This window comes from Streptomyces hiroshimensis (assembly GCF_014650335.1).
GTDB classification, from domain to species: domain Bacteria; phylum Actinomycetota; class Actinomycetes; order Streptomycetales; family Streptomycetaceae; genus Streptomyces; species Streptomyces hiroshimensis.
Genome location: NZ_BMUT01000003.1, coordinates 40,783 through 97,078, shown reverse-complemented (window position 1 = coordinate 97,078; position 56,296 = coordinate 40,783). Strand labels below are relative to the sequence as shown.

At 70.1% G+C, this 56,296-nt stretch carries 52 protein-coding genes and 1 pseudogene (1 of these 53 cut by a window edge); 24 read left to right on the top strand and 29 right to left on the bottom strand.

Annotated features, from left to right (window positions below; genetic code table 11):
• Window positions 1-256: the 3' end of a hypothetical protein gene (locus IE241_RS09225; RefSeq protein WP_190021182.1), read on the top strand. 344 nt of this gene lie to the left of the window's left edge; 256 of the gene's 600 nt are visible here — the last part of the coding sequence; the start codon falls outside the window, past its left edge; it ends in the stop codon at window positions 254-256.
• A 95-nt stretch (window positions 257-351) separates the two neighbouring features.
• Here the strand turns inward: IE241_RS09225 and IE241_RS09220 are convergent, their stop codons facing one another.
• Both IE241_RS09220 and IE241_RS09215 read right to left on the bottom strand, forming a co-directional pair.
• Window positions 352-807: a GNAT family N-acetyltransferase gene (locus IE241_RS09220; protein WP_229899013.1), complete on the bottom strand. Its 456-nt coding sequence runs from the start codon at window positions 805-807 to the stop codon at window positions 352-354.
• Window positions 808-853: 46 nt separating this feature from the next.
• Window positions 854-1,486, bottom strand: coding sequence for a GNAT family N-acetyltransferase (locus tag IE241_RS09215; RefSeq protein ID WP_190021180.1), 633 nt, complete (start codon window positions 1,484-1,486; stop codon window positions 854-856).
• A 121-nt stretch (window positions 1,487-1,607) separates the two neighbouring features.
• Here IE241_RS09215 and IE241_RS09210 point away from each other — a divergent pair, with 121 nt between their 5' ends.
• Window positions 1,608-2,138 carry a GNAT family N-acetyltransferase gene (locus IE241_RS09210; RefSeq protein ID WP_190021179.1) on the top strand — a complete coding sequence of 177 codons (531 nt, stop codon included), beginning with the start codon at window positions 1,608-1,610 and terminating at the stop codon, window positions 2,136-2,138.
• A gap of 334 nt (window positions 2,139-2,472) precedes the next feature.
• Window positions 2,473-3,537 carry an erythromycin esterase family protein gene (locus tag IE241_RS09205; protein WP_229899011.1) on the top strand — a complete coding sequence of 355 codons (1,065 nt, stop codon included), beginning with the start codon at window positions 2,473-2,475 and terminating at the stop codon, window positions 3,535-3,537.
• Window positions 3,538-3,626: 89 nt separating this feature from the next.
• Here the strand turns inward: IE241_RS09205 and IE241_RS09200 are convergent, their stop codons facing one another.
• The 6 genes and pseudogenes from IE241_RS09200 to IE241_RS34110 all read right to left on the bottom strand — a co-directional run.
• Window positions 3,627-4,025: a hypothetical protein gene (locus tag IE241_RS09200; protein WP_190021177.1), complete on the bottom strand. Its 399-nt coding sequence runs from the start codon at window positions 4,023-4,025 to the stop codon at window positions 3,627-3,629.
• 127 nt (window positions 4,026-4,152) lie between these two features.
• On the bottom strand, window positions 4,153-5,700 hold the full coding sequence (locus IE241_RS09195; protein ID WP_190021176.1) for an AMP-binding protein: 1,548 nt from the start codon (window positions 5,698-5,700) through the stop codon (window positions 4,153-4,155).
• Between the two features lie 119 nt (window positions 5,701-5,819).
• Window positions 5,820-6,707, bottom strand: coding sequence for a LysR family transcriptional regulator (locus tag IE241_RS09190; RefSeq protein ID WP_190021175.1), 888 nt, complete (start codon window positions 6,705-6,707; stop codon window positions 5,820-5,822).
• Window positions 6,708-6,732: 25 nt separating this feature from the next.
• A complete protein-coding gene (locus IE241_RS09185; protein WP_190021174.1) occupies window positions 6,733-7,224 on the bottom strand; it encodes a class I SAM-dependent methyltransferase in 492 nt (163 codons plus the stop codon).
• A gap of 119 nt (window positions 7,225-7,343) precedes the next feature.
• Window positions 7,344-8,228: a YwqG family protein gene (locus IE241_RS09180; RefSeq protein WP_190021173.1), complete on the bottom strand. Its 885-nt coding sequence runs from the start codon at window positions 8,226-8,228 to the stop codon at window positions 7,344-7,346.
• 72 nt (window positions 8,229-8,300) lie between these two features.
• Window positions 8,301-8,450 (bottom strand): annotated as a pseudogene (locus tag IE241_RS34110) (metallophosphoesterase family protein); the annotation flags it as partial.
• 78 nt (window positions 8,451-8,528) lie between these two features.
• On the opposite strand from IE241_RS34110, the gene IE241_RS09175 reads away from it, so the two are divergent.
• From IE241_RS09175 to IE241_RS09165, 3 genes are all read left to right on the top strand, one after another.
• Window positions 8,529-9,614: a glycosyl hydrolase family 18 protein gene (locus tag IE241_RS09175; protein ID WP_190021172.1), complete on the top strand. Its 1,086-nt coding sequence runs from the start codon at window positions 8,529-8,531 to the stop codon at window positions 9,612-9,614.
• 109 nt (window positions 9,615-9,723) lie between these two features.
• Window positions 9,724-10,344, top strand: coding sequence for an antibiotic biosynthesis monooxygenase (locus tag IE241_RS09170; protein ID WP_190021171.1), 621 nt, complete (start codon window positions 9,724-9,726; stop codon window positions 10,342-10,344).
• 264 nt (window positions 10,345-10,608) lie between these two features.
• A complete protein-coding gene (locus IE241_RS09165) occupies window positions 10,609-10,845 on the top strand; it encodes a chaplin (protein WP_190021170.1) in 237 nt (78 codons plus the stop codon).
• A gap of 60 nt (window positions 10,846-10,905) precedes the next feature.
• Here IE241_RS09165 and IE241_RS09160 read toward each other — a convergent pair whose 3' ends face one another.
• Window positions 10,906-11,478 (bottom strand): 2'-5' RNA ligase family protein, encoded by a 573-nt coding sequence (locus IE241_RS09160; RefSeq protein WP_190021169.1) that lies wholly within the window; start codon window positions 11,476-11,478, stop codon window positions 10,906-10,908.
• A gap of 106 nt (window positions 11,479-11,584) precedes the next feature.
• Here IE241_RS09160 and IE241_RS09155 point away from each other — a divergent pair, with 106 nt between their 5' ends.
• Complete coding sequence (locus IE241_RS09155) at window positions 11,585-12,127, top strand: DUF1707 SHOCT-like domain-containing protein (protein WP_190021168.1); 543 nt, start codon at window positions 11,585-11,587, stop codon at window positions 12,125-12,127.
• Between the two features lie 68 nt (window positions 12,128-12,195).
• Here the strand turns inward: IE241_RS09155 and IE241_RS09150 are convergent, their stop codons facing one another.
• Window positions 12,196-12,816, bottom strand: a complete 621-nt coding sequence (locus IE241_RS09150) for a hypothetical protein (RefSeq protein WP_190021167.1) — start codon at window positions 12,814-12,816, stop codon at window positions 12,196-12,198.
• 166 nt (window positions 12,817-12,982) lie between these two features.
• Here IE241_RS09150 and IE241_RS09145 point away from each other — a divergent pair, with 166 nt between their 5' ends.
• Entirely contained in the window at window positions 12,983-14,152 is a 1,170-nt protein-coding gene (locus IE241_RS09145) for a PP2C family protein-serine/threonine phosphatase (RefSeq protein WP_229899009.1), read from the top strand.
• 132 nt (window positions 14,153-14,284) lie between these two features.
• Here IE241_RS09145 and IE241_RS09140 read toward each other — a convergent pair whose 3' ends face one another.
• From IE241_RS09140 to IE241_RS09130, 3 genes are all read right to left on the bottom strand, one after another.
• Window positions 14,285-16,456, bottom strand: coding sequence for a hypothetical protein (locus IE241_RS09140; RefSeq protein WP_190021165.1), 2,172 nt, complete (start codon window positions 16,454-16,456; stop codon window positions 14,285-14,287).
• 102 nt (window positions 16,457-16,558) lie between these two features.
• On the bottom strand, window positions 16,559-16,873 hold the full coding sequence (locus IE241_RS09135) for a hypothetical protein (protein WP_190021164.1): 315 nt from the start codon (window positions 16,871-16,873) through the stop codon (window positions 16,559-16,561).
• A 167-nt stretch (window positions 16,874-17,040) separates the two neighbouring features.
• Complete coding sequence (locus IE241_RS09130; protein WP_190021163.1) at window positions 17,041-18,345, bottom strand: YhgE/Pip domain-containing protein; 1,305 nt, start codon at window positions 18,343-18,345, stop codon at window positions 17,041-17,043.
• Between the two features lie 128 nt (window positions 18,346-18,473).
• On the opposite strand from IE241_RS09130, the gene IE241_RS09125 reads away from it, so the two are divergent.
• Window positions 18,474-19,145: a MerR family transcriptional regulator gene (locus tag IE241_RS09125; RefSeq protein ID WP_190021162.1), complete on the top strand. Its 672-nt coding sequence runs from the start codon at window positions 18,474-18,476 to the stop codon at window positions 19,143-19,145.
• Window positions 19,146-19,216: 71 nt separating this feature from the next.
• Here the strand turns inward: IE241_RS09125 and IE241_RS09120 are convergent, their stop codons facing one another.
• Entirely contained in the window at window positions 19,217-20,137 is a 921-nt protein-coding gene (locus tag IE241_RS09120) for a hypothetical protein (protein ID WP_190021161.1), read from the bottom strand.
• A gap of 431 nt (window positions 20,138-20,568) precedes the next feature.
• Here IE241_RS09120 and IE241_RS09115 point away from each other — a divergent pair, with 431 nt between their 5' ends.
• Window positions 20,569-21,273: a transglycosylase SLT domain-containing protein gene (locus tag IE241_RS09115; RefSeq protein ID WP_190021160.1), complete on the top strand. Its 705-nt coding sequence runs from the start codon at window positions 20,569-20,571 to the stop codon at window positions 21,271-21,273.
• Between the two features lie 116 nt (window positions 21,274-21,389).
• On the opposite strand, the gene IE241_RS09110 is transcribed toward IE241_RS09115, so the two are convergent.
• The gene (locus tag IE241_RS09110; protein ID WP_190021159.1) at window positions 21,390-22,373 is read right to left on the bottom strand and encodes a helix-turn-helix domain-containing protein; all 984 of its coding nucleotides are present in this window, start codon (window positions 22,371-22,373) and stop codon (window positions 21,390-21,392) included.
• A 132-nt stretch (window positions 22,374-22,505) separates the two neighbouring features.
• Here IE241_RS09110 and IE241_RS09105 point away from each other — a divergent pair, with 132 nt between their 5' ends.
• The gene (locus tag IE241_RS09105) at window positions 22,506-23,537 is read left to right on the top strand and encodes a saccharopine dehydrogenase family protein (protein ID WP_190021158.1); all 1,032 of its coding nucleotides are present in this window, start codon (window positions 22,506-22,508) and stop codon (window positions 23,535-23,537) included.
• A 29-nt stretch (window positions 23,538-23,566) separates the two neighbouring features.
• Here the strand turns inward: IE241_RS09105 and IE241_RS09100 are convergent, their stop codons facing one another.
• The 3 genes from IE241_RS09100 to IE241_RS34105 form a co-directional block, all read right to left on the bottom strand.
• Window positions 23,567-24,016, bottom strand: coding sequence for a hypothetical protein (locus tag IE241_RS09100; protein WP_190021157.1), 450 nt, complete (start codon window positions 24,014-24,016; stop codon window positions 23,567-23,569).
• A 53-nt stretch (window positions 24,017-24,069) separates the two neighbouring features.
• Complete coding sequence (locus IE241_RS09095) at window positions 24,070-24,270, bottom strand: hypothetical protein (RefSeq protein WP_190021156.1); 201 nt, start codon at window positions 24,268-24,270, stop codon at window positions 24,070-24,072.
• Window positions 24,271-24,931: 661 nt separating this feature from the next.
• Complete coding sequence (locus IE241_RS34105) at window positions 24,932-25,078, bottom strand: hypothetical protein (protein ID WP_229899007.1); 147 nt, start codon at window positions 25,076-25,078, stop codon at window positions 24,932-24,934.
• Here IE241_RS34105 and IE241_RS34100 point away from each other — a divergent pair.
• The 7 genes from IE241_RS34100 (at window position 25,056) to IE241_RS09060 (ending at window position 33,273) form a co-directional block, all read left to right on the top strand.
• Window positions 25,056-25,892 (top strand): alpha/beta hydrolase family protein, encoded by an 837-nt coding sequence (locus IE241_RS34100; RefSeq protein WP_373300640.1) that lies wholly within the window; start codon window positions 25,056-25,058, stop codon window positions 25,890-25,892. The two genes, IE241_RS34105 and IE241_RS34100, sit on opposite strands and share 23 nt — an antisense overlap.
• A gap of 235 nt (window positions 25,893-26,127) precedes the next feature.
• Window positions 26,128-26,583: a hypothetical protein gene (locus IE241_RS09085; protein WP_190021154.1), complete on the top strand. Its 456-nt coding sequence runs from the start codon at window positions 26,128-26,130 to the stop codon at window positions 26,581-26,583.
• Window positions 26,584-26,781: 198 nt separating this feature from the next.
• Window positions 26,782-27,357 carry an HAD family acid phosphatase gene (locus IE241_RS09080; protein WP_190021153.1) on the top strand — a complete coding sequence of 192 codons (576 nt, stop codon included), beginning with the start codon at window positions 26,782-26,784 and terminating at the stop codon, window positions 27,355-27,357.
• Between the two features lie 238 nt (window positions 27,358-27,595).
• A complete protein-coding gene (locus tag IE241_RS09075; RefSeq protein ID WP_190021152.1) occupies window positions 27,596-27,814 on the top strand; it encodes a ferredoxin in 219 nt (72 codons plus the stop codon).
• 55 nt (window positions 27,815-27,869) lie between these two features.
• Window positions 27,870-29,225 carry an NAD(P)/FAD-dependent oxidoreductase gene (locus tag IE241_RS09070; RefSeq protein ID WP_190021495.1) on the top strand — a complete coding sequence of 452 codons (1,356 nt, stop codon included), beginning with the start codon at window positions 27,870-27,872 and terminating at the stop codon, window positions 29,223-29,225.
• A gap of 71 nt (window positions 29,226-29,296) precedes the next feature.
• Window positions 29,297-30,508: a cytochrome P450 gene (locus IE241_RS09065; RefSeq protein WP_190021151.1), complete on the top strand. Its 1,212-nt coding sequence runs from the start codon at window positions 29,297-29,299 to the stop codon at window positions 30,506-30,508.
• Window positions 30,509-30,732: 224 nt separating this feature from the next.
• Window positions 30,733-33,273 (top strand): discoidin domain-containing protein, encoded by a 2,541-nt coding sequence (locus IE241_RS09060; RefSeq protein ID WP_229899003.1) that lies wholly within the window; start codon window positions 30,733-30,735, stop codon window positions 33,271-33,273.
• A 226-nt stretch (window positions 33,274-33,499) separates the two neighbouring features.
• On the opposite strand, the gene IE241_RS09055 is transcribed toward IE241_RS09060, so the two are convergent.
• Window positions 33,500-34,117 (bottom strand): TetR/AcrR family transcriptional regulator, encoded by a 618-nt coding sequence (locus tag IE241_RS09055; protein WP_190021150.1) that lies wholly within the window; start codon window positions 34,115-34,117, stop codon window positions 33,500-33,502.
• Window positions 34,118-34,362: 245 nt separating this feature from the next.
• On the opposite strand from IE241_RS09055, the gene IE241_RS09050 reads away from it, so the two are divergent.
• Entirely contained in the window at window positions 34,363-35,532 is a 1,170-nt protein-coding gene (locus IE241_RS09050) for an FAD-dependent oxidoreductase (RefSeq protein WP_190021149.1), read from the top strand.
• Window positions 35,533-35,575: 43 nt separating this feature from the next.
• Here the strand turns inward: IE241_RS09050 and IE241_RS09045 are convergent, their stop codons facing one another.
• Window positions 35,576-36,646 (bottom strand): hypothetical protein, encoded by a 1,071-nt coding sequence (locus IE241_RS09045; protein ID WP_190021148.1) that lies wholly within the window; start codon window positions 36,644-36,646, stop codon window positions 35,576-35,578.
• Between the two features lie 111 nt (window positions 36,647-36,757).
• Window positions 36,758-37,150: a winged helix-turn-helix transcriptional regulator gene (locus tag IE241_RS09040; protein ID WP_190021147.1), complete on the bottom strand. Its 393-nt coding sequence runs from the start codon at window positions 37,148-37,150 to the stop codon at window positions 36,758-36,760.
• 62 nt (window positions 37,151-37,212) lie between these two features.
• Between IE241_RS09040 and IE241_RS09035 the strand changes: the two genes are divergently transcribed.
• Window positions 37,213-37,857 carry an NAD(P)-dependent oxidoreductase gene (locus IE241_RS09035; protein ID WP_190021146.1) on the top strand — a complete coding sequence of 215 codons (645 nt, stop codon included), beginning with the start codon at window positions 37,213-37,215 and terminating at the stop codon, window positions 37,855-37,857.
• Here the strand turns inward: IE241_RS09035 and rox are convergent.
• Window positions 37,847-39,349: a rifampin monooxygenase gene (gene rox / locus IE241_RS09030; protein WP_190021493.1), complete on the bottom strand. Its 1,503-nt coding sequence runs from the start codon at window positions 39,347-39,349 to the stop codon at window positions 37,847-37,849. The genes IE241_RS09035 and rox overlap by 11 nt on opposite strands.
• Window positions 39,350-39,607: 258 nt before the next feature.
• Here rox and IE241_RS09025 point away from each other — a divergent pair, with 258 nt between their 5' ends.
• On the top strand, window positions 39,608-42,952 hold the full coding sequence (locus IE241_RS09025) for a DUF4132 domain-containing protein (protein WP_229899001.1): 3,345 nt from the start codon (window positions 39,608-39,610) through the stop codon (window positions 42,950-42,952).
• Here IE241_RS09025 and IE241_RS09020 read toward each other — a convergent pair.
• Both IE241_RS09020 and IE241_RS09015 read right to left on the bottom strand, forming a co-directional pair.
• The gene (locus tag IE241_RS09020; protein WP_229898999.1) at window positions 42,939-44,618 is read right to left on the bottom strand and encodes an AAA family ATPase; all 1,680 of its coding nucleotides are present in this window, start codon (window positions 44,616-44,618) and stop codon (window positions 42,939-42,941) included. The genes IE241_RS09025 and IE241_RS09020 overlap by 14 nt on opposite strands.
• Window positions 44,619-44,771: 153 nt before the next feature.
• Window positions 44,772-45,281 carry an HAD domain-containing protein gene (locus tag IE241_RS09015; RefSeq protein ID WP_229898997.1) on the bottom strand — a complete coding sequence of 170 codons (510 nt, stop codon included), beginning with the start codon at window positions 45,279-45,281 and terminating at the stop codon, window positions 44,772-44,774.
• 127 nt (window positions 45,282-45,408) lie between these two features.
• On the opposite strand from IE241_RS09015, the gene IE241_RS09010 reads away from it, so the two are divergent.
• Window positions 45,409-46,572 carry a serine hydrolase domain-containing protein gene (locus IE241_RS09010; RefSeq protein ID WP_190021144.1) on the top strand — a complete coding sequence of 388 codons (1,164 nt, stop codon included), beginning with the start codon at window positions 45,409-45,411 and terminating at the stop codon, window positions 46,570-46,572.
• A gap of 9 nt (window positions 46,573-46,581) precedes the next feature.
• On the opposite strand, the gene IE241_RS09005 is transcribed toward IE241_RS09010, so the two are convergent.
• Complete coding sequence (locus IE241_RS09005; RefSeq protein ID WP_190021490.1) at window positions 46,582-46,926, bottom strand: GatB/YqeY domain-containing protein; 345 nt, start codon at window positions 46,924-46,926, stop codon at window positions 46,582-46,584.
• A 90-nt stretch (window positions 46,927-47,016) separates the two neighbouring features.
• Here IE241_RS09005 and IE241_RS09000 point away from each other — a divergent pair, with 90 nt between their 5' ends.
• The gene (locus IE241_RS09000; protein ID WP_190021143.1) at window positions 47,017-47,187 is read left to right on the top strand and encodes a hypothetical protein; all 171 of its coding nucleotides are present in this window, start codon (window positions 47,017-47,019) and stop codon (window positions 47,185-47,187) included.
• Between the two features lie 136 nt (window positions 47,188-47,323).
• Here IE241_RS09000 and IE241_RS08995 read toward each other — a convergent pair whose 3' ends face one another.
• Window positions 47,324-51,226 (bottom strand): WD40 repeat domain-containing protein, encoded by a 3,903-nt coding sequence (locus tag IE241_RS08995; RefSeq protein ID WP_268254364.1) that lies wholly within the window; start codon window positions 51,224-51,226, stop codon window positions 47,324-47,326.
• Window positions 51,227-51,397: 171 nt separating this feature from the next.
• On the bottom strand, window positions 51,398-52,927 hold the full coding sequence (locus tag IE241_RS08990) for a M1 family metallopeptidase (RefSeq protein ID WP_190021141.1): 1,530 nt from the start codon (window positions 52,925-52,927) through the stop codon (window positions 51,398-51,400).
• A gap of 355 nt (window positions 52,928-53,282) precedes the next feature.
• Here IE241_RS08990 and IE241_RS08985 point away from each other — a divergent pair, with 355 nt between their 5' ends.
• Window positions 53,283-53,900 carry a GNAT family N-acetyltransferase gene (locus IE241_RS08985; RefSeq protein ID WP_190021140.1) on the top strand — a complete coding sequence of 206 codons (618 nt, stop codon included), beginning with the start codon at window positions 53,283-53,285 and terminating at the stop codon, window positions 53,898-53,900.
• 22 nt (window positions 53,901-53,922) lie between these two features.
• Here IE241_RS08985 and IE241_RS08980 read toward each other — a convergent pair whose 3' ends face one another.
• Together IE241_RS08980 and IE241_RS08975 are read right to left on the bottom strand one after the other, a co-directional pair.
• Window positions 53,923-55,476 (bottom strand): MFS transporter, encoded by a 1,554-nt coding sequence (locus tag IE241_RS08980; RefSeq protein ID WP_190021139.1) that lies wholly within the window; start codon window positions 55,474-55,476, stop codon window positions 53,923-53,925.
• Window positions 55,477-55,553: 77 nt separating this feature from the next.
• Window positions 55,554-56,296, bottom strand: a 743-nt coding sequence (locus tag IE241_RS08975; RefSeq protein ID WP_229898995.1) for a tRNA-dependent cyclodipeptide synthase, incomplete at its 5' end; no start/stop codon positions are given.

Genomic DNA, 56,296 nt, shown 5'->3' with positions numbered 1-56,296 from the left:
TCTCGCCGAACTGACCGCCTACACCGGCGCCCGGCTGCGCGAGCGCGGCCTCGCCCGTCCGACGATGGCGATGCTCGCGCGGCTGCCTGCCTGGATGAAACGGGCCGAGAACCGCGACAAGGTCCTGGCCGGCCTGGAGAGACTCCGCGCCCTGGCCGGGCGGTCGGCCGCGGCGGACCGCTCCGACGCGGCACACGAGCGCGACGACCGTCCGCGCCCGCACCACAGCATGTACTTCCGCGGCGGCGCGTACTGAGCTCCGCTCCGGACACCCGGACACCCGGACACCCGGACACCCGGGCCCCGGCCACCCTGGGCGCTCCGGGCGGCGTCGAGTGGAGGACTCGCCCCTCACCCCTCACCCCGTGCGGTGAGGGGCAGGCTCCGGACGCCTGTGTTGAGGAAGATCCAATTGTCCTCCGGAAGGGTCGCGGGGGCCGGCGGGGGAACCGGGCGGGTTTCCTCGTGCCAAGCGGAGCCCACGGCCGCCGTGGCGGTTCCACGCCAGAAGCGAGCGGCGCCCGCGTTGGCTTCCTGAAAGGCGATCGCCCACGCGCCGGGACGCGAGTGCAGCAACTGCAGGGCGGCCCGCCGGCCTACGCCCCGCCTGCGCAGCGCGCGTACGACGAAGAACGCGGAGATCGAGGTCCTGCCCTCGGACGTCGGACGGGTCAGGACGAAACCGCCCGGCGCCGCGCCGTACTCGATCAGCAGGGCTTCCCGCTCGGGCTCGTCGAAGAACAGCGGCAAGATGCTGAACCCGAACGTTCCGTCGGCCGCGGGAAGGTGACCGAGGAACTCCGACATGTCGTGACGGTACAACTGCGCCAACTGCTCGATGACAGGCCGCAGTTCAGCGGTCGCGGGACGGAGGGTGAGCGGCGTGGAGTCCGTGATCGTTCCCATCCGGGGATTCTCGCACGCGCCCCAGCCGGGCCCGCCACTCCCGCCGGAGCATGGCGTACACCAGGTCGTCGCGCCATGCCCCCTTGAAGAACCCCGTTCCGATGAAGCGGGCCTCTCTGCGCATGCCCAGGCGTTCGAGGAGTCCGGCGGAGGCGGCGTTGTCCGCGTGGCAGCGGCCGATCATCCGGTGCAGCTCCAGCGCGTCGAATCCCAGGCGCAGGACGGCGAACGCGGCCTCGGCGGCGAAGCCCTTGCCCTGGTGGGCGGGGTGGAGGACACAGCCGAGTTCACCTTGGCGATGTTCCGCGCTCAGCAGGACCAGTTCGACCTGCCCGATGACCGTCCCCGTGCCCGGCTGGACGACCGCCAGGCTGAGGCAGTCCCCGTCCGAGGCCAGTTCGGTCTCCCGGGCCATCTGCTCGACCGCCGCCCGGACGTCCTCCGGTCCGCGCGGCTCCCACCGCATGAAGCGGGCGACATCGGGCCGGTGCTGGTAGCCGTGGACGTCCTCGGCGTCCTCAGGCCGGAACGGACGGAGTATCAGCCGGGCGGTGGTGATGGGAGAGTCGATACGCAGCATCGGGCGACTTTACCGGGCCGCTACGCCGACGGGTCGCCGGTCGCCGGTCGCCGGCCGCCGTGCCACCGGATCGGCGGTGCGCGCGCCCGTTTCCGCCGCCCGGCAGGCCTATGCTTCCGTCGTGAACGACACCCCACGTGGCATACGAATCAGACCAGGCAGCTTCGCTGACGCGCCGGCCGTTCTGGACATGCTCGACTCCGCAGTGGTCTGGATGAATGCTCGCGGCAACACCGAACAGTGGGGCACGACACCGTATTCGCAGAGGCCCGGCGGGGCGGCGCGCGTCGAGCGGTATACGACCGAGAACGCCCCGTACATCGCGGAGTCGGGCCGCACGCCCGTCGGGGCCCTGGTGCTGGACTCCGGGCCCAGTCCGGAGATGCCGATCGCACCGGCAGGGGAACCCGAGCGGTACGTCCGGCTGCTGGTCTCCGACCGGCGGTATGCCGGCCGGGGCATCGGGGCGGCGCTGCTGGCCCATGCCGTCGAGGAGACCCGGCGGGCCGGCGTGGGGCTGCTGCGGGTCGATTGCTGGGCGGGCGGCGGGGGCGAACTGGTCGCGTTCTACGAGCGCAATGGATTCATCCCCACCGACCGTTTCCTGTCCGGGGCCTGGCCGGGACAGGTACTGGCCAGGCGGGTCGGCTGACGGCGAGAGGACGGCAGTCGGCGACCGTACGGCAGTCGGCGACCGCACGGCGACCGGCGACGGGTTCGTCCGGCGGGTTGTCGCCCGCCTACATGTCAGGTCTCGATCTTCTTGACCTCAACCACGCTTCAGGTGTGAGGCTGGGGGCATGAACAACACCACTTCTCCCGCTCGGGACCGTATTCCTACGCCCGTAAGCCCGTCCGATCCGCGGCACGCCGACGTCCGCCCGCTTTCCGACACTGCACTTGATGCGCTGGCAGCGGAGATTTCCGTCGGGGCGACCGTCGTCGGCATCGGGGAGTCCACTCGCTTCTCCCGGGAGACCTTCGGTGTGCGGGACCGGATCTTCCGCAGGCTGGTCCAGAACCATGGGTTCCGGGCGCTGGTCATCCAGGACAGCGCCGTCGTCGCCGCTCAGCTCGACCGGTACGTGCACGCCGGTGACGGTTCGGCGGAATCCGCTCTCGAGGGGGCCTGGCGTCCTTGGCGTACGGGCGACATGGCCGCGGCGCTGGAGTGGATCCGGGAGTTCAACCGGGACCACCCGGACGCCCCCGTCCGGATCTTCGGTGCGAAACCTGTACAGGCGCAGCTCGGCGACTACGACGCCGTCCTTGATCATGTCCGTGAGTCGGCGCCGGAACGGTGGGCGGAGGTGGCCTCCCACCTGGAGGTGATCCGGAGCGCTCACCACATCGATGAGCACGTGCAGCACGCCCGCGGAACGCACCCGGGACGCCCCTTCGCCGACCACGCCCGCGACGCGCTCGCAGTGATCCGGTCGCTGTCCGGCCCCGGCGGGGGCCCTGGTTCCGGCGGGGGCTCCGGATCCGGCCATGACGAGGGAATCCTGGCGCGGATGCGTCTGATCGTGGAATTCCACGAACGCAGCGTCGCAGGGCGAGGCAGCTATGCGGGTGACGCCGTCGTATGGGCCGACGTCATCAGCGACCATCAGCGCCGCACCGGCCTGCGCATGGTCTACTGGGACGGCATCGGCCATACGTCGGCCACCGAGGCAACCCTGGGGCTGGCTTCCGATCGCGGTCCGCAGCCCAGCGTCGGCAGTCTGCTGCGCAAGCGGTACGGCAACGGCTACGTCTCGGTGGCGATCGGCTTCCATCACGGAGACCTCGGTGTCGCAGTCGTCCCGGAGCCGGCCGAAGATCTGATCGACGCGACGCTCGGCACGATGCATCTCCCGGCCCACTGGCTGGACTTGCGCGACGACGCCGTACGCCGCCGGTGGGACGGGCCCGCGAAGGCCCGTGTCATCAGCGGCGTCTACGACCCTTCTCGCGACTCCTCCGAGTACATGGCCGTTGCCTCTCTCGCCGACGCATTCGACGTGCTCATCCACATCCGCGAGGTGTCTGCAGTGCGATGGCTGCCGTGAGTGGTGAGACGCGCGAGGTGCGGTGAGGCCCTGACCGGCGGCTGCCGGGGTGGCCCGCCGGTCACCGGGCCCCGTCGCTCCACCTGGGGTCACTCCACCCGGATTCTGGCCCTCCACGGCGCGATGACCAACGGGCAGACATGGCCGGCATCGGCATGGCACCTGCGTGCGGCGCTGATCGTGGCCGTACCCCCGTGTTGTGCGCGGAACACCGCCGATGCGCCGCCGTCCGGCTTCGTACCGCCCGTGGTCCGCCGGAGCACCGTGGTGTTGCCGGACTGCGGGGTGCTCCACGTGTAGGTGAGCCCGGATTCGCGGTAGGAGGTGAGGCGCACCTCGATGTCATCGCCAAGGGCCGCCGGGACGGATCGCCCGTTGTCGGCGTTCGTGAGCGCGACGCGCGCCGCCGGTACCGCGACGGAGGCGGACCCCGTGGCCAACGCCATTCCCACGGCGAGCGGCGCGACCAGATACCTGACTGCTTTCACATGTCCCCCTCAATCTCAATGCGGGCCTCTTTTATGGCCCAGGGCCCCCTACCCCGGCGCAATGCGCCGCCACTCGCCCGTCACCCCCACGGGGGGTCACTAAATCATTTGTGTGTACTGCCGGATATCAGCCGGGCAGCTGGGACCGCAGCGTCTTCCTGTCCGGCTTGCCCGCCGCCGTCAGCGGAATGGCGGACATCAGCTGCAGGGTCTCGGGAGCGTAGAGACGTCCTTTGCGGGAGGTGACGAAGTCCCGTATCTCCTCCAGTGAGGGGGGTCGATGTCCGGCGGCGGGCACCACGGCGGCGTGGACGTGTTCCACCGACTGTTCGTCCCGGCTGCCGAAGACCGTGCACTGGGCGATGGCGGGGTGGCTCAGCAGCAGGTCCTCCAGCTCGGCCGGATAGACGTGGCCGCCGACGACCACGATCATCTCCTTGATCCGGTCCACGATGTAAAGGTAGCCGTCCTCGTCGAGATAGCCGACGTCACCGGTGCGCACCCAGCCGTCCTGCAGCACCTCGGCGGTGAGCTCCGGCTGCTTCCAGTAGCCGGACATCACATAGGGCGAGCGCACCTGCACCTCACCCCGCTCCCCGGGCGGCAAGGTGGTGCCGGCGGCGTCCCGGACGGCGATCTCCACGCCGGGCATGGCCCGGCCGACCGTCAGGTGCCCGCCGAAGCCGGTCAGCTCCTGCTCGCCGGGACCCGCTTCGGTGATGTACTGCGCCTCGGACTGCCCGTACCAGCCGTAGAGGACGGGCCCCAGGGCCTTGGCCGCCTGCCGCAGCCTGGCCGGCGAGGCGGCGGTGCCGCCGTAGGTGATCCGGCGCAGGCTGGACAGATCGGTGCCGGCCAGGTCCGGGTGATCGAGCAGCTGGTAGAGCAGCGGCGGCAGCAGCCAGGTGTGGGTGATGCGCTCGCGCTCGATCGCGGCCAGCGCGTCCCCGGGCTCGAACTCGTGCCGCAGGACCACCGAGCCGCCTCGGTAGAGCGTCATGTCGGCGAAGATTCCGGCGAGATGGGCGAGCGAGGTGCAGGCCAGATAGCGGGGCCGGTCGCCGGTTCCGGCGAGCCGGTGGTCCAGGGTGCGCCGGTAGGAACCGTGGGTCATCTGGATGCCCTTGGGGATTCCGGTGGTCCCGCCCGTGTGCCGGATGCACCAGTCGTCGTCCGGGCCCACCAGGCCGCCCATGGGCCGCGCCGGGCGCCGGGCGGCCACGGCCAGTACGTCCTCGGTGAAGCCGCTCGGGCCCAGGGAGAGCATGGGGGGAACGCCGGCGAGCTGTCGCAGCTCCTCGGCAGCGGCGTCCCGTCGGCCGTCCACCAGCAGGAGCGAGCAGTCCACGCTCGCCATGATGCGGGCCATGGTCGGCGGGCTCGTGCCCTCGTAGAGACCGACCACCCGGGCACCCGCCAGGTTGGCGGCGTAGCGGGCGACGATGGCCTCGGCGGTGTTGCCGGTGAGCAGGGTGACCGTGGTGCCGCGGGCCACACCGCGCTCCGCCAGCTCCCCGGCGAGCCGGTAGACCTGGTCCCGGAACTCTGCCGCGCTGATCACCAACCCCTCGGTCGTGGTGACGGCCGCCCGCCCCGGCTCGGCGGACAGCACGTCGAGGACGGCCTCCACGTAACTGCTGAAACCGCCATGCGTAGCGGGGCGCTGGTGACTCATCGCTGTTCTCCCTTGCCGGAAACCGGTGGATGCGTGGATGCGTGGACGGGTGGACGCGTGGACGACCTTGACGCTAGCGCCGTCCACTCATGCCTTCCACGACCGGTTCCGCCATGTGCTTATGACTCTTGGAGCATGAGCTGTTCCGTGGCCAGCCGGCGAAAGTCCAGGGCCGCGGGGGAGAGGTAGGCGTCCCGGCGCCATACCAGGGTCAGCGTGCGGTGGCAGTCCGCGGCATCCAGCCGCACCCAGGCCACCGGGCTGCGCTCGCCGAGGGTCCGCCGGGCGACGGCCGGCATCAGGCCGATGCCCAGCCCGGCGCCGATCAGCTCCGGGGTGGCGGCGGCTTCGTCGCCCTCGCAGACCACCTGCGGCGTAAGCCCCTCGTGGGCGAAAAGCCTCTCCAGCAGGGCGCGTTGCCAGTGGCCGGTGCGCGTGCTGACGAACTCTTCGTCGGCCAGCTCGGCCACTGTGACGCACCCCCGGTCGGCCAGCGGATGCCCGGGCGGCACAGCCAGCAGCACCTCGTCCCGGAACAGTTCCAGCGAGCACAATTCAGGCCCGGCCAACGGCTGGGAGGCGAGCGCGAAGTCCACCTCGGCGGAGCGCAGGTGACGTCTCATCGAGTCCACCGGAGCCTGGAACAAGCGCACGCGCACTCCGGGACGGTGCATACGGAAGGCGGCCAGCGTCCCGGCCAGCTGAGGAAGGGTCTCGGCGGCGACGGCGATCCGGCCCGGGCCGGCGCCTGCGGCATCGGACATTTCCCGCCGGGCGTCGTCGAGCTCGGCCAGTGCCCGCTCGACACGGCGCAGGAAGGCCGCTCCGTGCTCATTGAGCCGTATCCGGCGCCCCCGTCGGTCAAACAGCGGAATGCCAAGTTCCGATTCAAGTCGGATGATTGTCCGGCTCACCGACGGCTGGGCGACCCGGAGTTCCTCCGCGGCCCGGCTGATGTGCTGGTGACGGGCCACGGCCTGGAAATATCGCAACGACAGGAGATCCATGACGCCAGTCTCGCCCGATCGTCGCTCAGAGCTTCAGCGCTGTGATGACGGCGGCCAGTGGCAGGGGAGAGGGGGCGTTCGTATGCCGGCGTGGCCTTCCCAGAAGGAACGCCGGGACCGTGTGTGCGATCCGCCAATCGGTCGGCGTCAGGCCACCCGCACGCAGCATGACGTCGACTTCGCGGCGCGTGTGCATGCGGTCGCGCTTCCGCACGGCCGCGAAGAAGGGCCGCAGCCAGCCGGTGGCGAAATGGTCGGCGATGACGACGCATCCTGTTGTCCGCAACACGCGCTCGATCTCCCTCAGCCCCAGCTGTTGGTCCTTCCAGAATGTCTCCGCGGCACGCACACGGGCTGTACGCACCATCGACGGCGCGGGATCGATCCCGGTCAAGGCGCTGCCGGGGAAGCGGGAACGAGCCTGGCGGAGCAACGACCCGGTGCCGCAGCCGACAGGGGTGTAGTTGTGGAGAATTTCCGCATCTTCGAGTAGCGCGTTTGAAGATGAATTACCCAATGCGGCAAGGGGATAGCGCCTTCAGTGCTGTCGAACTGTTGCATGGCGAGCGAATGGGCGCTACTCGGCCTGCTTCCGCTCTGCCCGCGGCTGCGGCTTGCGCACCGGCCGGCTCTTCGTCAGCTGCACTGCCACGTGAACATCGCGCGGTCGAAGCGGCGCGCCGCGAGGTCTTCCGGGCGTATGAGCCAGTAGAGGGCACCGCAGTCGCCCCACATCATGTCGGCGTCGTCGTCCGTGTCGAACTGGGCGAGCAGGACCCAGCGCAGTGCCTCGTCGTTGATACGGGGATCCGTCCACGGCGGGTTTTCGAGGACGCCACAGGCAACCTCGGACTCCACCTCGTCCTGCACCGGGTTCGCGTGTCCGCCGAGGCGGTGCTCGGTGCCCTCGGAGAAGTCCCACAGGCCCTCCTGGAAATCCTCGTCCCACAGAGGGTGGTCGTCGGGCATCGGGGCGAATTCCCGGTAGACCACCGGGTGCCGGAGATAGGGCGCCGTCGTCTCCACGCGCGCCGTCAATGCGACCTCGGGGTACGGCCGGAGACCCTCGGGCGCCGCCCGCTCCGCGACGGGGACTCCCGCCGGCACATACAGGACGCGCGCCCCCGCCCAGGTGCCGGACTCGTAGGGCGAGACCACTGCACAGCCGTCGTCCAGCTGCCCGTCGAAGTAGAAGAAGGCCAGCGTGCCGTCCGAAGGGACGGCTATGTCGAGGGCTGCGGAGGGGAGAGCCGCGCAGTCGAGCGAAGCGACGAAGGACAGCGGGCCGTGCCCTTCCCACACGGGCCACTCCTCGCTCTCCGGAAGCTCCGGCAGGCCTCCGAGCCGGCCGACGACAGGCTCACCCTCCGTACCCGCACCCGTACCCGTGCCGGTGCTCGTACTCGTGGCCTTCTCCAAGCGGAGGCTCGGTCGCAGCAGGCCGATCCACCTCTCGGCGATCTCGGCGGGCAGGTGCTCGCGGGCGAGCGTGTGCAGGGCGTCGGTGGTGCTCTGTGTCATACCGGTGATGATGCACGAGGCCACTGACAACGGGGCCACTGACAACCGGGGAGGGGCGCCCAGGTCCCGTGGGCGGCGCCGGTCGGTGGGGGAGCCCGGGTTGAGCAGGCGCATACCGCCGGGGGCGGTGGTGTCCCAGGGGATGTGACTGTGGCCGAAGACGAGCACGTCCACACCAGGGAAGCGCTCGGTGCACCGTCTCTCCCGCCCCTGGGCGGGCCCGGCTAGCCCCGGTGGACGCCGTTCCCGAGTGGGCCATCGTGGCTCGCTCACCGGTCGCTCACGTACCACGCTGGATGAATGGCCCGCAGACACGCCGTCGTCCCGGCCGCCGCCGTCCTGGCCGGAGTCGTCGCCCTCCTCAGCCCGCTGCCGCCCCCGTCCGCGACCGCCGATCCACCCGCCTCCCGGACCCCGGAGCAGCGCACCGTCTCCGCCTGGCTGCCGTTCTGGGAACCGGGCGCCTACCAGGACGCGCTCGCCCACGCCGACCAGCTCCACACCGTCAGCCCCTTCTGGTACGAGGCCACCGCCGCGGACCGCATCGAGGAACACGCCGGCGCGGGCGACCGGGCCGTGATCGACGGGCTGCACCAGGGCGGGATCAAGGTCGTGCCGACCGTCACCGAGAGCCTGGACGCCGCCGGCATGGCACGACTGACAGCCGACCCGAAGACCCGTGCTGTGCACGTCGACACCCTCGTGCGCCTGGTCACCAGCCGCCCGTACGACGGCCTCGACCTCGACTACGAGAAGATGAACGAAACCGGCGCCGCCCCGGCCGTCGTCGAGCAGGTGCGTACGGGCTTCAACTCCCTGATCACCGAGGTGTGCGGTCGCCTGCACACCCTGCACAAGGAATGCACGGCCGCCGTCTTCCCCCGTACGGCGGCCCGCGACGAGGGCCCGGTCTACGACTACGCGCACCTGGGCCGCACTCTCGACCGCCTGCGGATCATGGGCTACAACCTCCACAACGCTCTGGACCCGCCCGGCCCGCTCTCCAGCCCCGCGTGGTACGAGGACATCCTGCGCTACGCGACCGCGCGCGTACCCCCGCAGAAAATCGAGATGGGTATCCCCGCCTACGGCTGGGACCACCGTGTGGGCGACCCCGCCCGCGCCGCCCACCGCACATCCCGCGAGGCCGAGGTGCTGCGTCGGCGCGTCGGTGCGCCCTACGCCCTCGACGGCGGCTCTCGGACCCCGCACTTCACCTACACCGAGGACGGCCGGCAGCGCGAGGTCTGGTACCAGGACGCACGGGGGATCGCCGCCCACTTGCCCGTCCTGCGCAAGTACGGAGTCGAGCACACCGCACTGTGGGCGCTGGACTTCGAGGACCCGCTGCTGTGGCCTACGCTCGCCGGATCCCCACCTCCGTAGGACCCGTGGCCCGGAGGACGAGAGCGGCAAGGACGAGCGCCGTCCGCTTTCCTGGGCCGTAAGCGTCGTGGGTTGACCTCAACTGAGGTTGAGGTGTGAGTGTCCTGGCATGACACGTATCGCTGCACTGCAGCACCCCGCTGCCGGGATCACCCTCATCAGCCGCTGGATCACCGGGAGCCCTGAACGCTCACGCGCCGCCGCCGACGCGCTCCTGGACGCGTCGGCGGCGGATGCGCCGGCAGCGCAGCTGGCCATGCACGTCTTCGAGGAGGAGGGCGGCGCGGGCCTGCTCATTTACGCGCAGTGGACGAGCGCTGAGGAGCATCTCGCTTTCGTGCGGGAAGGGCGGTCCGCGAGGGTGGCTCGTATCGATACCCGGGTTCCGGGTATCGAGCGGCCCGGCCTGGAGCGCACCCACAGGTACCGCAGCACGGTCCTCGACGCGGATGGAGAAGCGGACGTCTTCGTCGTCACCAGCCACAGCACAGGCGGAGGCCCCGGGGAACAGCGCGCTTGGGCCGACGCGCGGGCGGCCGCCCTGACGGACGCCGGGCACGACGGACTGCTCGCCGCCCACTTCCACTTGACGATCGACGGGGAGCGTGTGGTGGAGATCGCGGAATGGTCGGTTGCGGCTGGTACGGCCGGTGCGGCGGACCTGGAAACCGCCCACGGCCCCGGAGTCCCGCACAGCCGCTACCGCTTGTACGGGCCTGCGCGCGCGTAGCCAAACACGAGAAGTGGTCGATGTGTGCGTCGGCTCGTCGGTGTGGCCTGCATGCATGTCCATCGCACGCATCGCTCGGCTACTCATGTTCGTCAGGCGGTTGGCAGGCCGCACCCGTAGGGGGTCAATGCCGAGGACGCGGTCACGGGGGAGGATGAACATACAGGCCATTGGTAGTGCCAGCTGTTTTTCCTACGCAAGACTCGTTGTTGCCAGAGCTTTTACCTGGCTTACTTCCCCTTCTTCCATCTCTTGGAGAGAGCTATGAGCATCCGAAACGCCGCCGCCGTGACCGTTCTCGCCGCTGCCGCCCTCGGCGCCGGTGGCGCCGTGGCGAGTGCGCACGGCCAGGCGGTCGGCACCGCGGAGAACTCCCCCGGCGTGGCCGCCGGAAACGTGCTGCAGGTCGCCCCTCGCATCTCCCCGAACGTCGGCGGCAACGTGATCTCCGTGGTGGGCGTCGGTAACAGCAGCCACGACAACGCCCTGATCAACAAGTAAGCCCCGGTTCCAGCCGCCGAGGGTCACAGGGGAAACAGCACCTGTGGCAGGCCGCGCGCCCTACGACTTCCCGTCGGGCGTGCGGCCTTTCGGCGCGGGCCTGAGCGCGAACGACGCCCGTCCTTGCCACTTCGTCCCGTCGTGCACCATGAGTTCAACCGACGAGACGTGCGATGTGAACGGGAGTTTGCTGAAGAGGCCGGCCTCGATCTCTTCCAGGACAGCATGCTCCTGGCCCTGGGCGACGGTCAGGTGCGGCACGATCTCGGTGAACCGGCCGCCATACGGCGGAGCCTCGTGCCATCGATCGGCAATCGCCTCCGTGAGTCGCTGTAACTGTGTGTCGGGTTGCGGAACGAGATACAGCACTTCCGGCAGTCGTCCACATTGCTCGAACCGTAGGTCAAAGGCCCGGTGTTTTCCCAGCACATCGGCGAGGGCTGAGGAGACGAGCGAATCTATTCGGCTCTCGTCGAGGAACGGGAAGAGTACGGTGATATGCGCGGGAACTCCGGCCCGGGCCGAGGGGTCCAGCCGTTCACGCCACCCGTGGACGACCGGCTCGGCCTCCGGGATCCGGACGATGAGCCCCGTCTGCCCCGCCTGAAACGTACTGCTGCTGTCGCCTGTCATGGCACCGTATGGTGTCACCTGATATCGAGCCGGAACCAGTTGAAGTGGACGACTCTCTACGGACCTTGGCATGCTCGCATCGCTGATACGGCACTAGGATGAGACGGTGAGTTCTCTGCCGGAAGACCCGCCGTCACCGTTCGGCGAAGACGACCGCGACACGGCCGTGCAGCGCGTGCAGGAGGCGTACGCCGAAGGGCACATCTCGCACGAGGAGATGGACGAACGCCTCCACCAGGTGCTCATCGCCAAGACGCACAGCGAGCTTGTGCCGGTTCTTGCCTCGTTGCCGGAGGAGAAGGCGGGCACGGCGTCCACGATTGCCGCCGCCGGCGGGCGGATCAAACGGCGCGGCGCATGGCGGGTACCTCGGACCCTCAAGGTTGCGTCCGCATTCGGAAGGGTGTACCTGGACTTGTCCCGGGCGGTCATCGAGCATCCGGTAGTTGACATCGAGTTGCAACTCGGCACCGGCAGGGCCAGGATCACGGTGCCTCGAGACGCGATCGTCGACCTCGATGATCTGCATACCGGGTGGAAGGACACGCTCTACAAGACCCGGCTGTCCTCCGGCCCCGGAGGGCCGAGAATCCGGATCTCCGGGACCATGGGGTTCGGACGGTTGAAGATCCGCCACGCGCGGCGTTGAGGCTCAGTCGCGGAAGGCCGGGTTGACGCCGGGCAAGGGCGGCCAAGACGAGTTCGTCGTGTGCCCGGTCACCGGGTGGTCCACCCCCACGAGGCGCCCTTCTTGTAGTCGTCGGCGGTCGTCGCGTCCGCGCTCCAGGCGAGTCGGGCAGGCTGCTTCGCATTCGCCTTCGCGATGTAGATCGAGCACATGGTGCGCTGCTCGCCGATGTCCCAGCTCATGTAGACCTTGTCCACCGGGCAACCACCCTCGTCGAAGCCCGAGTGGATGACGGGTCGCTCCGCTGCCGGTTCGCCGTTCTCATCGAGGACCACGGCCTGGGCATTGAGGTCGGAATTGACGACGCTCGGCTTCCCTTCCTTCAGCGTGTACGTCACGTACACGTAGTACGGGGTGCCGCCCTCCAGATTCCGGTCGGCATCGACGTAGTGGCCCTCCTCCAGCTGTTTCCGGGTTCCCTTGACGATCTTCGTAGCTGTCACCTGGAACTTCCCGCCCTCGGAATTCTTGGGCTCGTACAGCCCCGGAGCCGGCTGGCCCATCGTCAGCGCGGGGCTCCACTCGACCCTCGCGGCCGGAGTCGCCTTGCTGCTCTCGCTCTTCGTCGCACCCTCCTCGGGAGCGCCGGATTCCTTGCCGCTTCCGTTACCGCCGCAGGCGGTGAGTGCGATTCCCAGTGCGGTGGTCATCTTCTTAACCGCGCGCGTGCGTGTCATGTGCATGCTATGTACCCCGGGTGGGTGGTTGAACAGCGCATTACGCCGCCAGGCAGCTGCGGGACTCCATCGACGACTCCTCGTAGAGCCGGGACCGGCGCGAGTGGACCTCCGAGGCTCCACGGGGGAGCCTGTAATCATGCGGTGGCTTTTCCGCTCGCCCCCTCGAACGGGAACGGACGCCCACAGCCGGGACGCCCACAACCGGAACCTGTTCACGCTGGGGCAGTGCCTGCCGTTCGCGATCGCCCTCCTCGTGGTGGGCATCGAGTTCTCACCTGCACACTTCCTGTACACCGGCCCTCTCCTCACTGCGACACCGGCGCTGGCCGCGGTCACGATGGGCCCCAGGGGCACCGTCGCCGCGGCGGCCCTCGCCACCGCTGTCAGCGTGTGCACGGCCACCTACAACCAGGCGTGGGGCAGCCAGCAGGTCTACTCCAATTTTCTGGCTCTCTTCATGGTGTCCGTGGCGAGCATCGCGACGAGCAGCGCCGTGCGCACGCGCCGGCAGAGTGAGCTCGACCAGGTACGCCGCATCGCCGCGGTGGCGCAAGACGTCGTCCTCCGTCCCGTACCCGCCCGGCTGGACCCGGTCCGGGCAGCCAGCATGTACCTCGCGGCCGAGAAGGGCGCGCAGATCGGCGGTGACCTGTACGAAGCCGTGCAGACCCGCTACGGGGTCCGGATGCTTGTAGGGGACGTCCGGGGCAAGGGGCTGCCCGCCGTGCGCGCGGCCGCCGCCGTGCTGGGCGCCTTCCGGGAGGCCGCGCACTACGAACAGGACCTGGCCGAGGTCATGGACCACTGCATGGCCTCGCTGAGGCGGGAGCGCGCCGTGCCGGGCGCGTTCGGCGAGGAATCCCTGGCGGAGGGATTCGTCACCGCGCTCGTGGCCCAGGTGCCGGAAGAGCCCGTCGTCGACGTGGTCAACCGCGGCCACCCGCCTCCGCTCGTACTGCACCGGGGCGAGGCCCGCCTGCTGATACCCGCCTCCCCGCAGCCGCCGCTGGGGCTGGAGGACGTCGTCATCGGACTCTCCGAGGCGGAGAGCTTCCCGTTCGCCCCCGGCGACCGTCTCCTCCTCTACACCGACGGCGTGATCGAAGCCCGCAACCGCGACAACGACTTCTTCCCGTTGGCCGAAGCCGTGGAAGCGGTCGAGGCCGGCACTCCGCAGGAGTTCCTCGACCATCTGCACCAGGGCCTGCTCCGGCACACCGGAGGGAGCCTGGCGGACGACGTGGCGATGCTCCTCGTCGAACGCTGCGAGGACACCGGCGATCATGTGGAGGCGGTCGCCGAGTGAACGAAAACGCCGGAGCCGGGTACCGAATGGCACCCGGCTCCGGCGTTGAAGGCGAGGAAAGCGAAGGGACTAGATTCAGTGAGGTGTGAGAAGGAAGTCCGTTCATGGCCTCGCCTGATCCAAGGCTAGCAGTCAGGCGGGGATCAGGTCGCGCAGGTTTTCCGGAGTGATGATCAGAGAGTCCGCGTGGAGTCCCTCCGGGCGTTCCAGGCCGATATACGTGACGGGGCCGTCCGGAACACTCTTGCCGTCCCACAAGGTGGTGGCTGTGGCCCGGTCGTTCATCAGGTCGGTGAGATACCGGACCGTGAGGTAGTCACGCTCGACGATGCCGCGCAGCAGCGTGGCGACCGATACGCGGTTCCCCTCGACCCGGTTGGAACTCGGGTTGCCCTTCAGGTACAGGTGCAGCCATTTGGCTTGCCAGCGGCCGTCATCGCCGCGCAGGAACGCCAGTGGCAGTGCGACCTTGCCCGGGCCGCGCAGCTCCGACTTCATGCGCACGGTACGCGCCTCGAAGGGGCGGCCTTCCTGCTCGGCGTCGCGCAGCATGAAGCCGAAGAACGACTCCTCGACCTCCTCGAAGCCCTCTCCCGAGAAGATGTTGACCTGAGGGACGATGAATGCGCCGCGCACGGCGCCGAGGCGCAGGTTGATGAACTCCGAGGCGCCCTCGGGTGCGTTGGTGATGTCGCCGGAGTGCTCGCCCTCGACAGCGGTGAGGGCGGTGTAGGACAGCCAGGAGAGCGTGGAGTAGTCGGCGCGGAGCATGAGCGCCGACAGGTCGAAGTCGGTGGTGTGGCTGGTCTGCTTCCAGTAGGTGAAGAAGCGCAGCAGCTCGCCGTCGACAGGGGAGAGGGAGCCGCGGGGCAGCACACCCAGGCCGGCGGCCGTGGCCTTGCCGCTGAGCGGGAGCGCGACGTCGAGGACGTCGGGGTCGATCAGCAGATGCCCCGGCTCGGGGAGGCGGCGGCGCGTCTCCGCGTCCAGGGCGGCGATCAGGCGCGTGCGCTCGGGAGGCAGCACGGGGGGACGGGTGTCGGCGGTGACCCAGGCGCGGCCGAGACGGTTGATGAAGACGCGCCGCTCGCCGGCCTCCCGGGTGCGGTTGTGGAAGTGTTCGCGGACCGACAACAGGACCCGGCCGGAGACCTGCGGGGCGGCCTGCTCGGCGGCGGTCACGACGGCGTCGCGCTCGTCCTGGGTGCGGCACATGCGCAGCAGGCGGTCCAGGGAACGGAACAGCTTGCCCGGCGCTGCCGTCAGCAGCCGCACCGCCCCGCCGATGTCGTCCGTGCCGATCAGTTCCTCGATGCGGCTGTCGAAGGACCGGGCCTCCTTCTCGCCCCGGGCGACGGCGAATACGTCGGCGGCGTGCGGCCAGCGCGGGTACTCATGGGGGTGGAGGCGCTCGCCCAGCCGCTTGAACATCTCACGGTGCGCGCTGACGTCGGCGAGCTTGGCGGGGGCCGCCGCGACGACCGAGTCGAGGCCGGCGAGCAGGGCGCGGCGGAGCGGCCGGGACAGCGAAGAGAACCGGGTCGGTTCGGTGAGGGTCACGTCGCCGTCCGACAGGGCGCAGGCCAGGCGGAGCACATCGGTGACGGTGTCCAGCAGGAGGTCCGCGCCGGCATGGAGGCGGGCGAGGTTGACGACGGCGCGGTTCTCCCGGACCGGGATCACCTCGGGCTGCGGGCCGTCGGCGCAAGCCCCGGCGAGCAGACGAAGGTCGCGCAGGCCCTCCTCGCCCAGCGGCGTGGTGCTGCCGGCCATGGCCAGGTACAGGGCGGTGACCTCGCCGTCCGGGGTACCGCCCAGGTGCAGGACCGTCATGCGGTCGCCCGCGGCGGCGATCAGCTCGTCGTGAGCGGCGAGCATCTCGGCGTAGGTGTGCTGGTAGCTGCCGTACGACGGGAGGGTGAGCAGGTCGACCACGCCGGTGCTGAGCCGGGCGAGCGTGCCGTCGCGCGAGGCGTCGTCGGCGAGCGCCTCGGCGATGCACCACATCCAGAAGTCGAACGTGTCCGGCACGTTGGCAGGGAAGTCGACGAAGTAGACGTTGTGCCGGACGTGATCGCCGGCCATCTCACGGACGGTGTCCAGCGTGCGCGCGGCGATCTCGACGACCGTCCCCTCGGTCAGCCCCGACAGACGCTCCATCAGGTCTGCCGAGAGCTTGAAGCCCACGGACAACAGCGCGGCGTCGAACTGCCGCGCCGCGACCCCGCCCTGCCCGACAGGACCGGAGGGGAGAGGGAGGCGGCGGGTGTGCCGGATGACCAGGGGCTCGAGACGGTGTGACATCCGGGCATGATCCCAGAAGCACGCGAGCAGACGCACACGGGTTTTCGAACGCGGCGTGCGCCGGTCGGTGGCATGCGTCCGGCGGTCGGCCTCGCCGAGGAGTCAGTCTCCGGGCGGCTTCAGGCCGTGAAGACAATCGGGGAAGCCTTTCAGCTCCGGAGTGGCCTTTGCGGGGAGAGAGGAGAGCTGAGTGGGAAGACGTACGAACAGCGTCGGTCCGAAGGCGTCGCAGGTCAGGCTGACGGCCTGTCCGATCACCGGCGGGCGCGCGGGTGCCGGCGGGCCAGGGGAGGAGAGGGCGGCAGCGGGGGCGGCCGACGCGGCCACCATGAGCAGGCCGATGCCGGCGCCGCCGACGGTGCCGGCGACGATGCCGGCGAGGACGCGGCCCGGCAGAGGCCGGTGGAACGGGGTCATGAAGTCGAGCATGCAGCCGGGACCCGGTACGGAGCGGCAGGGACACAGCGACACCCCTCGAGTGGGTGACTGCTGGGTGCGATGCCCAGCCAGTGAGCCCCGGCGATAGACGCCGGGGCTCACTGGTCCTTCTTCGCCGACGCCTTCTGGGCGCCTTCCAGAGCTGTCTAGGCTGCGGCAGGCGCCGCCGCAGCCTCGGCGGATTCGGCGGGGCGGGGGATGCGGTGCAGCCCCTTGCGGTCGTAGAAGCGGGTGACGCCGAAGCCGAAGAGCACGGCGGCGGCCAGGGCGATGCCCATGGAGATCCAGGCGCGGCTGAGGCCGGCGTCGGCCTGGGCGTCGTAGTAGAGGATGGAGCGCATGCCCCCGGTGATCTGCCGGAGCGGCTCGAATTCCGAGAGCGTGTGGAAGAAGCCGGGCAGCGCCTCCAGCGGCACGGTCGCTCCGGAGGACGGGACGGCCATGGCGACGAAGACGATGGTGGAGATCAGCATGCCGGGCGTGCCGAAGACGGCGAGCAGTGCCAGCGCGCTGACGCCGACGGCCGCGATCGTGCCCACGGAGTAGAGCCACAGCAGGCCGAGGTGGGAGGCGTCCATGCCCAGGATGCCGACCGTGGCGAGCTCGACGAGGGAGCCCATGACCAGGGAGAGACCGAGCATGAGCACCGTGCCGACGGCCAGCGTGCGGACCCGGCTCGTGTGCCGGACGGGCATGCGCTGGCGGAAGGGGCCGAAGTCGGTGTGCAGGTAGCCGAGCGCGGTGTCGACCTGGGAGACGATCGCGTTGGCGCCGAGCATGCCGCAGACGATGAGGACCAGCGCGTAGTAGAAGGCGCTCAGACCCATGGCGCTGTGCGTGCCGAGCGGGTGGCCGTCCGCCACCTCGACGTTCACGGGATCGGTGAGCATCAGCTTGGCCGCCGGGGCGAGCTGGGCCTTCTGGGCGGCGGCGCGGTTGAGGAGTTCCTTGCCGAGCTGGGCGGAGGCGGCGTGGGCCGCCTTCTGGTTCGCCTGGCTGGCCATGGAGGAACCGATGCTGCCGGCGGACTGGTTGGTCAGCACCGTCAGGGTCGGCCGGGTGGTCTCCGCCGGCTTCGGGCTGGTCAGCCCGGCCACCGTGGCGGTGAAGTTCTCCGGCACGACGAGCGCGCCGTAGACCTTGCCCTTGCCGAGCCGCTTGTCGGCCTCCTGCCGGCTGACGACCTGCCAGGAGAAGCTGTGGTTGCTCGCGGCGGACTTCTCGATCCCGGAGACGACCTGGTCGCCGAGGTTGAGGTGTTTGCCGTTGGCGTCGGCGCCGCGGTCGCTGTTGACCAGTGCGATGGGCAGGTCGCGCAGATTGCCCTTGGGGTTCACGTTGCCGCCGACGTAGAGCAGGGCGAACAAGATGGAGACCACCGCGACGATGAGGCCTGAACCGATCCACAGCCGCGGGCTGCGGAGTACGGAGGAGGGCTCGGGGGAAGGCATATTCGCTCCGAGTTATTACCTAGAGTAACTGGATACTGAAGGTATCCAGTAGCTAGATAGTGGCAGTATCTTCCAGGAGTGTCCAGTCGTCGCAGGACGCCCGGCAGCACCACCAGCGAGGAAGTCGCATGAAGATCTCGGAGCTCAGCCGCACCACAGGCGTGCCGGTCGCCAGCATCAAGTACTTCCGCAGGCAAGGCCTGCTGCCCGCAGGCAAGGCGACGGCCGCGACCCTGGCCGAGTACGGGCAGGAGCACGTCCAGCGCCTGCGACTGATCAAGGCGCTGACCACCCTGGGCGGACTCTCCATCGCCGCCGCCCGCGAGGTCCTGACGGCCGTCGACCAGGCCCACAGCACCGAGAGCGCCCTGGGGGCGGTCAGCTACGCCCTGCCGGTGCCCGTCGCGGAGTCCCCGGTCGGTGACGCCGACCGGGAAGCGGAGACCGGATCGGCCGCGGAAGCAGAGGTGGAAGCCCTGATCGCGGCCATGGACTGGCAGATGCCCGGCACTTCCCCCCACGTGCAGGGGCTGACGGCAGCGCTGAGAGAACTCAAGCGACTGGACGCGGACTACCGGCCCGGCGAACTCGTCGCCTACGCGGAGCTGGCCCGGTCCGCCGCCCGCTTGGACCTCGATCGCGCGGCCACCTTCGACGACGACCCGGTGTCCCTGGCCGAGCAGGCGGTCATCGTCTTCGCCCTCTCCGCCCCCGTGCTCGAACTGCTGCGGCGGCTCGCTCAGGAGGACCAGGTCCGCCGCCGCATCGCAGGCGGCAAGCCCGAACCCGACACGGAATGACGTCCGCGGCCGCACAGCCGCACAGCCGCACGGTCGGCTGGCATGCGGCAGACGAGAGACGGCAGGCGGCGTCAGCCGCTGGGGGAGTCGTCCGGTTTCCTTGAGTCCGAAGCCGCCGCCTCGGCGCGGCGCGCGGCCTTCTGCGCCGCTCGCTCGGCGTCCCGCTCCCTGATACGTGCCTGCTGCACGCTTTCCTTCGCGGCGAGATGGCGGGACCGGGCCGCCTTGAGCTCCTGCTCCAGGGCCTCCACCTCCTCTTCGGCACGTGTTACGGCCGCTTGCGCCCGGGCGGACTCTCTCTGCACCCGCGCCAAGTCGTCCTCGCGTGCCCGGTGCTCGTCCTGGGCTTCGCGAAGCTCGCGCCGGTGGCGGGCGAGCTGCTGATCCCGCTCGCGTTTTTGACGCCGAGCCCGTGCGGCGTCCAGATTGCTCACCGGAGCCACGGCCTTGTGGCCCTCTTCTCCGGCAGGGTGACGCTCGCGTGCAGCCGGGAGGTGCCGCACGGCGGCCGTGGCGAGGGCGGGGAACCCGGCCGGGGCGGTGAAGGGCTTCGTCAGGCGGCCGGCAGTCCACTCCCGGGCCGCCTCCGGATCCGCGAGGACCGCCTGCAACGTCGCCTCTACCTCCTGTTGCGCGGCCTCGCTGATCGGCTGCCCCCTTTCCGCGGCCAGCTGCCGGGCCTGGAGCGCGAGCGTGGCGACGAGGGAGCGCTGCCGGCGCGTGAGCTCACGCAATCGTTCGCCGTCGAGCTCCCTGTGCGCCCGGCGCAGGCCGTCCCCCAAGGCCGTGAGAGCCCGGGCTTCCTCGGGCCGGTGGCGGGCGAGCAGGTTGCCGGCCCAGGCCGCCGCGGTGGGCCGGCGCAGCGCGCGGATCTCATGGGCGAGCGTCCGCTCACCCGCCTGGCGGGCCTGCGCTGCGCGCTGGTCCCTGGCGGCCGTGAATTCCTTCGGCGGCAGCCCGTACAGCTCGTCGGCGACCTCGTCGAGATCCATGAGTGCCTATACCCCTCACGCCTCCTCGGCCGACCCCGTTGCTTGTCCGCGCTCACTCGTCAGTCTCGCATCCAGGTCCGTGCGCGCCATCCAGGTCCGTACGCGGCGATCCGGTCCGTGCGTGGCGCCCCGGATGTGTATGCGCATGCGTGCTCACGGTGACGAACGGGCCCCGTGCGTGTGAGGGCGCCCATGAGGCCTGGGTCACTTACGAATGCCGTTAGTGGAATTCGGTGGCGGAATTAAGGCGCCGGGTCGGGTTTTCGTGTGCGGGCGATGAATGGGCGTAGTAGGTCACAGGCCTTGTCAGGGTTTTCGGTGGTCGCTAAAACTTGTGGAGTCGCTGGGCGCCGTCGACCGAGAAACGGCGCTTGTTTTTGCGCCGCTTCAGGGCCGGGCGACATCCCGCGATCGGAAGGTTCAGCTCAGTTATGCGCTCCACCGTCTCCGCTTATGTTCGTCTGCCGAAGATTCACAAGTTCTCTGTTGCCGGTATTGCTGCGACCGGTGCCGCTGTCGTCGCGGTGGCCGTCGCTCCGCATGCTTTCGCTGCTGATGCGGCTCCGGCTGCTGCGGTGAAGCCGGTGGCGTGGAGTGCTGAGGCTTTCGGTGAGACGCAGCAGGCCGACCTGGAGAAGCACACCACTGCTGCCGCCAAGGCCGGCGCGAACGCTGCCGCCAAGGCGAAGACCGACACGGAGCGTGCCGAGAAGCAGGCTGCCAACCGTTCCACGGAGCGCAAGGCCATAGCCGCCAAGCCCGCCGCTGCGGCGAAGCCTGCTGCCAAGCCGGCTGCTCCGGTGAAGAAGGCCTACGCGGATAATCTTGAGGGCTGGATCGGTCAGTCGCTGGACATTCTGCGGGCGAAGGGTATCCCGGCTTCGTATGAGGGCATCAAGAAGAATGTGATGCGTGAGTCGACGGGTAACCCGCGGGCGATCAATGACTGGGACGTCAATGCGGTGAACGGTGTTCCGTCGAAGGGTCTGCTGCAGATGATCGACCCGACGTTCAAGGCGTATCACGTCGAGGGCACGTCCTGGGACATCTACGACCCGGTCGCCAACATCACCGCCGCCTGCAACTACGCCGCTGACAAGTACGGCTCGATGGACAACGTCAACTCCGCGTACTGATCAGCAGCACCACACACTGCCGAGGGCGGTGGCACCCCACACCAACGGGGCGCCACCGCCCTCGCCGCATGTCGGCGAACGTCGTTCCCCTGCTCGCTGACCTGTCTTCCCACGGCTCAGAGGCGTTCGTGATGGTGCCGGACGTCGTCCGGGCCGGGGCGTGTCCGTGAGCGGAAGGTGCGGCGGTAGGTGTCCGGGGGTACTCCGACCGTGCGGTTGAAGTGCCGGCGCAGCGTCGTGGCGGTGCCCATGCCGGTGGCTGCTGCGATGGTCTCGACGCTGTCGTCGGTGGTCTCCAGCAACTCCTGGGCGTAACGGATGCGCTGGGTCAGCAGCCACTGCAGCGGGGTGGTGCCGGTCACCGACCTGAAGTGGCGGCCCAGGTTGCGCGAGCTCATCCGCGCCCGGCGGGCCAGGTCCTCCACGGTCAGCGGCTGGTCCAGCCGTTCGGTCACCCAGGGGAGCAGTTCGGCGAGCGGGTGGTTGTCCGGAGCGGGCACCGGGGTGGTGACGAACTGGGCCTGTCCGCCGGCCCGGTGCGGCGGCACGACCAGGCGGCGGGCGACCGCGTTGGCGACCGACGAGCCGCGGTCGAGGCGGATGAGGTGCAGACACAGGTCCAAGGCGGCCGCCTTGCCGGCGGAGGTGAGCACGCTGCCGTTGTCCACGTAGAGGACGTCCGGATCCACTTCCACCCGGGGGTAGCGGGCTGCGAGAGCCTCAGTGTGCGCCCAGTGCGTGGTCGCGCGCCGCCCGTCCAGCAGGCCCGCGGCGGCCAGCACGAACGCGCCCGTGCAGAGGGAGGCCACGCGCGCCCCGGCTTCGTGAGCAGCGCGTACCGCGTCGACCAGATCGGCGGGCGGGTCCTCGTCGAGGTCGGCCCAGCCCGGGACGATCACGGTGCCGGCGAGCGGGAGCCGGTCGAGGCCGTGGTCGGGCTCCAGCCGGAACCGGCCGGCTCGTGCGGGCCCCGGCCCGCAGACGGCGACGCTGTACCAGGGATCGGCCACGCCGGGCGGAGCGGCGGCGAAGACCTCGTAGGCCAAGGACAGTTCGAAGTGCAGCATCCCGTCGGTGACGGCCAGCGCGATGGAGTCCACGTCCGGAATTGTACGGGTCATGGCGTTCCGGACACTCGTGCGGGACACCGCACCCTCGTCAGGATGTCCGTGTCGGTTCACAACGGATCACGGATCACGGATCACGGATCATTTGAGTACGGGGGAGAAACCATGGGATCGGGACTCACGGTGGCGGTGTTCGGCGCGTACGGGCACACCGGGCGCTTCGTGGTGGCACAACTGCGGGATCGCGGGTTCGTTCCGGTTCTGTCCGGGCGTGACCCCGGCAAGCTGAAGGCGCTGGCGGCATCCGGCCCCGGGCTCGACGTCCGTACGGCGTCGGTCGACGACCCGGCCTCGCTCGACCGCGCACTGGCCGGTACGGCGGCAGTGATCAACTGCGCCGGGCCGTTCGCCACCACGGCCGCCCCCGTGATCGAGGCGGCCCTGCGGGCCGGGATCCCGTATGTGGACGTGGCAGCCGAGATCGAGGCCAACGTCGATACGTTCGCGCGCTTCACCGACCGTGCCCGCGCCGCAGGAGCGGTGATCGTCCCCGCGATGGCCTTCTACGGCGGTCTCGGTGACCTGCTGGTCACCGCGGCGATGGGCGACTGGACGGCGGCGGACGAGGCGCATGTCGCCTACGCGCTGAGCAGCTGGCACCCCACTGCCGGGACCCGCGCCACGAGCCAGGTCGCCCGTGAGCGGCGCAACGGCCGACGGTTCCTCTACACCGGCGGGCGGCTGGAACACCGCTATGACGCCCCGCCTGCGCTTCAGTGGCCTTTCCCCGACCCTATGGGCTCCCGGGCCGTCATAGGGGAGTTCACGATGGCCGATGTCATCACCATCCCCAGCCACCTGCCCATTCCCGAGGTGTGCACCTATATGACGGTCGAGGCGGCCAGGGAAGTGACGGCCCCCGACACGCCGGCGCCCGTCGCGACCGACGAGCACGGGCGGTCCGCGCAGACCTTCCTCGTCGATGCCGTCGTGCGCTCCGGCAGCACTGAACGGCGCGCAGTGGCCCGGGGCCAGGACATCTACGCCGTTACCGCACCGCTCGCGGTGGAGGCGGTACACCGCATCCTCACGGGAGAGACCAGGACGGTCGGTGTGGCCTCGGCGGGCGAGATCTTCGACGCCCCCGGCTTCCTCCGTGCGCTGTCCCCGCACGTCTCCTGTGAATTTCCTCTGTAGCAGAAGGACGTAGCGGTATATGGCTGTGCTCACCAGGCCGGAGGCCGAGAGCGGTCGCCGCCCTCGATCTCCTCCGGCCGGTCGAGGGGGCCGGAGTCCGTCCGGCGCAGGATTCCGGGATCGGGAGGGAAATCCTCGTTGTGCGGACGGTTCCAGTACCGCCGTGTTCGTGGAAGCGGTATCTCCGTGAGCCTGCCGTCGTGGATCATCCACAGACCGAAGCAGTCGTCCTCCTCGTCGTGGATCAGCACCTGCAGCGTCTCCGGCCGGGGCCACGCCAACGACTCCAGGTGTTTCAGCAACCCTGAACGCGGTCGCATCTGCACAAACTCCGCACCCCAGCCGAACCCCCACATCCCCCCGGGCCTCATCTCGGAAAAACTTCCCCGCCAGGGGCGCGTGTCGTCCGGGCGCGTCAGCGGTTCCATGACCTCGTCTGCGTCCTGCGCCAGGACGATGACCTCAGCGATTCTGCTCATGCCGGAATCTCAGCGCCCACCACGCTCTCGTCGCAACCGAGTTCAGTCGCTGATCAGTCGGGGGGATAGTCCTTACGGTGGCCCCAGCCGAGGACATCCTGCTCAGGTGGGGTCTTGTAGACGTCGTCCCTCGCCTTTTCCGGTTCCGGTTCCGGCGTTTTCCCTTTCCCGGTTCCTGCCGCCTTGTCCTGCCGCTTGCGTCCGTCTTCGGAGGCATGGGCTTCCTTGTGTTTCCTCTTTGGCAGCCAAGTCATGGCGCAACCCCCGTCCCTCTCACTTCGATCCCGTTTTCAGGCTCACACGCATACGCGGAGTACGCATCCCGCCCCACCGCACCCACCTCCACGGCCCCCACGGTCGCCACAGACCCCGAACATCTGTTAACTGAGCGTGACGGGTCGAGTGGGTATGTCACGCTTCGCACGGTGGAATTCGTACGGTGGAAGGTGCGCGGCCGAGCAGATGGCGGGCTGTTCGGGTGCGAGGTGGGCCTGGTCGGCGAAGCCGGCGTCGGCAGCCAAGGGTCGAGCCGCTCCCCCTTCCGGCGGAGGTGGTCGGGACCGAGGGAGGAGGTGACCGGCGCCGCCGGCTCCCTAGCGTCGGGGCCATGCATTCACCGAACCTCCGACACCTCCGACACCTTCAACGCCGACGATTCGTCGGTGCGCTCGGGCTCGCCCTGGCCGTTCCCCTGGTGAGCCCGCGGCTCGCCGAGGCCGCGGCAACCGCCGGTGGCGCACGGCCCGTGACCATGACACTGCCCGCTCCGACCGGGCCGTACCCGGTCGGCACGGCAACGCTGCATCTCATCGACCGGACGAGAACCGACCCATGGCTCACCGCGCGGGCTCCGCGGGAACTGATGGCAACCGTCTGGTACCCGGCCCGGCCGGCACCAGGTCGACCGGCTGCCCGTCAGCTGCCGCCCGGAGTGGCGGCCGAGTGGCAGCAACTCGTGGAGACGAAGGAGGACTTCTCCATCAGGCCCGGGGGCGCCGACTGGGCGGCCACCCGGACGCACGCCGTCACCTGCGCCCCGGTGAGGCGTGGGCGCGGAGGCATCCCCGTGATCCTGTATTCGCCGGGCAGGAACGTGCCGCGGGGGTTCGGCACCGTCTTGGCGGAGGAACTGGCGAGCCGTGGCTACCTGGTGGTGGCTGTCGACCACACCCACGAGACGATCGCCGTGGAATTCCCGGACGGCCGGGTGACCCCCGTCCTGGACGCGACGGAGGAAGCCACGTTGCGGACGCTGGTCGACGTACGGGTGGCCGACATCCGCTTCGTGCTCGACTGGTTGGAGGTGCTCAACCGCGGAGGCGCACCCGGCGCCGGCCGTCGACCGTTCCCGCCCGGCATCATCGGGTGCGCGGACCTGACCTCGGTCGGCATGTTCGGCCACTCGATCGGAGGCGCCACTGCCGCCCAGGCGATGCATGACGACCCGCGTATCGGCGCGGCCGCAGACCTGGACGGAGCAGTCGGCGCAGGCTCGAACGCGGTGGGCTCTGTGGTCGACGACGGCCTCGACCAGCCGTTCCTCCTGATGAACAGCGTGCTCGGCAACCACCGCGACGAAGTGCTGGCAACCCTGTGGAAACACCTACGGGGCTGGCGCCGCAACCTGCAGATGCCCTCGGCAGGCCACTACGCCTACACCGACCTCCAGGCGCAGCTGCCGCCCGTCGCCGGCACCGGGAACATGCCCGCGGACAAGCTGACCGGGCTTGTCGGCACCGTCGACCCCGCCCGCTCCGTCCGTGCGCAACGCGTCTACCTGAGCGCATTCTTCGATGTGCACCTGAGGCATCACCCGGATCGCGGCCTCTTCGACGGCCCTTCGGCGGCCTACCCGGAGATGTCGTTCATCGACTGAGACTCTTCGGCCCTGCCGCGTCCATGAATGCCGGCGATGGGACGCCACGGCCTGACGCGGTGGGTGTCACCCGCCACCAGGGCTGTCGACGCGGCCCGGATCCGCTGTCCGATTGTCCGGGTAATGTGACCGTCGGGACCGGCCCGGAGGCCACGGTTTGCAGCGTGGGGGATTCTCTCGTGTCTCGCCGGCGGCCGAGGGCCGGGCGGGGGAGGAGGGCGAGGAAGGACACAGGGTGAGCGGCAGTAAGGGCTATGGGACGCGTCCCGAGGCGATCCGGCATGTTCTGGAGGCAGTGGGAGACTCGGCGATGCTGCTCACCTATGCCGAAGACCGAGCCTTCGCCTCCTTGAGCCTGAACCGCTTTCCGTCCGTCGGATCGGTGCGGCTGGACTGGAGCGGCGCCGAGGTGATCGAGTGGCGTGACGGCTTCGACCCCGCGGAACTGCGCAGGACGGTGCGTGCGCACGCCGCCACGGACGAGCTGGCCGTCGTGTTCTGGGACAACTTCGTCATACCGTCGATCGCCTTGGACGCCGCGCTGGTGGCCGACCACGCGGAGGCGGTGCTGGAGTGGGCTGCCCGGTGCTGGATCTTCCTCGCCGACAGCGGATTGCTGATCGAATTCCAGGACGGCGAGGGGTTGACGGTGGCGCGGATACCCGAGCCGGTTGCCGTCCTGCCCTCGTAGGGGCCGTCGGCGGCCCCGCTCCGGCACCGTACGCATCCACTACCTCTTGACGGTACGTCAGGAGCCCGCGCGCGCCGCCTCTTCGTCTCGCCGGGTCCCGCCCTCTTCATGCTCACGTCACTTTTCGGTCACCCGTGCGCCCTCTTGCAGTGGTGATCTTGCCGACGGACACGTTGCACACCGGAAGGAACAAGGTTGATGTTCGTCGGGAAGCTCCGCACCGCCGCATTCGCCGCCCTGGCGGCCCTCGCGCTGCCTGCCGCGTCGCTGGGCACCGCCTCCGCCGCCGAAGCCGCCTCGTCGCGGGGCGTGCCCGGCTACGAGACCTGGCAGGCCGACGTCCGGAAGGCCGTCGGCCCGGCCGTCCCGTGGCTCCAGGACCGCGTCGGCCGGGGTGGCGGAAGGCTCGCCGTCGTACTGGACATCGACAACACCGCGCTGGAGACCCACTACCACCCGGGACAGCCTGACAAGCCGGTCCTCAAGGTGGCCCAGTGGGCGAAGGAGCACCGGGTGTCGGTCCTGTTCGTCACCGCCCGCACCTCCTCGTCGTCCGCCCGGAAGCAGCTGAAGGACGCCGGCTACCCCGTGGACGCCATATGTACGCGCGAGCACGGCGAGAGCAAGGACGAGGGCAAGGAGCGCTGCCGCGAGGAACTCACCCGCGACGGCTATACGATCACCGCCAACATCGGCAACCGGCCCACCGACTTCGAGGGCGGCTTCTACGAGAAGGCCTTCAAGCTGCCCGACTACGACGGTCTGCTGTCCTGAACCGAACCGGCCGTCCCGGCGGTGTTGGAAGCGATTGCGCCTCGGTCAACGGCCGGATGCCCTGCTGTCAGCGGGGCGTCCCCCGCCTCCGCGACCCGGGCCGTACCGGCCCGGGGTCTCCCGCCGCGGACCCCGGATGGCCCAATCGCTCGCGCTACCGCCCGCGCCGCCGCCCCACGCGAGGTAGGAAGGAGAGAACCAATGCGTAGCGGGGCGCGGGGAAAGGGAGCAGTCCGGAATGCGCATCGCTGTCGACCTCAATCGCTGTCAGGGATACGCGCAGTGCGTGTTTCTCGCCCCGGGCGTGTTCGAGCTGCATGGCGACGAGGCGCTGATGTACACGCCCGCCCCGCCCGCTGATCAGCGTGAACGTGTGCTGCGGGCCGCGGCGGCCTGTCCCGTGCAGGCCATTGTCACCGGCGAGCCGGTCGGCTCGGAGGGCCCGTATGTCCGGTAACGGGCGGGACGGGCAGGACGGGAAGGACAGGCGGGACAGGCAGGGCGTGAGGGACATGCGCGACGGGCGGATCGTCATCGTCGGCGCGTCGCTGGCCGGGCTGCGTGCCGCCGAGGCGTTGCGCGACGAGGGGTTCAGCGGCTCGCTGACCCTGGTGGGGGAGGAGCCGCACCCTCCCTACGACAGGCCGCCGCTGTCGAAACAGGTGCTGCTCGGCCGGGTACGTGCACAGGACTGCGGGCTGCCCGCCCGGCGGGAGACGGACGCGCAGTGGATGCTCGGTGTACGGGCCACCGGACTCGACCCGGCAGGGAAGCGCGTGCTCCTGGGCAACGGGGATCAGCTGCCCTACGACCGGCTGCTGATCGCCACCGGCACCCGGGCCCGGCCCTGGCCCGACTCCGGCGAGGCTGCCCTGGACGGGGTGTTCACGCTGCGCACCAGCGATGACGCGGGCCGCCTCGCCGAGCGTCTGGAATCCGGGCCGCGCCGCGTCCTCGTGATCGGCGCCGGGTTCACCGGCTCGGAGATCGCCTCGGCCTGCCGGGAGCGCGGCCTGGAGGTGACCGTCGCCGAACGCGGCCGCGCACCCCTGATCGGCGCGCTGGGGGCGACGGCCGGCGCCTTCGCGGCGACATTGCAGCGGGCGCACGGGGTCGACCTGCGCTGCGAGGTGACCGTCACGGCTCTCCGGGGCAGCGGCGGCCGCCTGACGGGGGCGGAGTTCTCCGACGGCAGCCGGATCGACGCCGATGTGGCCGTGGTCGCGCTGGGCGCGGTCCGCAACACCGAATGGCTGGCCGACTCCGGCCTCGCCGCGGGACCCCGTGGGGTGGCCTGTGACGCGGGATGCCGGGCTTTCGACATGTACGGGATCGTCACCGACGACATCTTCGTCGCCGGTGACGTCGCCCGTTTCCCCCACCCGCTCTTCGAATACCAGATGCTCGCCCTCGAACACTGGGGCAACGCCGTCGCCCAGGCCGAGGTGGCGGCCCACAACATGGTCAGCCCGGCGACGCTCAGACGCCCTCACCTGGCGGTGCCCGCCTTCTGGTCCAGCCAGTTCGGCCTCAACATCAAGTCCGTCGGCGTGCCGACCTTCTCCGATCAGGTCGTCATCGCCCAAGGCTCGCCGGAGGAGCGTCGCCTGGTCGCGGTCTACGGCTACCGGGGGCGCGTCACGGCCGCGGTCAGCGTCAACATGGCGAAGTGGCTGGACTACTACCGGCATCTGATCGAAACGGCCGCGCCGTTCCCGCCCGGCCCCGGTGCCGCCGACGGCGTCGCGGGCAGCGAGCCCGTCCCCTCCGACGTGCCGGACCCCCACGTGCTCTCGCACGGCCCGACCGTCGCCCTCACCGGCCATCTGCCCGACCGTCGCCTGACCCTGCTGCGGCCGGACAGCTGACCTCACCGGCTCGCCCCCATGGCCCGCCCACCCGGTTCGCCCCCACGGCTCGCCCCCTCACGAGGAGCCACATGTCCGCCGACACCCTCTTCCGCCGGATCAGTGACTACGCCAACCGTGCCGACCCCTACCCGCTGTACGAGGAACTCCGCGAGAAGAAAGTCGCACGGCAGGAAGACGGCAGCTACCTCGTGGGCACGTACCACGAGATCGCCACGCTGCTCCACGACCCGCGGATCAGCTCGGACCGCCGTAACCGCACCGAACCGGATGACACCCTGCAAGGGGCGGACCAGCTCCCACCGGCCTTCATCTCGGTCGACGACCCCGAACACGAGCGCCTGCGCAGCCTGGTCATGCGCCCCTTCGGGCCGCCCCACACCCCGCAGCGCATCGACGCCCTGCACGGTGACATCACCCGCATCGCCGAGGAACTGGCCGGTGCGCTCCGGAACGAGGACAGCATCGACCTCGTCGACGACTTCGCCTTTCCGCTCCCTGTCACCGTCATCTGCCGGCTCTTCGGCGTGCCGCACGACGACGTACCGCAGATCCACACCTGGGCCGACGCGATCGTGGACAGCCTGGACCCCGCCGCCGGCGAAGACCCCGCACCACGCCGGAACGCCGCACTGGAGGCACGGTCGGCCATGGGCATGTACCTGGGGGAGCTCGCCGGGAAACGGCGCGGTCACCCCACCGACGACATGCTCTCCGCCCTCGTCAACGACGAAAGCCCTCAGGAGCGCCTCACGCAGCCGGAACTGATGTCCTCCATGGTCCTGCTGCTCATCGCCGGCCACGAGACCACCGTCAACCTCATCACCAACGGCATGCTCACCCTGCTGCGCAACCCCGACGCGCTCGAACGGCTCCGCAACGAACCGGCTCTGATGCCCGGCGCGGTGGAGGAACTGCTGCGTTACGAACCGCCCGTCCAGTTCCTGCCCCAGCGCACCCCGCTGGCCGACATCGAGGTCGCGGGCGTCACCATCCCCAAGGGCGCGCCCCTCATCCTCGTGCTCGCCTCCGGCAACCGTGACCCCCTGCGCTTCCCCGACCCCGACCGCTTCGAACCGGCACGCGAGGACAACCAGCACTTCGGCTTCGGCAGCGGCATCCACAGCTGCTTCGGCGCACCACTGGCCCGGATCGAGACACAGATCGCGCTGAACACGCTCCTGCGCCACCCCGGCAACCCGCGCCTGCTCGAAGACCCGCCGCCGTACCGCCGCAGCCCGGTTCTGCGCGGGCCACGCCACCTGCCCATCGCGTACACATAGGCAACACCCCATCGCTGACACCACTCGCTCACACCACATCGGCAAGACCGCACGAGGCATCGGCCGGATTGACGTCTTTACACCTCTCTTCCCGGCAAGAAGAGTGACCTCTTCCGTCCCGGTTCCGGGCATTGCCCGTACCGACTCAGTGCCTGACCTCCAGGTCTACCGGGCCTTCCGGGCCCTTCAGATCTTCAGGTCTTCCAAGTCCTCCAGGAGCCGATGTGTTACCCGACTTATCCCGCCGAGCCGGCCTGTTCCGCCTTTCCCGTCTCAGATCCCAGCGGCTCGTCCTGCTCGCCCTGGTGGCCGTCATCGTCGCGCTCCTGCCCGTGCTGGGCGCGCGCGACGGCGGGGTCGCCGCCGCCGAGGAGCAGGGCGCCCGCCCGCCGCGCCCGCACCACGCCGCGGCACCCGCCTCGGCCATGGAGCCGGCGGCGCCCGTCCTCTCCCGGGCGGGCTGGACCGCCACCGCGAGCGATGAGGAGACCGCCCGGGCCGACAACCGCGCCGCGAACGTGCTGGACGGCAAGGCCGACACGCTCTGGCACAGCCGGTGGTCGGGGAGCGCGGCTCCGATGCCGCACTCCCTGGTCATCGACATGCACCGCACCGAGGTGGTGTCCGCGCTCCTCTACCAGCCGCGCACCGACAGCCCCAACGGCCGTGTAGGCGAGTACGCCATCCACCTCAGCACCGACGGGCAGAACTGGGGCGCGGCCGTCGCGAGCGGCACCCTGGCCGACGACACGACCACCAAGACGCTGAGCTTCGCCGCCCGCGGCACGCGGTACGTCCGGCTGACCGCCACCTCCGAAGCGGGCAACCGCGGGCCCTGGAGCTCCGCCGCCGAGATCCGGCTGCTGGGCGACCCGGGGCTGCCTGCTTCCGTCGTCGACCTGCCGACCACCGGCTGGACCGCCTCCGCGAGCGACGAGGAGACGGCCCAGGCCGACAACCGCGCCGCCAACATCCTGGACGGAGACGCCGACACCCTCTGGCACAGCCGGTGGTCGGGGAGCGCGACGCCGTTGCCCCACTCCGTCACCATCGACATGCACCGCACGCAGACGGTCTCCGCGCTCACCTACCAGCCCCGGAAGTCCGGGTCCGGGGCCAACGGACGCATCGGCGCGTACTCCGTCGCCACCAGCCTCGACGGGGTCTCTTTCGGGAGTCCGGTGGCCGGTGGCGTATGGAAGGACGACGACACCGTCAAGAGCACCACGTTCACCCGGCCGGTCCCGGCCCGGTTCGTCCGGCTGACCGCCACCACCGAGGCCGGCAACCGCGGACCCTGGAGCTCCGCCGCCGAAGTCCGGCTGAGCGGCCCCGCCGACCCCGCCGTCTCCGGCACCTGGGACCGGGTCACCGGATTCCCGCTCGTCCCCGTGGCCACCGCCGTCCTGCCGAACAACAAGCTGCTGGCCTGGTCCGCGTACGCCATCGACCGGTTCGGGGGCAGCAACGGCTACACCCAGACCGCCATCATGGACCTCGGCACCGGGCAGGTCACCCAGCGCCGGGTCGACAACACCGGCCACGACATGTTCTGCCCCGGCATCGCCATGCTCGCCGACGGCCGGGTGCTGGTCACCGGCGGCAGCAACGCGTCCCGCGCCAGCATCTACGACCCCCGCACCGACACCTGGTCCGCCACCGGCGAGATGAACATCCCCCGCGGGTACCAGGCCATGACACTGCTCTCCAACGGCGAGGCGTTCGTGCTCGGCGGATCCTGGAGCGGCGCCCGCGGGGGCAAGGACGGCGAGGTGTGGTCCCCGGCGACCGGGAAGTGGCGGAGGCTGCCCGGCGTACCCGTCAAGGACACCATGACCGCCGACCCCGCCGGCCCCTACCGGGCCGACAACCACCAGTGGCTGCACGCCACTTCCCGCGGCCGGGTGCTGCACCTGGGTCCGAGCAAGCAGCTGAACTGGATCGACACCACCGGCAACGGCACCATCACGTCGGCGGGCACGCGCGCCGACAGCCCGGACGCCATGAACGGCAACGCCGTCTCCTACGACGTCGGCAAGCTCCTCACGCTCGGCGGCGCCACCGCGTACGAGAACGTGAACGCCACCCGCCGCGCCTACACCGTCGATCTCGGCGACGGCACCCGGCCGGTCAGCAAGCGCACGGGCGACATGGCCTACGCCCGCTCGTTCGGCAACAGCGTCGTCATGCCGGACGGCAAGGTGGCGGTGTTCGGCGGGCAGTCCTATCCGGTCCCCTTCAGTGACGCCACCTCGGTGATGACCCCGGAGATCTGGGACCCGGCGACGGGCGCCTTCACCAAGATGGCCAGCATGGCGGTCCCGCGTAACTATCACAGCGTGGCGAACCTGCTGCCCGACGGCCGGATCTTCTCGGGCGGCGGCGGGCTGTGCGGCGACTGCGCGACCAACCACTCCGACGGGGCCGTCTTCACCCCGCCGTACCTCCTCAACCCGGACGGCACCCGGAAGCCCCGCCCGGCCTTCACCACCACACCGCCCGCCAGGGTCGCGAACGGTGCCGTCCTGCCGGTGACGACCGACAAGCCGGTCACCGCCTTCTCCCTGGTACGAGCCGGAGCGGCGACCCATTCGGTCGACAACGACCAGCGGAGAGTCCCGCTGACCTTCCGGCAGACGGGCGCGACCTCCTATGAGCTGACCGTCCCCGGTGATCCCGGAGTGGCCCTGCCCGGCACCTACATGCTCTTCGCCCTCGACGCGGCGGGGGTTCCCAGCGTCGCCAAGATGATCACGATCGGCTGACCTTCGCCTGCGGGGCGTCCCGTAGCCCCGGGGCGCTCCCGTAGCCGCCGGTCAGCGTATGGCGTCCGCCATGACCGAGGACAAGGCCTCCAAAGCGAGGGGATACCCGTGCTCGGAGGGGGCGGCGAAGCCGATCAGCAGGCCTTCCGGTCGACCTTCCGGTAGGTCTTATCGAGGCGTACGCCACGACCAGGCTGAGCTGACCCCGACGGGATCGGATGCGCCGTCACCCCTCCCGACCGGGGCGGTCCTCCTGCCGTGCCAGGGGGGTGGCGGCCCAGCCGTGTTCCAGCAGGGTGAACAAGTCGCGCATGGTGCGGACCGCGTCGTCGCTTGCATTGGCGATGCCGGGGGCTTCCAGGGCGAAGCGTGCCAGGCCGGTGACAGTGGGGTCTTCCGGGGCGAGCCCGGTGGCCTCGGCGAGGGTGGCGGCCAGTGACTTCTCGTGGCGCCCCCACATGCGCCGGGCGTAGTCCCGCAGCGCAGGGGTGGATTCCACGAGGACGAACATGGGGTCGTCGGTCCGCACGGCGGTACGGGTGTGCACCATGTGGTCGCGCAGGGCGTGCAGCACGGACTGGCCGGGGGCCCGGTCGCGAACGGCGGTGACCAGGGCGCTCTCGATGTCCGCGTCCAGGTCGAAGATGAGGGCCTCCTTGCTGGGGAAGTGCTTGAAGAGCGTGCTCAGCGAGACGTCGGCCGCCTCCGCCACCTCGCGTACACCGACGTTGTCGAAGCCGCGCTCGGTGAACAGCCGCAGCGCGGCATCCGCCAGAGCCTGCCTGGTCTGAGCCTTCTTGCGCTCGCGGCGCCCTGTCGTCGTCCCGGTCGTCGTCTTGGCCATGCACCCACCCTACCCGCTTGAGGGCATCCGATCGTAAAGGCGATCGGATGGAAAGTCGGAGCAGTTGTACTTTTGGAGCTGCTGTGCTTCTGTGGGTGAGTAAGCCTGACCCGGCACTCAGCCGCCGACCCCGGGGCGCGTCCGCACACCGGAACGACTGATGTGCCATGCCCGGAACAGGGGCGTCAGGGCGTCACCGCAAAGACACCAGCACTCTCTTCACCATCGAACGGAGCGTGACCCTCGTGTCCACCACCCCTCGTATCGCGATCGCCGGCGCCGGCCTGGGCGGCCTCGTCTGCGCACGCGTCCTGCAGCAGCACGGCGTGCCGGTCACGGTCTTCGAGCGTGAGACCGACCCCGACTCCCGCTCGCAGGGCGGCTCTCTCGACATCGACGAAGACACCGGCCAGGCAGCCCTGCACGCAGCCGGGCTGTTCGACCGGTTCCTCGCCCTGTCCCGGCCCGAAGACCAGGAGTGGCACCTGTACGACCGCCACGCTTCCCTGATACGCCACGACCAGGCCGGCAAGGGCAATCTGAGCCGGCCCGAGATCGACCGTGGTCAGCTGCGCGCGCTCCTGCTGGAGTCCCTCGCCCCCGGCACGGTGCGCTGGGGCCACCCCGTAGAGGCAGTCACTCCGCTACCCCACGGTGCCGCTCGCCTGCACCACCACGACGGCACCACCGAGGAGTTCGACCTGGTCATCGGTGCCGATGGCGCCTGGTCCCGGGTACGCCCCGCGCTCTCCGACGCCCAGCCCTCCTACGCCGGTGTCACGATGGTGGAAGCCCACTTCGACGACATCGACCACCGCCACCCCGGCATCGCCCAGTTGGTCGGCCGCGGCACCATGGCGGCCAAGGCGGGTGGCCGCAGCCTGATGCTGCAGCGCAACAGCAACGGACACGCCCGCGCCTACATCACCTTCCGCGGCCCCCAGGACTGGCACGCCGGCCTCGACCTCGCGGACACCGAAGCCGTACGCGCGCGCCTCCTCGCCCGGTACCAGGGCTGGCACGAGAGGCTGCTGGACATCCTGCGCGAGAACGAAGGCGGTTTCATCAACCGGCCCATGTTCGTACTTCCCGTTCCCCACTCCTGGCAGCGCGTGCCCGGCATCACCCTGCTCGGCGACGCCGCCCACCTGATGCCGCCCGTCGGCGTCGGCGCCAACCTCGCCCTGCTCGACGGCGCCGAACTCGCCCAAGCCGTCATCGGCCACTCCACCGTCGACGCGGCCCTCGACGCCTATGAGAGCGCCATGCTGCCCCGCGCAACCGGGCACGCCAAGACCGCCCAGCACATGCTCGCCACTCTCATGCCCGACACCGGCTCCGACGACGCCCTCTTCCCCGACACCCTCTGGCCGTCCGACACCCTCCCGGACGCGCACCCCGCCCACACCAGCTGAGCCCGGCCACTAACGCATCGCGCCCTGCGGCGGGGACGGCCGGCTAGTCGCCGCCACCGTCGCCGCCCCCGCTGCTGTCCCCGCCATCGCCCCCACCGGAGTCGCTGCCGTCTCCGCCGTCTCCGCCGTCCGCGCCCCAGCCGTCGCTGCCGCCGGGCTCGTTGTCGTCGCCGCCCTTTCCGAGGTTGCTGAACCAGGGGAGGCCCCACCCTTCGTCGGTGGCGACCGGCTCACCCCCGTTCACGCGGCGCCGCTCCGACCGGAACCGCACCAAACCTGTCGTGTCCCCGAGCCCGAAGGCAACGGCGAAGACATGCGCCATGACGGCATCCAGCGGGTCGGGGCTCTCGTACCGTACGGGGGCCAGCGGCAGCAGTACCGTGCCCGGTTCGAGCACTGGTCGGCGCGGGGGACGCGTCAGGAGGACGACACGCCGCTCGTCGCGCAGCAGCCACGAACTCATCGCGTTCTCGCGCCGCAGCACCCAGTGCTGCCCGGGCAGCCTGGCCTCCGCGAAACTCTTGGACTTGCGCAGCTTCTTCTTGAGCACGAGCTCCGCCGCAACGTCGCCGACCGTCAGGCGCAGACCCTTGGACGGTTCGGTGGCGTCGCGGTAGAAGCCGTGCGGCGCTCGGATCCGTACGACGGGGGCACCGGGCCCCCAGACGTCCACGCGCACCAAACGCCGGTCCACGGCGACGGTGACGGGCCCGGCGGGCCCCGGCGCGAACCGCCGCGCGATCCACAGCGGTACGCCCTCGGCCCGGGCCCGGGCCGCCAGGCCGGCCACCTGCCCGGGCCCGCCGCACCGTCGCACCGCCAACTGCCCGAGCTTGTCGGCGAACGCGGCGGCCTGCCGCACCTTCACCGGTGTGGCGGTGCCGGTGACGCGGGTCACCGGGACGATTCCGGGCCCGTCCGGCAGCCGCTCCAGCGGGCGCTCCGCCCCGCCGCCTCCGAGCCAGCACGCGCGCTGGAACGCCTCAGCCATGGCACCGAGGTTCAGCTCACTCAACGGCGTGGTCACGCCGCCCCTCCGCAGCCCGTCCTCGGTCAGCTCCACGGTCCGCGCCAGCGGATTCCACGACCGCTCGCTATAGAGCACCTGGCTCACAACACCCCCATACCCACGTGGCCGGCTCAGCAGAGCCCACCCTCACACACCCCGGCCTCGCCCTGCCACCGAGGTGGTGGCCTGACCGGGGCGGAGTGCGCGGTGGCCGTATCAGTCCGCCTCGTACGCCGTTCTGGCCTCGACGACCTCCTGCAGGTGCATGCGAGTCCATTCGCAGGCGGTGTCCAGCGGTACGAGCAGCGAGCGGCCGAGCGCGGTCAGTTCGTACACCACGCGGGGCGGGTTCTCGTCGTGGACGGTCCGGGTCAGGAAGCCGTTGCGTTCCATCGAGCGGAGGGTCTCGGTGAGGACCTTGGGGGTGATCCAGTGCAGCGGGACTCGCAGCTCGGAGAACCGGCGCGGGCCGCCCTCCAAGCAGCGCAGCACCATCCCGGTCCACTTGTCGCCGACACGGAACGGCTGCGCCCGGTCGGAGCAGTCAGGGTCGTCGAACATCTCGGCGTTCAATTCCGCGTTCAATTCTGCGTTCAAAGTCGTGCTCATCCGCCCGACGCTAGCCCAGTACCTTTGCAGTAACCAGGCACCCCTGTCCTACGGTCACCGTCATGAGCAACGACATCATCATTTTCGGAGCAGGCGGACGGGTCGGCAGGGCGGCTGTGGCGGAGGCGGTAACCCGCGGCCACCGGGTGACGGCGGTGGTCCGCGACCCCGCGAAGTATCAGGACCTGGGCGGCGAACGCGTCACCGTCGTACAGGGAGACGTGACCGACCCGCGATCGGTGGCGGCCCTGGCCGCAGGCCATGACGCTGCGCTCAACGCCTCGGTGCGCCTCGACATCGGCTCGGAGGAGTACTTCACCGCGGCGGCAAGAGCGCTGATCGCGGGATTGGCGGAGGCAGGGGTACGGCGGCTGCTGACCTTGGGCATCGCCACGACGCTGGAGACGGCCCCGGGCGTACGGATCATGGACGGCCCGGAGTTCCCCGAGGCGTGGCGGGCTTTCGCTCAAGGACATGTCGCGGAATACGAACTCCTCTCCACGGCGGGCCCGGACCTCGACTGGCTGATGGTCGTGCCGCCGCTGGACCTGAACGCGGACGCCGAACCCACCGGCAGTTACCGGACGGCGGTCGGAACGGTACTGGACGGCCCCGGCCGGATCTCGCACGCAGATCTCGCGATCGCCGTGCTGGACGAGATCGAGACGCCGCGCCACAGCCGCGTGCAGTTGGCAGTCAGCAGGTGACAAGCGAACTCCGACCGGCGTCAACGCCGAACCACCTCGGCAAGTGGCGCAGCAGATCCCGCTGCTCCTCACCGGCCCACGCCACATGCCCGTCCGGCCGCAGGAGTACGGCGGGCACGTCCAGTTCCTCGCCGGCGTCGACGACGTGGTCGACCCGGTCCGCCCAGCCCTCCACCGACAGCCGTCCGGTCTGGTCGAGCAGGAGCCCTCGGCCGCCGTGCATCAGGTCGTAGAGGCGACCCCGCTTGAGCCCCACGTCCCGCATCCGCCGGCCCAGCAGTTCGTGGCCCTCGCCGAAGTCGTAGCGGACCGCCAGCGCTGTGATGATCCCGGTCACGTACCGGTTCGCCTCCTCGAAGTCCAGCAGCTTCGAGAGCAGCTCCCGTAGCGCGGTCGCACCCGGATCCGCCCCCAGCAGTGTCATCTGTGCGCGAGTGTTGTTCAGTACGCGGGTGCCCACCGGGTGCCGTTCGGCGTGGTAGGTGTCCAGGAGGCCCTCCGGTGCCCAGCCGTTCACCTCGGCGGCCAGTTTCCAGCCGAGGTTGAACGCGTCCTGCACGCCCAGGTTGAGCCCCTGACCGCCGGTCGGCGGGTGGACGTGCGCCGCGTCGCCGGCCAGCAGCACCCGGCCGACCCGGTAGCGCTCGGCCTGCCGGGTGGCGTCACCGAACCGGGACAGCCAGCGCGGCGAGTGCACGCCGAAGTCCGTGCCTGCGAACGCCTGCAGCCGCTGCTTGAACTCCTCCAGCGTCGGCGCGGTCGCACGGTCCTCGGCCACCGCTTCGGCGGGCACGACGACGCGGTACGTCCCGTCCCCGTTGGGGATGGCGCCGAACCGCAGCTGGGTCTTGCGGACTTCCTCGACGGCGGAGGCGACCGTCGCCGGATCCTCGGTCAGTTCCATGTCGCCCAGCAGCGTCTCGACCTTGGCGGGCTCACCGGGGAAGCCGACGCCGAGCAGCTTGCGCACCGTACTGCGGCCGCCGTCGCAACCGACGAGGTAGCGCGAGCGCAGGCGCGTACCTCCCCCGCCGGCTACGCCTTCATCGGCTACGCCCTCATCGGCGGGGGTGCCTCCACCTGCCAGCTCGACGCTCACCCCGTCCTCGTCCTGGCTCAGCCCGACCACCTCGCAGCCGCGCCGGATCTCGGCGCCGAGTTCGAGCGCACGCTCATTGAGCAGCCGTTCCGTATCCGGCTGCAGCGTGGAAAGGCCGTACGGGTGCGCCGTGTCCATCCGGTCCGGCCACGGCTTGTAGACGCCGCCGAAGAAACCGCCGACCTGGAACTTCTCACCGACTGCGAGGAACCGGTCCAGCAGGCCGCGCTGGTCCATGATCTCGACGCTGCGCGCGTGCAGGCCGCGCCCGCGGGACTCTTTGGTCGGCTCGGTCAGTTTCTCCAGCACGACCACGTGCACGCCGTGCAGCCGCAACTCGCAGGCCAGCATCAAGCCCGTAGGTCCGCCGCCGACCACGATCACATCAATCATCGAAACGCCCATTCAGCGAGATTGGATTCATTTCCGCAGGTTCCGGCCGTGGCCGACCATTCTGCGGCCCGACCCGGGCCTTGCCGCAAGCCCCCCGGTGCGCTATAAGTTAAGAGTGGCAAGGAGTGGGTAACCTCCTTGCCTTTGTCTTTTGCCGGCTGTCTTTTGCCGGCCTGAGCCCTCGCCGGAAGCTCGTTGTCAGTGGAGGCCCCTAGCGTGGGGACCATCCGACGACAGTCCGTGATTCCAGGGGGACCTGTGCTGCTCGACGAGCACACCGAGGGTGCTGCGCCACATGACGAGAACACCTTCACCATGCCTGCCGTGTGGCGGCGTGAGCTGCACCCCCGCAGAGGAGGCCTGTCCACACCGGTCGCCCCGGTTGCGGCGGACGCCGCGGAGCAGGCCGCGCGCCTGGCCGAAGGTGCCGCGGAGCGGACCGAGAAGGTCCTTGTCCACCCGCGGAGCGACCAGCGGCTGGTCGCCGCCGCTCGGGCTCAGCAGGGTGGTGACGTGAGCCCGCTGGGGGCTGCGGTCCTGGCCCTGGCCGACGGCGGGCAGGGCGTTCCGCGCGACCTGCAGGTGGACGCCTGGGTCCGAGCCCACGGCCTGCCGTTCGCCGCCGAGGCCGTCATGGAGCTCTTCGGGCTCTGCCTGAGTTCCTTCGGAGGCAGCGGCACTCTCGGGGTCGTCGATCGCGCCGGCGGCGACGGGTCCTACTTCTCCCATGTGCACCGTCCCACAGCCGACCGCGTCCGGGCCCTGCTCGCAGTGGCGGACGAGGAGACGTACGCGAGGACGGTGACCGCACTGGCAGCGCACCGGACGGACACCCGACTCCGCGCAGTCGTGTCGTACCTCGTCCCCGGAGAGGCCGTGTGGGTGGACGAGTGGTGTGCGGACGACGGCCCCGGCCTCATCGGCGACCACGTCGTCATCTCCATGATGCTGTGCTCCCTCGCCACCGCCGAGCAGGTCACACAACTGCGTGGACGGGACGACTACACGTGGCGCGGCTGGGACCTTGCCACGATCGCCAGTCTCGCGGAGGCCCTCGGCCCGCAGATCGCCCCGTTCCTCGCACAGGACCTGAACGCGAACCACGCCCTCAACGGCACCCTCAAGTTCCTCGGCGGCGCCCTGGCCGAGCTCCCGTCCGACGAGGCGTTCCGCATCTTGCTGACCAAGGCCGGTGACGCATCCGTCCGCCCCGCGCTGCTCGACGCCGCGCTCCGCTATCCCGATCGGGCTGTACGGCTTCTCGGAGAGGCATGCGCCGGGCCCGGCGAACCATCGTCCCTGGTGCGGCAGTTGTTCACCTCACACATCCGCACTCACCGTGCACTCGCCGCGTCCCTGCTGCCCCGGCTCCCCGAAAAGGTCGCAGCGCTCGTGGCACCGCTCGCCCACGGCGACGACCTGATCCCGGAGGCTCCTGCCGGCTCCGTGCCGGAGCTGCTGACGAGCCCGCCGTGGACGGCGGCCGAGCAGCGCAAGGTCACGTCCGTGAAGGTGCCGGCCCCGGGTGGGACATCGCGCGTCGCCTGGCTTCCGGGCGAGCGGGAGACGTGGGCGGCCACGGAGACCTGGTGGACCGAGCAGGCTGCAGCGGCGGACTGGGCGAGGCAGCCGAGCCTGGAGGCGCTGCGCAGCGGGACGCTCCTGACGACGCTCCGCGCGGCGGGACTGTTCATTCATCTCCCGCCGGAGCAGGTGCTGCCGCTGTTGGACGAATGGGCGCCGGACCCCCTCTGGGCCGCCGAGGCCGCCTTCAAGCCGATCGTGGCCCGGTTCGAAGTCGCCGCTCTGGCCCCTGTGCTGCACGCCGCTTCGCGTCAGCCGGTCACTGCGGGCCCGCTGCTGCTCCCGTTCGTCGGCCTCGGCGTCGCCCGGCTGATGGCCGACTGGCTGATCCGGCTCAGGTCGGCGTCGGCCGTCGCCCGTACCTGGTTCCTCCGGCACGGTACGGAAGCCGCCGCGCTGCTGGTGCCCGACGCGGTGGGCAAGCCCGGTGCCGCCCGCCGCGGCGCCGAGCAGGCGCTGCGGCTGATCGCCGCAGAGCACGGCGAACAGGCCGTACGAAACGCCGCAGAGGCCTACGGTCGCGCGGCGGCGGAGGCCGTAGGCGAGCTCCTGGCGACAGACCCCTTGGTGAGCGCCCTGCCCGCCCGCATGCCCGAGACGCCCGGGTGGGCCGCCCCGGTGGTGCTGCCGCAGATCGTGCTGCGCAAGGGCGGCGCGCTGCCCGCGGAAGCGATCCGGAACGCCGTGACCATGCTGGCCCTCTCCGCACCCGGCGAGGTCTACCCGGGAATCGCCGTCCTCCGGGAGTCCTGCGAGCCGGAGTCGCTCGCGGCGTTCGCGTGGGAGCTCTGCGAGCAGTGGCGGCTCCACGGGATGACCCCGAAGGAGAACTGGGCGCTGCACGCCCTCGGGATGCTCGGTGACGACGAGACCGTCCGCAAGCTCACTCCCCTGATCATGGCCTGGCCGGGGGAGAGCGCGCACCACAGTGCGGTGGCAGGCCTGGACGTCCTGGCTCGTATCGGCACGGACACCGCGCTGTCCCAGCTGGCGGGCGTCGCCGACCGGGTGAAGTTCAAGGCGCTGAAGGCCCGTGCCCGGCAGAAGATCGACGAGGTGGCCGAGGAGCTCGGGCTGACCGGTGACCGGCTCGCGGACCGCCTGGTGCCCACGCTCGAGCTCGGCCCCACGGGCTCCACGGTCATCGACTACGGCACCCGCCGCTTCACCGTCGGCTTCGACGAGCGGCTCCAGCCGTACATCCGGGACGAGGCGGGCAAGCTCCGCAAGGCGCTTCCCGCCCCGGCCGCGCGGGACGACGCGGAGCTGGCCGCAGCGGAACGCAAGCGCTTCACCGCCCTGAAGAAGGAGGTGCGGGCCATCGCCTTGGTGCAGGTGGGGCGCCTGGAGTCGGCCATGCTGACGGGGCGGACGTGGGAGGCGCCGGAGTTCGTGCAGTATCTGGTCCGGCACCCGTTGCTGGGGCACCTGGCGCGGCGCCTGGTGTGGCAGGACGGCGCCGGCGCGGTGTTCCGGGTGCACGAGGACGGCACGGCGCGCGACCTGGCCGGACGCGAGGTGGCCCTGCCCGGGTCGGCGACCGTACGGCTCCCGCATCCTCTGCACCTGGGCGACGGTCTCGCCGCCTGGGCGGCACACTTCGTGGATGCCGGGATCGGTCAGCCCTTCCCGCAACTCCACCGCCCGGTCCACCACCTGACGGCCGAGGAAGCGGACGGCTGGCGGCTTCCGCGCTTCGAGGGGATCACTGTGCCCACGGGCAAGGTGCTGGGGCTTCAGCGGCACGGCTGGGAGCGGGGCGAGCCGATGGACGCGGGCGTAGAGCGCTGGATCTCCAAGCGGCTGGATGCGAACCGGTTCGTGGTCATAGCCCTGTGGGAGGGGATACCGGTGGGGCAGATCGACGCCGCCCCGGAGCAGACGCTGGAGACGGTCTGGCTCGACACGAGGCCGGCCGATTACATGCCGGTCCGCGAGTACGCGCTCCGGCTCGGGCAGCTCGACGACGTCGAGGCGTCGGAACTCCTGTCCGACCTCACAGAGCTCACGGCGCCGTGACGCCAGCCGTGTTTCCGCTCCCGCTGCCGCTCGCCATGAGTTCGTCGAAGGCCGCGAAGACGTCTGCCGCGTGCAGCGTGACGAGGTCCTCCCGGCTCAGGGGCCGGCCGTCGCGGGAGGAGGCCGAGAGGCGGAGGTCGCGCTGGGCGGCGGCCTTCTGGCACAGGGTGCGGATGAACCGTCCGTTGCCGAGTGCGTCGATCCTGTCCGCCGCAGCGTCGAGACTCTGTGCCAGGGCGCTCCCGCCCTCCGGGGACAGCACGTCGCCGTTGCCGTCCAGCAGCACGGCCGCGATCTCCCGCAGTTCGCCCGGCGCGTACGAGGGGAAGTCGACGTGCGTGGTGAAGCGTGAGGCCAGTCCGGGGTTGGCGGCCAGGAGGGTCTCCATTTCCCGCCGGTAGCCGGCCAGGACCACGACCAGGCGCTCGCGGTCGTCCTCGGCGCGCTTCAGGAGTACCTGCAGTGCCTCGTTGCCGAACGCGTCACCGCTGTTGTATCCGTCGTTGACCAGGGCGTACGCCTCGTCGATGAAGAGAACGCCGTCCAGGGCGGAGTCGATGACCGCCGACGTCTTCAGCGCGGTGGAGCCGAGGTGCTCGCCGACCAGGTCGACGCGCTGCGTCTCGACGACATGGCCGCGCTCCAGCAGGCCGAGCCCTGCGAAGACCTTGCCCACGATGCGGGCCACCGTCGTCTTTCCGGTGCCGGGCGGGCCGGCGAAGACGAAGTGCTGCGGCCGGGTGCGGGTGGGTATGCCCTGATCCGCGCGGAGCTTGGCCATCTCCAGCTGGGCGATCAGGGTGTGGACCTGACGCTTGACCGACTGGAGGCCGATCATCCCGTCGAGCTCGGCCCGTGCCTGGGCGAGCAGGTCCGTGCGCTCCTGTGCCGCCACGGCGGCGGAGCCGGCCCCGGCCCGGACCACCTGTGCCCGCTCCGCGACGTCGTAGAGCGTGGGCCAGTACCGGAAGGAGTACTGGTAGCTCTTGAGGGCTTCCTCCTGCGCTCCCAGACCCTCGTGGGCCCGGCCGCTCCAGTAGGCCAGCTCGGCGTCGAAGGGGCTGCCGGCCTCGGTCTCCTCCGAGAGCCGGCCCAGCGTATTGAGGGCCTCGTGCCAGACCTTCTGCGCAATGAGCGCCTGTGCGACGTAGAGCTGCGCCTCGGCGCTGAGCAGCGGGTCGTCGATGCCGGTCGAGTAGGACAGGACCCACTCCCAGTGCTCCGCGAGATAGGCGTACCGCGTGGCGACGAAGCGCGTCTCGTCGCAGTCCAGCTCCGCCTTCGCCAGCTCCTGCCACGCCTCGTCGAGGGCACCGGCGCCCAGGAGGGCGCTCTGGGTGGCCAGCCACAGGTCCCGGCCCGTCTCCAGGGAGAAGTTGACGAACACGCCGATCGGGAACGTGGAGGCCAGGGACTTGTCGTGTTTGGCCCGCAGGGCGCCGAACTTCGCCGAGTGCCGGGCCATGGCGGCCAGGGCCTCGTCCTGGCGCTGCCCCGTCGCGTGCAGGCCGAGCCAGGCATCGGCCGCGGTCGGGTCCTCGCGCACAGCGTCCGCGAAGCGCACCGCCGCCCGGTCGGTGTTCCCCTGCCCGAGCAGGCCGACGGCGTCCAGCCAGGCCCGCTCCGCGCGTCTCGCCGCCAGCCAGGACGTGCTTCCACCCGACACGGTTCTGCCCTCCTGGCTGCTCCCTGTCCTGCCCTGCTCCGGAGGCAGAATCCGGAGGCAGAAACAGGATCAGCCGATGTGATCATCTATGGAGGGTCGATGGTACTGCGTACGTCACAGCGGCTTGACGCGCATGTCGCATGCTTTCGGCAGTCAGCCCGTGCTTCGTCGCAGCCATTGGCCGAGGAGGGTGAAGTCCCGCTCCGTCAGGCCCTGCCGGGGATCGACCCGGTGCAGAAGGGCCTGGCCCGGGTGGTGTGCTGCGACCCAGGACCGGTCGGCGTCGGTGATCTCGTCGTCGACCCAGACGAACGGGCGTCCGTCCGCCCAGTCGACGAGGGGACGGGTCTTCCAGTGGAGGCCTCCTCTGATGTCGTCGTCGGAGGGGTCCGGCCAGGTCACCACGGGCAGCTCCGGCAGGCCGAGCCAGGGTGCGATGCATTCATTGGCGTCGGACATCCACGTCGTGGCCCACACCAGAGTGCACGGCAGCGCCATCAGCCGGGGCCCGTGCGCCGGATTGATCCTGGTGATCAGCGGATTCGCGTCGGCTGCTTGAGGCTCGCGCCCTGTTCCGTATGCCGGATACCCGTTTGCGGCACCAAAGGGAATCAGGGGCCCGTCGACATCGAGGAAGAGAAGAGGCAGCGTAGAACCGATCACCGCTGCACGATAGCCGCCTTCGGGCTTACGCCGCACGGCAGTGCGCCGGCACCCCCGGGAATGACCGCCTGCATACGGCTGTTGCGATCTTTCGAACAGCACGTGATCAACGACGAGGGGGCAGGCCATGGCGCGCGACGACGACCGAGTGCATGGGACGGTGGCAGAGGGTTTCGAGGGCGTACGGGAGGCGTTCGCCGCAGTGCTCGGCGAGGAACGGGACGCGCCCGAGGCGCAGCTCGTGGTCCACGTGGACGGCCGCCGGGTGGTCGACCTGTGGGGCGGTCCCGGTACTGCGGCGGACACGCTGACCGGCCTCTACTCCATCACCAAGGGCGCCGCCCACCTCGTGGTCGCGCTCCTGGTGCAGGACGGCGTCCTCGATCTGGACCGCGAAGTGGCCGCGTACTGGCGGGAGTTCGGGGCGGAGGGCAAGGGCCGGCTGACCCTGCGCGAGCTGCTCGCGCACCGTTCCGGGGTCGTGGGCGTCGACGGCGGTTTCACCACAGAGGAGCTGGCCGACGACCGGCTGACGGCCGCGCGGCTCGCCGCGCAGCGGCCCTTCTGGGAGCCGGGGAAGGCGTACGGCTATCACGCCTTCGTGATCGGCGCCCTGACGGGCGAGGTCGTGCGACGGGTGACCGGCCGCTCGATCCAGGAGATCTACGAAGAGCGGATCCGGGCGCCGTACGGGCTCGACTTCCACCTGGGCCTGCCCGAGTCGCTCGAAGCGCGCTATGCCGACGTGCTGCCGATGCTGCCCACTCCGGAGGAGGCCGAGCGGCTCGCGGCCAACGCGGCTGCCCCGGACAGTGTCAAGGGCATCGCCTTCAATCAGAACGCGACCCCGCCGACCGACCTGGTGGCCTTCGCCAACACCCGTGCCGTCCGGGCACTCGGCTCCACGTCGGCCGGCGGGGTCGGCACCGCACGGGGCGTGGCGGGGATGTACGCCGCGGCGATCAGTGAGGTGGACGGCCGGGCTCCGCTGCTGAAGCCGGAGACCGTCACCGAGTTCGCCCGCGTTCAGTACCGCGGAACCGACCTGGTCACCGGTAACGAGGATGTCTTCGGTCTGGGCTTCGAGGAGCTGAGCGGCCGCTATCCGTTCCTCGGCCCGGATGCCTTCGGTCACAGCGGTGCGACCGGCTCGCTCGGCTTCGCGGACCCGGACAGCGGCGTGGCCTATGCCTACACGCGCCGGCGCTTCGGCTTCCCGTCGGGGTTCGGCGCGGGCCCCGAGAACCACCGGCTGGCCGAGGCCGCGGTGCGGGCGGCCGCCGTGCGCTAGTGCGGTGTCCTATGTGGTGCCTGGACCGGTGCCGGGACCGGTCCAGGCACTGTCAAGGAAGTGAAGCAGCACGGCGGCCTCCGCGCGAAGCTGCGCGGCTCGGTCGGCATGCGCGGGTGCAGTCAGCTGCGCTGCAACCTCCAGCCGCTCGGTGGCTTCGGCGCGCACGACGTCGATCATGCAGCGCTCGCTCAGCTCACGCCGTGGTGCTTCGGTGGCGCCGGCGCCGACCGGCGACTGCTCAAAGGCCCCGCCGCGGAGCGCGGCTTCGTCCACGGGCACCGCCTCGGCGTTGTCCAGCGCGGCAAGTGTTGCGCGCAGTGCGCTCACTGCGGTCTTGTCACGGGCACGCATCGCTTCCGGCAGTGCTTGACGCATACGCAGACGTACAGACATACCGGTGACCTTATGGCTGTGCCCCTGGGCCCACAACGTGAACGTGCTGTGACGTTCGCGGTGTTCGTGGTGTTCGCGCTGGAGCGCTACGTCCTCTGCATGTGCCTGCGCTTCCCCTCAGCCCACGTGGCGGGCGCCTGGGCCGCTGCCCTCGTCATGCGCACGAGCGGCGTGCCGAGAGCAGCTGCGCGCGTCATGGCAGCCGCGGCCGCGTCGTGACCGTCGCGGTCGTCTACTGCCGCTACCACCACGTGCTCGATGCCGTGGCCGGCATCCCCGTCGCCGGGCTGGCCGGGCGGCCACGGCGGTCGCCGTAATGGCAGCAGCCCTGGCCGTGGAGCGTGGGCCACAAGGCTCAGGGGCAGGGCGTATCGGCAGGGAGGTCGGCGATGGCCTGATGCCAGCGGTGGCTTCGGCTGAGGTCGCAGACGCGATCAGCGACGACCTCCGGGTTGAGTTCCCATAGCCGAATGGTGGGGTCTGTGTTTGCGGTGGCAAGGAAGTCGCCTGCGGGGGAAAAGGCCAGGGCGGATATGAAGGCGCCCGGTCCGGTCAGGGTGGCCACTGCATGCCGGTCCCTCGTGTCCCATAGGCGGATGGTGCGGTCCAAACCGGCTGTGGCCAAGGTGCGCCCGTCCGGAGAGTAGGCCAGTTGCTTCGGGGCTGCTGTGTGACCGGAGAGACTGGTGACGTACTTGTGGGTTTCTGCGTTCCACAGCACGGCGTCGCAGCTGGTGGCGGCGAGTGTGCGGCCGTCGGGGCTGAAGGCGAGGGAGACGATGCTGCACGTCTGGCCGGTGTGGGGCAGGGTGGTGATGAGTTTGTGGGAGCGGGTGTCCCAGAGGCGGGCGGTCGCGTCGTAGTTGCCGGTCGCGAGGGTGTGTCCGTCGGGGGAGAAGGACAGGCCGGAGACGGCGTCGGGTTCCTTGCCGAGGACGGCGATGGCACGGTGTGTGCGTGTGTCCCATAGGCGCGTGGTGCGGTCGCTGCCGGCGGTGGCCAGGGTCCGGCCGTCGGGGCTGAAGGCTGCGGTGAGGATCTTTGAGGTGTGTCCGGTGAGGGCGGCGATCTCCTTGTGCGTGCTCATGTCCCACAACCGCGCGCTGCGGTCGCTGCTGGTGCTGGCGAGGGTGCGGCCATCGGGTGAGAACGCCAGGCTGGTGATGGCTTCGGTGTGTCCGGTGAGGGCGGCAAACGGGCTTCTGGCGGCGGTGTTCCACAGCGTGACCATTCCGCCGGAGTCGCCGGCGGCCAGGGTGCGCCGGTCGGGGGAAAGAGCCACGGCCGTGACGGCGTTGTCGGTGCCCGTGAAAGATCCGGCCTTCCGCTGGGTTGAGGCGTCCCACAACTGAGGGCTTGGAGCGTTGCCATTGCCACCCGCTCCCCATACTGTCCCTGTCACCAGATACTTGTTGTCCGGGCTGAAAGCCACACTCACCGGGAACCCCGGTCGAGGCGTGTCTGTTTCTGCCAGCGTGCCGGTGGTGCGGTGCGTGGCGGTGTCCCAGAGCCGTGTGGTGCCGTCGTAACTGGCAGTGGCGAGGGTACGGCTGTCAGAGGAGAAAGCCACCGACATGACGGACTGCTTGTGCCCGGTCAGGGTGGTGAGGACACGATGTGTTCGCGCATCCCACAGACGCACCGTCGCGTCGGCGCTTGCTGTGGCCAGTGTGTGCCCGTCGGGGGAGAACGCGACACCCGTCACGGTGTCGGTGTGTCCGGTGAGGGTTGCGACTTCCCGATGTGAAGCCGTGTCCCACAACCTGGCGACCTTGTCGTGGTAGGTGGCTGCCAGCGTGTGGCCGTCGGGTGAGAACGCGACCCGCCAAGCCTTGCTGTTTCCGCCGGCAAGGACGGCTGTTGGCCGCTGTCCGGTGACATCCCACAGGCGAACGGTGCCGTCGTCGCCGGCCGTTGCCAGGGCGCGTCCGTCAGGACTGAACGCCACTCCGCTGACACCCCTGGTATGGCCCGTGAGCGTGGCGATGAGACGGTGATCGCTCGTATCCCACAGCTTCGCCGTCCGGTCCCTGCCGGCCGTGGCGAGGATACGGCCATCCGGCGAGAAGGCCACGGTGACGACCTGATCGGTGTGCCCGGCGAGCGTCGCGATGAGACGCTGCGAGGCCCGGTCCCAGAGTTTGGCCGAGTGGTCATTACCGGCTGTGGCCACCGTGCGGCCGTCGGGGCTGAATGCCACCCCGTAGACGTCGTCCGTGTGCCCGGTGAGCTGGTTGCCGGGGAACTGGGCGTAAGCGCTGAGCAGACTGCTGCGGGCCTCGGCAGTGGGGGAGCGGCGGTAGGCGCCGAGGGCGAGGAGCATGGCGGCCTCCGGCCGGTCTCGCAGCATGCCGTCGGCCCGGGCGGCAAGTTCCCGGGACACCGCGATGCGGCGTTGGGCGTCCGCTTCCCGGTTCTGCTGAAAGGCGAGGGCACCGGCCACGAGCGAGAGAACGAGCAGGGTTGCCAGGCCGGAGGTGAGGATGCGCAGGCGACGCAGACGTCGGCGCTCCGTCAGTTTCTCGGACGCCTCGAGACCGGCGCTTGCCTCGAGGAAGGTCCGCGCCGCAGGTGTCAGGAGAGCCGTACCGTTGGGGATCGCGGCGGCTTCGAGGGCTGCGGCGAGGCGGGTGCCGCGGTAGAGCAGGCCGGTGTCGCGGTCCTCGTTCTGCCAAGCGGTGGCCGCGTCCGCGAGGGTTTGGCGGATGCGCAGACTGGTGCGGTCGTCATCGATCCATTGGCGCAGGCGGGGCCAGACGTGCAGCAGGATTTCATGGGCCACCTCAACGTGATCGGTGTCCACCGTCAACAGGCGGGCCCGGGTGAACGTTTCGATGACGTCCTCACCGGCCTCCAGCAGTTCGGTTCGTCGCCTGGGCCGGCTGGTCTCTCTGTCTTCTCCGACTTGGATCAGCTGAAGCAGGACCTGCCGGGCGATCTCCTGTCGGCGAGCGGGGAGAGAGGCGTAGGCGCGCTCGGCCGTGGCGGCCACTGCGCCTGAGATGCCGCCGGTCAGCTGGTAGCCGTCAACGGTCAGCGTGGTGTCCTTGCGGTGCTGCCAGGTGCTGAGCAGTGCGTGGGAGAGCAGGGGAAGCGCTTTGGCCCTGTTCACGTTCGCGCCGGAATGCTTCGCATCACCCGGCGTGAGGCCGATGTCACGGAGCAGGATTTCGACCAGCCCCGATTCCACCTCCAAGCCGGCGGCGTGCGCCGGTCCGGTGATGGCCGTACGCAACTGGGCGTCGTCCATCGGCCCCAGCGTGACGTGGCCTCGCCGCAGCGACGCGGCCAGTCCGGGGAAGGCCAGGCAGCGGTCATAGAAGTCGGCGCGGACCCCGAGGACGACAAGGGCCGGAGAAATGCCGTCTCTCTCTTCGCTCTCCTCGCTCCGTCCTTCCGCCAGAGCCCCCAGCGCCTCTATGAACGCCGTTTGCTCCTTCTCGTCAGGGCAGAGCATGAAGGTTTCTTCGAACTGGTCCACCACGACGACAAGGGAAGCGGCCTTACGAGCGCAGCCGGGTGCGACCGAGTCCTGCGACGCCTGTCCCGTGCCGGCGCCCGAATCCGCAGCCTGCTGAAGGCTGTCCAGCGCGGCGCGCACGGTGGCGGCCAGAGCGCCCCCTCCTTCCTCCAAGGCCTTGCCCAACAGCCCGCGGGATGCTCCGGTCGCCACCGCTATGCGGTCGAGGAGCTCCTCAAGAGGGTGCTCGCCCGGCGTGAACAGCACGACAGGCCAGGCCTGCGAGCCGGAGGCGGGTAGGACCCCGCGTGCCAGGGCAGGCGGCAGCCCTGCCCTGAGCAACGAGGACTTCCCCGCTCCGGACGGGGCCATGAGCAGCAACGTCCCCGGTATGCGGAGCCGTTCGGTCAGCTGAGAGACCACGTCGGCGACGGCTTCGTCGCGTCCGAAGTACCACCGGGCATCCCCGGTGCCGAACGGAGCCAGCCCCCGATACGGGCAGACGTCCTCGGTCTGTGCCTTGCGTCTTCCTCCGGCCGGTCTCCGGACCAGTTGTTCCAGCACCCCGCCCGCCGTCAGCACCCGGTCGCAGACACGGGCCAGCTCCAGCGTCAACGGCTTCTCACCGTTCTCGACCTTGCTCAGATAGCCCTTGCTGTAGAACGCCTGGCGAGCCAGCCCGTCCAGCGTCATGCCCCGTTCACGCCTCAGCCGTCGCAACAGCTCCCCGGCCTGTGGCGCAGCCGGGCCCGACGCCCCGGCCTGATCCCTGCCGGAAGCCTGGCCTTTCCCGTCCATCGCCGATCACCCCCTCCTGGCACGTCCCAGCGGGGGCTCGCCCATCGAGGGCTTCCCGGCTCAAGCGTGCCCAGGCCCCCACCGGATGCGGCTGCAATACCAAGGAAGATCTTTTCAGCGCGTGGTGCCGTAGCGCAACGATTCCCTCACCACAGGTGACCTGTGTGCCGGTCAGCTCCGGTCAGCTCCGGTCAGCTCCGGTCGGTGCCGGTGGCTGAGCCGAGCCCGCTCGAGATTCTTCCAGGACTTCGGCTGAACAGGCTGGGCCGCCTGGGCAATCCCGTTTTTGCCGCCGGCCGCCCCCGGGCCCTGCGCCGGTTTGCCGGGGGTGTAAAGCCAGGTGTCGAAGAGCCGGCGCAGCGACTTGCCGGAGACGTCCTGGGCGAGGCGGGTGAAGTCCTCCACGGTGGCGTTGCCGTGGCGGCGCTGCTTCTGCCACTCCTTGAGCACGGTGAAGAAGGTGCTGTCGCCGATCTTCTCGCGCAGGGCCTGGAGTGCCATGGCCCCGCGCAGGTAGACCGCGTTGTGGAGCGGGTTGTCCTTGCCGGGGTCCGCAGGCCGGACCTTCCAGAACGGGTCGTCGGCGGGCTGGGAGGCGTAGGCGTAGTCGGCGAGTTCCCGGGCCGTCCCCTCGCCCTCCTTCTCCGACCACAGCCACTCCGCGTACGTGGCGAAGCCCTCGCTGAGCCAGGTGTCGCGCCAGTTGCGCACCGAGACGCTGTCACCGAACCACTGGTGCGCCAGTTCGTGCACGACGACTTCCATGAAGGCACCGTTCTGGAACGTCCCGGAGGCGTACACCGGCCGTGTCTGGGTCTCCAGTGCGCCGCGCCCGGGCAGGTTCGGCACGTAGCCGCCGGCCGCCTCGAAAGGGTAGGGGCCGAAGAGCGTACTCGCCCAGTCGATGACCTCGCCGGTGCGTTCGATGCTCGCCTTGGCCGGTGCGAGTCCGTCACCCAGGTCTTTGCTGTACGCGTTGATGACCGGCAGGCCGTTGGAGGTGGTGCCTTGAGCGATCTCGAACTTGCCGACGGCCAGGGTGGCGAGGTAGGTGGCCTGGGGCTTGGTGGAGCGCCAGGTGTAGCGGGTCCAGCCGCGTTGGGTGGACCGGGAGCTGAGGATGCCGTTGCTTACGGTCTGGAGGCCTTCCGGTACGGCGACGGAGATGTCGTAGGTGGCCTTGTCCCGGGGGTGATCGTTGCTGGGGAACCACCAGGCGGCCGCGGCGGGCTCCCCGGCGACCACGGCTCCGTCCGGTGTACGGGACCACGCGGAGTGCCCGTCGACCTTCTTCTCCGACGGGACGTCGCCGTAGCGGACCACGACGGTGAACGGGCGCCCCTTGGACAGCGGGGTACGTGGCGTGACCTGCAGCTCGTGTGCACCGGCCTTGGCGAAGGCGGCTCTCTTGCCGTCGACCAGGACTTCCTGGACGTCGAGGACGAAGTCCAGGTCGAAGCGGCTCAGATCCTGGGTGGCGGTGGCAAGGAGCGTCGCCGTGCCGTCCAGCCGATCGGTCCTTGGCCGGTACTGCAGACGCAGGTCGTAGTGAGAGACGTCGTAACCTCCGTTCCCGGAATCAGGAAGGTACGGGTCCCCTATCCCGGCGGATCCGGGCGTGGGCGTCGCGGCCGAGGCCGGAACGGTGAGGAGGAGGCAGGCGGCAAGAGCGCCGCCCACGACGGTGGATCGGTGGCGCAATCGAATCACTTCCCCTGATGCAATGAGTAAGGCAGTGCTCGGCACAATGGGAAAGGGCGAGGCAGCGGCAACGTCGGTTGGACCTGTTGGTCGGGCACTGCTGCGGGCCCTGGCCATCACTACACAGGAACGGGTCCCCGAGGTCGAGAGGTTTCCTGTTTCCTCCTCGGCCTCGGGCAGGGAAACCCCGTGCTACGGCGCCCTTGCGGGGTCTCGTCGCACCGATTGTGCTGTCGAGCGGCCAGCGCCCCGGGGGCCTGGACTGTCGCCCCGGGGGCATGGACTCTCGGCGGAACCCGGACTATCGGTAGAACGACCGATGCGCTGGAAAGATCTCGGAACCTACGTTGTCGGCATGCAGTCAACGAACACCCCCAAGAACACGCCCAAGCCGATCGAGAGCGGCGACGCTCCTGAGATCACACGCACCCTGGCCCGCGCCTTCGGGGACGACCCGATGATGCTGTGGCTGTTCCCTGACGAAGACGGTCGTGAGGGCCGTCTCGCCCAGTGGTTCGACGTCATGCTCACGCACAAGTACGGCCCGCTCGGGCACTGTGAACGCACCGATGCGGCAGCGGCCTTCTGGACACCGCCCGGCACGGCCGAGCAGCACCCGGACGAGGGGACGCTGGCCCGCATCAACGGGCTGCTGGGCGAGCACGCGGCCCGGCTGGGGGAAATGCTGGAACTGGTCGGCGAGGCGACTCCCCGGGAACCCCACTGGTACCTGGCGGTGCTCGGCGCCGACCCGGCGGCCCAGGGCAGCGGCCACGGCGCCGCCCTGCTGCTTTCGGGCCTGGCCAAGGCGGACGCAGCCGGACTGCCGGCCCACCTCGAATCGTCGAAGCAAGCCAACATCGGCTTCTACGAGCGATTCGGGTTCACCGTGCGCGGCGAGATCCACGTACCCGGAGGCGGCCCGACACTCTGGTCGATGTGGCGGGAAGCGCGCGCAGACGTTCGCCGGTAGGCCGGGGGCGCCCGGCGGCGGCTTACCGGGCGAGTTCGTTGTCGACCGTCACCTCGCAGGCGGCGGCCGTGGAGCGGCGTGCCGACAGGCCGAGGAGACCGAGGACGGCGAGGGCGGCCAGTGAGGTGCCGGCCACCATCCACATCGCGGACTGCATGCCGTGGGAGAAGACCTGGCCGTAGACCTCGCCGATCTCCGGGCCGCTGAGGGAGGTGTGCTGCCGGAGCAGCGCCGTGGCGTGCTCCGGGTCGCCGACCACGGACTGCGTCCAGGGGCCGGTGGGTGCGTGGCGTTCGGCGAGTGCGGTGGTCAGCGTGTGTTCGCTCTGAAGGCGGTAGAGGTTGATGGCAGCCGCCAGTCCGATGGCTCCGCCGAGGTTGTGGAAGGTCCAGGAGGATCCGACGGCGAGCCCCGCCTGCCGCTCGGGCACGGAGGACAGCGCGGAGACGGTGGCGGGACCGAGAATGAACGCCCAGCCGAGGCCCATGGCCACCAGCGCGAGGGCGAGGTATCCGATGGAGGTGTCAGGGGCGATCCGCGCGAGCAGCAGGGCCGAGACCGTGAACGCGGCGAAGCCGACGGCCAGGAGCTTCCTGGGTCCGTAGCGGTCGGTGAGCCGGCCGACGCCGGGGGAGAGCACCGCCATGACGGCGGTGCACGGCAGGAGCAGCGCACCCGTGGCGTAACCGCCGTAGTCCCGTACGTCGCTGAGGTAGAGGGGCAGCAAGAACAGCACGGTGGCGTAGAAGCAGGCCAGGGCGAAGTCGGAGACGATGGCGCCGAGGAAGGCGCGGTGGCGGAAGAGACGGAAGGCGATGATGGGGTCGGCCGCACGGCGTTCGACGGCGTAGAAGGCGACGAGACAGGCCGTCGCGAAGGCCAGCAGGCCGAGGGTGCGGGCGCTGGACCAGCCCCAGTGGTCGCCGAGAGTGAAGGCCAGGACCACGGCAGGGATGCCCAGGCTGATGAGCACGAGCCCGGGCCAGTCCAGACCGGGGGCGCCCTGGTCGCGGGACTCCTTGACGCTGAAGGAGCACAAGGTCAGGGCGACGGCGATGAGGGGGACGTTCAGCCAGAACACCCAGTGCCAGCCCACGGAGGAGACGATGACTCCGCCGAGCAGCGGGCCGACGGCCAGGCCCAGGCCGTTGACGCCGTAGAGGGCGCCGATGGCACGGCCGCGCTGCGACCGGGGAAAGGCGTTCTGGACGATGGCGCCCGTGGAGGTGTAGAGAACGGCTCCCGCGGCGCCTTGGAGGAACCGGAAGGCGATGAGCCAGCCGGTGCCCGGGGCGAGTCCGGCGCCGAGGGAGGCCAGGGCGAAGACGACGGTTCCGGTGTAGAGGACGCGACGCCGGCCGTAGATGTCAGCCAGCCGCCCCATCGTCACCATGAACATCGACAAGGCGACGATGAACATGTTGACGATGAGCTGGAGGTCGGTCACGGAGGCGCCGAGATCGGCCTGGATCTGTGGGGCGGCAGTATTGACGATGGTGAGGTCGATGCAGCCGAGGAAGCTGATGAGGCTGACACCGGCGAATGCCCACCACTTGCGGTCGGTCGATGCTGTCACGGTGATGTTCCCCTACACCGGGTCAAGGGCGGTCTGGATGGGGGCTGGACGGGATCTGGATTCGGTCTGGATGCGGTCTAGATGACGTGCGGGGCGGTCATGGCTCGTTTCTTGAACTTCAAGGGAAGCCACTCCGCCTTGCCGGGGTATGCGTCCTCGACGAAAAGCCGTCGGGTCTCCGCCATGGCCACCGTCATGGGCTGCGGATAAATCACATAGTCGTATCCGCGGTGTGCCCAGGTCGGCATGATGACGGGGCATTCCTCGATGAGGTAGCCCAGACAATTCCGGGACGCCACGGCGATATCCGCTTCCGGGTCGCGAGCCGTGAGGCGATCGAGGAACTTTCCGACGGTACGGAGCAGGGCCTGCCGGTAGCGCAGGTCGTGCTCGTAGGCGTCCTCGACGCGTCGGCGGAACTGTGGGTAGACCGGGTCGCGCAGCGCCTCGTCCCAGCGAAGGACATCGCTGATCGCGGCGAGCCGGGCGAGTGTTTTCTCGTTGCGCTGCAGCCACTCGTCTCCCGCCTTGAGTGCGCGGTCGTAAGCGTCCTGCCGGGAAATCCCGAGATAGTTGGTGCGCTGCAGAGTATCAGCCACGGCGATGGTCACCTGCTGAAACCCGCCGCGTTGGACGAGTTCCACGGTGGCCCGGAGTTTGTCGCCCTCGTGATAGCGCTGGCCGACGCTCACCAGCAGGACGGCCCGTTTCCCGGCGAGAGGGAGCGACTTGGCCTTTTCCCCGAAACTCGCCTTGCTGCGACCGTCGATACCGGCGTTGATGCCGGTGTTGATGCGAGCCGTGTCGTCGGTGCCGTTGG

Excerpts from the sequence above, each read along its gene's own strand:
- IE241_RS09220 (WP_229899013.1), bottom strand. The coding sequence starts at position 807 with ATGTCGGAGTTCCTCGGTCACCTTCCCGCGGCCGACGGAACGTTCGGG.
- IE241_RS09215 (WP_190021180.1), bottom strand. The coding sequence starts at position 1,486 with ATGCTGCGTATCGACTCTCCCATCACCACCGCCCGGCTGATACTCCGT.
- IE241_RS09195 (WP_190021176.1), bottom strand. The coding sequence starts at position 5,700 with ATGAGTCACCAGCGCCCCGCTACGCATGGCGGTTTCAGCAGTTACGTG.
- IE241_RS09190 (WP_190021175.1), bottom strand. The coding sequence starts at position 6,707 with ATGGATCTCCTGTCGTTGCGATATTTCCAGGCCGTGGCCCGTCACCAG.
- IE241_RS09180 (WP_190021173.1), bottom strand. The coding sequence starts at position 8,228 with ATGACACAGAGCACCACCGACGCCCTGCACACGCTCGCCCGCGAGCAC.
- IE241_RS09175 (WP_190021172.1), top strand. The coding sequence starts at position 8,529 with ATGGCCCGCAGACACGCCGTCGTCCCGGCCGCCGCCGTCCTGGCCGGA.
- IE241_RS09170 (WP_190021171.1), top strand. The coding sequence starts at position 9,724 with ATGACACGTATCGCTGCACTGCAGCACCCCGCTGCCGGGATCACCCTC.
- IE241_RS09165 (WP_190021170.1), top strand. The coding sequence starts at position 10,609 with ATGAGCATCCGAAACGCCGCCGCCGTGACCGTTCTCGCCGCTGCCGCC.
- IE241_RS09160 (WP_190021169.1), bottom strand. The coding sequence starts at position 11,478 with ATGACAGGCGACAGCAGCAGTACGTTTCAGGCGGGGCAGACGGGGCTC.
- IE241_RS09150 (WP_190021167.1), bottom strand. The coding sequence starts at position 12,816 with ATGACCACCGCACTGGGAATCGCACTCACCGCCTGCGGCGGTAACGGA.
- IE241_RS09145 (WP_229899009.1), top strand. The coding sequence starts at position 12,983 with ATGCGGTGGCTTTTCCGCTCGCCCCCTCGAACGGGAACGGACGCCCAC.
- IE241_RS09140 (WP_190021165.1), bottom strand. The coding sequence starts at position 16,456 with ATGTCACACCGTCTCGAGCCCCTGGTCATCCGGCACACCCGCCGCCTC.
- IE241_RS09135 (WP_190021164.1), bottom strand. The coding sequence starts at position 16,873 with ATGACCCCGTTCCACCGGCCTCTGCCGGGCCGCGTCCTCGCCGGCATC.
- IE241_RS09130 (WP_190021163.1), bottom strand. The coding sequence starts at position 18,345 with ATGCCTTCCCCCGAGCCCTCCTCCGTACTCCGCAGCCCGCGGCTGTGG.
- IE241_RS09125 (WP_190021162.1), top strand. The coding sequence starts at position 18,474 with ATGAAGATCTCGGAGCTCAGCCGCACCACAGGCGTGCCGGTCGCCAGC.
- IE241_RS09120 (WP_190021161.1), bottom strand. The coding sequence starts at position 20,137 with ATGGATCTCGACGAGGTCGCCGACGAGCTGTACGGGCTGCCGCCGAAG.
- IE241_RS09115 (WP_190021160.1), top strand. The coding sequence starts at position 20,569 with ATGCGCTCCACCGTCTCCGCTTATGTTCGTCTGCCGAAGATTCACAAG.
- IE241_RS09105 (WP_190021158.1), top strand. The coding sequence starts at position 22,506 with ATGGGATCGGGACTCACGGTGGCGGTGTTCGGCGCGTACGGGCACACC.
- IE241_RS09100 (WP_190021157.1), bottom strand. The coding sequence starts at position 24,016 with ATGAGCAGAATCGCTGAGGTCATCGTCCTGGCGCAGGACGCAGACGAG.
- IE241_RS09095 (WP_190021156.1), bottom strand. The coding sequence starts at position 24,270 with ATGACTTGGCTGCCAAAGAGGAAACACAAGGAAGCCCATGCCTCCGAA.
- IE241_RS34105 (WP_229899007.1), bottom strand. The coding sequence starts at position 25,078 with ATGCCTCCGCGCCCACGCCTCACCGGGGCGCAGGTGACGGCGTGCGTC.
- IE241_RS09080 (WP_190021153.1), top strand. The coding sequence starts at position 26,782 with ATGTTCGTCGGGAAGCTCCGCACCGCCGCATTCGCCGCCCTGGCGGCC.
- IE241_RS09075 (WP_190021152.1), top strand. The coding sequence starts at position 27,596 with ATGCGCATCGCTGTCGACCTCAATCGCTGTCAGGGATACGCGCAGTGC.
- IE241_RS09070 (WP_190021495.1), top strand. The coding sequence starts at position 27,870 with ATGCGCGACGGGCGGATCGTCATCGTCGGCGCGTCGCTGGCCGGGCTG.
- IE241_RS09065 (WP_190021151.1), top strand. The coding sequence starts at position 29,297 with ATGTCCGCCGACACCCTCTTCCGCCGGATCAGTGACTACGCCAACCGT.
- IE241_RS09055 (WP_190021150.1), bottom strand. The coding sequence starts at position 34,117 with ATGGCCAAGACGACGACCGGGACGACGACAGGGCGCCGCGAGCGCAAG.
- IE241_RS09040 (WP_190021147.1), bottom strand. The coding sequence starts at position 37,150 with ATGAGCACGACTTTGAACGCAGAATTGAACGCGGAATTGAACGCCGAG.
- IE241_RS09035 (WP_190021146.1), top strand. The coding sequence starts at position 37,213 with ATGAGCAACGACATCATCATTTTCGGAGCAGGCGGACGGGTCGGCAGG.
- rox (WP_190021493.1), bottom strand. The coding sequence starts at position 39,349 with ATGATTGATGTGATCGTGGTCGGCGGCGGACCTACGGGCTTGATGCTG.
- IE241_RS09010 (WP_190021144.1), top strand. The coding sequence starts at position 45,409 with ATGGCGCGCGACGACGACCGAGTGCATGGGACGGTGGCAGAGGGTTTC.
- IE241_RS09005 (WP_190021490.1), bottom strand. The coding sequence starts at position 46,926 with ATGCGTGCCCGTGACAAGACCGCAGTGAGCGCACTGCGCGCAACACTT.
- IE241_RS08995 (WP_268254364.1), bottom strand. The coding sequence starts at position 51,226 with ATGGACGGGAAAGGCCAGGCTTCCGGCAGGGATCAGGCCGGGGCGTCG.
- IE241_RS08985 (WP_190021140.1), top strand. The coding sequence starts at position 53,283 with ATGCAGTCAACGAACACCCCCAAGAACACGCCCAAGCCGATCGAGAGC.